Here is a 54,758-nt window from a genome sequence, read left to right as displayed (position 1 = left end):
TCACGGTCAAGGTCACTTCTGACCGTCTTCTACGTTGGTCGTGGTTCCTGACAAGGTCACTTCGTCTGCTTCGTCAACACTGATGTTGCCGTCGCCTACGGTCGTCAAGTCGATGCTCGGTAGATCCGCATTGTCCGCATCCAACGTCGCGCYTTCTGTGTCGCTCGCTGGGTTGCCCGCGCTGTCCGTCACGTCCGCTTCACGCTGATCGCGCCATCAACCAGACCTTACCTGTAGGTCTGCGGTCGTGCTGAACTGCCATCTTGAACGGTCGCTTCGAACGAGGCTGTGTTGCCTTGCTGTCGGTCACGGTCAAGGTCAACTTTCTGACCGTCTTCTACGTTGGTCGTGGTTCCTGACAAGGTCACTTCGTCTGCTTCGTCAACACTGATGTTGCCGTCGCCTACGGTCGTCAAGTCGATGCTCGGTAGATCTATATCAATTTCATGTACAGAAGTTGCTGATGCAGCGAACGGATTACCCGCCCAGTCGTCTCCCGTTACAGTAGCGGTAACCTTGTTATCCTGAGCCAAGTCAGAGCCTGAAACAGAAACTTCCCATGTTTTATTACTCAATACCGAAGTAGTGTAGGTTACACCATTCACCACAACGGTCACTTGATCGCCAGGCCTTGCATCGCCTCCAACGGAGCCCGTTACTTTTACTAGGCCTTCGCTTTCTGCTTTATTGATCACATTGTCATCGGTGATGGGGTCGATCTTGATCGTTCCACGTGCAAACGTATCGACTAGGTAGAACTCCGTAGAAGTTGCTGAGCCAATATTACCCGCCGTGTTTACAACATCTACTTTGGCATCGACGACATTATCTGAATCTGCGCTTAAATCTGAGCCCTTAACTTCTATACTGTATTTCCCGTCGACAACTTCACCAGTGTATTCAACGCCATTGATAGTGAGAGTAACAACGCCCGACGAGAAAGACTCACCAGTTACCGTACCAGTTACCGTTACCAAAGAGTTAACTTCTTGGGCATTAATTACAGAGTCAGAGGTGATTGGATCAATGTCGATGTTCACGTTAATAGGCGTGTCATCAAATCTATGAACCGATTCCCCTGTAGAGGTAACTTCGTTACCTGCTGCATCGGTTGAATTAACGGTTACTTCAAAAGCAGTATCAACAGCAAGGTCTGAGCCGCTTACAGATAACTCCCACGAGCCATCTTCAGAAACGCTACCTTTGTATTCGTTACCGTTAATGATTGCAGTAATAACATCTCCGGTTTTGATGTCACCACCAGTTGCTGAACCAGTCACTGTAATAGTCTGATTTTTCTCCGTTTCTGTAATCACATCATCTGAAGTAATTGGATCAACAGAAACCGTACCAGCCTGCGCTGTTGTATCTAGAGTAAACGTCAGCGTGCTGCTGCCAGAAGTGTTGCCTGCCGCATCTGTCTGACGAACGATGATCGTATTATCGCCTTCCACTGGTGTTGGCGCGGTGGTTGTCCATTCACCATTGACAAAGTACTCCACCGTCGCACCTTCTTCGGTGCCTGCAACGGTGAAATCACCTTTATTAGTGAGGAAGTCATCCGCCAAGCTACCGCTGTCGGTATCGAGATTGATCTGCGGCGCATCTGGCGCTGTAGTATCGAGAGTAAACGTCAGCGTGCTGCTGCCAGAGGTGTTGCCTGCAGCATCGGTTTGACGAACGATGATCGTATTATCACCTTCCACTGGTGTTGGCACGGTGGTTGTCCATTCACCATTAACAAAATACTCCACCGTCGCACCTTCTTCGGTGCCTGCAACGGTGAAATCACCTTTATTAGTGAGGAAGTCATCCGCCAAGCTACCGCTGTCGGTATCGAGATTGATCTGCGGCGCATCTGGCGCTGTCGTATCGAGAGTAAACGTCAGCGTGCTACTGCCAGAGGTATTGCCTGCTGCATCGGTCTGACGAACGATGATCGTATTGTCGCCTTCCACTGGTGTTGGCGCGGTGGTTGTCCACTCACCATTGACAAAATACTCCACCGTCGCACCTTCTTCGGTGCCTGCAACGGTGAAATCACCTTTATTAGTGAGGAAGTCATCCGCCAAGCTGCCGCTGTCAATATCGAGAGAGATCTGCGGCGCATCTGGCGCTGTGGTATCGAGAGTAAACGTCAGCGTGCTGCTGCCAGAGGTGTTGCCTGCGGCATCGGTTTGACGAACGATGATCGTATTGTCGCCTTCCACTGGTGTTGGCGCGGTGGTTGTCCATTCACCATTGACAAAGTACTCCACCGTCGCACCTTCTTCGGTGCCTGCAACGGTGAAATCACCTTTATTAGTGAGGAAGTCATCCGCCAAGCTACCGCTGTCGGTATCGAGATTGATCTGCGGCGCATTTGGCGCTGTCGTATCGAGAGTAAACGTCAGCGTGCTACTGCCAGAGGTATTGCCTGCTGCATCGGTCTGACGAACGATGATCGTATTGTCGCCTTCCACTGGTGTTGGCGCGGTGGTTGTCCATTCACCATCCACAAAATATTCAACAGTTGCGCCATCTTCGATATCTGTGACCGTGTATGAACCATCATTTGTTAAAAAGTCATCAGCTTTGGAGCCACTGTCCGTATCTAGAGTGACAGTCGGTGCTGATGGTGCAATGGAGTCAATGTCTTGTAATGTTGTATTAGCATCATTTAGTAGATCAAATAAAGAAAGGCTTTGTGCTTCGTTTAAGCCCAGCGCTTGTAATCCTTGAGTACTAAAGTCAGTGCTCGCCAGAGATTCTGCACCAGTACGCGAAATGGTTCCGCCAGCCACTAAGCTTGAACCACCTGTTTCGCCTGCGGCCGTCGCAAAGTCGTCACCCAGTTGCGTCGGGTCCTGTCCTTCTTCTAATGCAGCAAAAATCTGTTGAATGTCATCAGTGATGTTGGTTTCACCGGCATCGGTTGCAATGCGAAATTGGGGTACATCTGTTTCTTCCAGCGTTTCAATAACTAACTCGCCCGGAGCAATGGCTTGTCCTGGCGCAAGAATTTTAATGTTGCCGTTTAAATCCAGAACAACAATACGACCAGCAGTGAGAGACGCTCCTGCAAGGAAGGCTGTGAAATCCATAAATAACCTCTGAGATGACTGTAGTACTTTCGTCAATTTTTTGACTGACAGACTAGTTCTATTTTCTTACCCTATAATATATCAAACCGACATAGATGTGGCATCTCAAAATCCAGCCCAATTTACATTTACGTCACTTATTGGCGACTTTGATCACGCAGTCTCATTTTTGAAGCAGAATCACAGTTTGATTCGCTTCGTTAAAAAAGCCAAAACGCTATATAATTCAATTTCAATAAGTTAGAATTTGATCAATAAATCCACTACAATGTCAGGAAATGAGACTTTTCATCTCTTTTGGCACATTCACATAAGTAATACCAGTGTTAAAAAATTGACGATTTGCTTTAACAATCTCAAAATTAAGACAGTTAATGCTTTAGAATTAGTACAAATAGATTAGTAGGAGAAACACAGTGAAGTGGACCCAAATAAATGCATTTGCCTTAGGTGCAATGCTGACACTTCCTGCTACAGGGCAAACTCTGGAGCAAGCTATCTCGATTACATTAGCCACCAATCCTGAGTTAAAAAGTGCATTTAACGAGTTTGTGAGTAAGCGCTACGCCAATGACGCCTCATCCGGCGCGTACTTACCTCGAATAGACTTAGACGCTGGCATTGGTTATGAATCCATCAATCCAGCAGAGGGCGAATCTACCGATCTCACTCGCAAAGAAGCCTCTTTGACTTTCACCCAATTGATTTGGGACGGGTCGTCTACGCTAAACGATATGGATCGCACGGCGGCCGAAGCCGAGTCTCTTCGTTACCAGTTACTCGCAGATGCTCAAAACAAAGCGCTTGAAGTTACAAAGGTTTACTTAGATTCTGTTAAAGCGTATGAAATTCTTTCCCTTTCAGAAAGTAACCTTGCTACCCACAAACGTATCTATAGTGATATTAAAAAGCGCGTGAATTCTGGTATTGGCTCTACTGCCGATCTGTCACAAGTTGAAGCTCGACTAGCAAAGGCACACGGAAACTTGGCAGCAGCTCAAAACAACTTATTTGACTCGCACACCATGTTCACGCGTCTTGTTGGTCAAACGCCGCAATCGCTTATTTTTCCGCGCGCCGACCAAACTCAAATTCCATTCACTTTGGATGAAGCGGTCAGCCAAGCTTTTAATCAACACCCTGTGATTAAAGTTTCGCAAGTGGATGTCGATTCTGCTCGTTATCAATACAAGCAGACCAAAGGTCGCAACTACCCAACGTTTTCTTTTGAAGCCTCACAAACTTGGCGTGATGATGCCGGCGGCGTAGAAGGAAACAGCGATGAATTAACTGCAATGTTGCGCATGCGTTACAACCTATACAACGGCGGGACGGATTCCGCAAACTCTGAAAGTGCGGCTTACCAACTCAACAAAGCGAAAGATTTACGTGAACGTACATTTCGTAGTGTTGAAGAAGGTTTGCGTCTCGCATGGAGTGCCTTGGATTTAACTCTGCAACAAAAAGAGTTCTTATCTGATCACGTGGACTCCGCATCAGATACTGTGATTGCTTATGAGAAACAGTACCGCATTGGTAAGCGAACATTACTAGACTTGCTCAATACCGAAAACGAGCTATTTGAAGCACGTAAAGGTTACTTGGATGCAAAGTATGCCGAGCAATACGCTAAGTTCCGTGTGATGAATGCAACTGGCCAACTGTTAAATGCACTGCGTGTGGATATTCCTAAAGAATGGGTTGAAGGGGTGGAGTACTAATATGAAAGCATTTATTTTGCCTCTCGTTTGTTTAACATTTGCGGCAACGTCCGTTATTGCAAGCGATAAAGCTGATGAGTACGACTACTTGGCGACACCACGCGCCGATCAAGTTGCTGATCTGCAAGACCAAGATCGAGACGGTGTGATCAACGCGAGAGACTTGTGCCCTGATACCCCAAGCACTGCTGAAATTGATAATGACGGTTGTGGTACTTACGTTAAAACCTCGCAGCAGATGCAAATCCGAGTTTTGTTTGCGAATGACTCAGATAAAATTAATCCTGTTTTCCGTAAACAGATTAAAGAGATGTCAGAGTTTTTGAAGCTTTACCCATCAACTTCAATCGAACTACAAGGTTACGCAAGCCGTACGGGTAATGCAGAACATAACTTAGATCTGTCCAAGCGCCGAGCTGATAACGTACGTGAAATGTTGATTGGTTATGGTATTGCTCAAAGCCGAGTACGTATCGTCGGCTTCGGTGATAGTGCCTTAGCCAATGAAGGGACGGATGAAGTCAGTCACGCACTTAACCGACGTGTCGTCGCCTCTGTTGTAGGATACAAAGGCGATGTGAAAGAAGAGTGGACTATTTTTACTAGCATACCGAAAGCGAAGAAGTAGTTTTTCACGTAAGGGGCATTTCGCCCCTTTTCTTTTACTCAGAAATTAATCTCGCATTGGTAACTCTTGGATTAAGTGATACTCTTAGCGACGGTTATTCATAACGAGATTTTACAATGAGCAAATTGACCGCAGATACCCAAGCAAACCTAGAATTATTTATTGAAGAGACTCAAAGCACCAAGTTGGTTTGGGGTTTGCGTAACGAAGAAGGATGGCTAGCTTGTGACTCAACAGAGTTTGAGCAAAGTGAAGTTATGCCATTCTGGTCAACCAAAGAAGACGCTATGGCACATAACGTTGAAGAGTGGGCTGACTTTGAAGTGTTAGAAATTCCTCTAGACATCTTCGTTGAAGATTGGTTGATCACCTTAGATGAAGACGGTGTTCTTGTTGGTGTTAACTGGAATGCTCAACTTGAAGGTAAAGAAATCGAACCGTCAGAATTGGCAAAAATGTATCTATAATCTTCAGATTCGTTTCATTTATCTGTTTCAGACCAGCATTACAATGCTGGTCTTTGTACATTGGAACATTAAATCTCTTCGTTCTATCGAAAAACATTGAAATCATATGCATATTTTATCGTTAGTTATCGAGTGGATCACACCGTTCTCCGTACGTAAAAGATAAGATAGGCGACTGGTTCCCCCTTTCTAACACCATGTTTATACGTAAATTACTTTTATGGTTCGTTCTACTGTTCTGTTCCGTACCCGCTTTCGCGGAAAGTAGCAGTTTTCATCATTGGTATGAGTTCTATCAACAGAAACTAAAGGCCGATGACGGCGCAGCCTTTGACTTGCTACAAGAGCGTTACTCAGCACTATTGCCAAGCGCCGAGAAGCTCTACGTCAGCGGGCTACTGTTTGATTACCTTTCAAATAGGGATCAGCCCTACTATGGTGCAAGTCAGCATAGCGATAGCCACTTTGCTCGCCAAGAAGCTCTCTATGTCGATGCAATGTATTTGCGTAAAGAGGGGCAATACGATTCTGCCGTTGAGAAATTCCGTGCCGTGTTGAATCATGCTGCTCAACTCGATGAAAAAAACACCAAAGAACTCATTTACTATCAGCTTTGCTACACACTGAACGAGCAAGGTGAACTCCACAAAGCGAAACACTTCTGCTCAAAGCTACAACAACAGATAGATAGCAATGACAGTACATTACTGCCTAAGTACCTGAGCTATCGTATCATCGCCAACAATTTCAGTTACCGAGGCGAGCCCCATCTTGCACTAGCAAACTACCAGAAGATGTTGCATGCCCTACCCGCTAACGCCGATCGTTCGGGCGCTTTTAATGATATTGGCAACCAATTACGTGAAGTCAGCCAATTTCAACAATCAGAAAACTACCTTCTCGATGCTTTGGCAATTCGACAAAATGCAAACTCGCCAACAGAGCTTGCTCAAGTGTTACACAGCCTCGCACAGCTCTATGCAGATTGGCACAAACACGAGCAAGCCGAGAGTTATTATCAACAAGCCCTGGCCCTATTACGCAAAGACCAACATACCTTCGGCCTCGCAATGACCTATTCCGGACTTGGCTCTTTGTATATTGAACAAGGGGAATTCGCAAAAGGAAAGGAACTGCTTAATCAAGCGCTAAATGAAGCCAACTTGGGTCAAAACCACCGTTTAAGCGCGGAAATTCATTATCGCTTTAGCCTTGCCTACTTGCAGGCAGGTGAGCTTCAGGCGTCACTTTCTCATGCCGACCAAGCGTATCAATCTGCGGTTTCAATGGATTTTCTTTCGCTTCAGGCAAAAGCATCACTACAACTTTCTGAGACTTATAAGGCACTGGCTGATTTTCCCCGAGCCTACGAGTGTTACCACCGATATGCCGAGATCGAGTTTCGATTAAGAGACAAAGACACGACCAGTGCACTTGAAGCGTTGGATCTTGCTCAGCAGCAGTTTGAATACCAACTGCGCATTGCACAATTGCAAAGTGACAACGACAAAAAACTGATTGAGCTGCAAAACTACCAACAGAAAAAATCACTGTATAGCTTATTGGTCGCGGCAACGCTTATCGTTGTTGGGTTATTTTTCCTCACCAGTCAGCAAAAAAGAAAGCAATCTCAGCTCGATATGATGACGGGAGCATTAAATCGTGGCTCAGCGATCAAAGCAATTAAGCAAGCGAGCTCAGCAAAGCATCCACACAGCAAAAACGTTTTGATTCTGTTTGATCTCGATAACTTCAAATGGGTCAATGATCAGTTTGGTCATCCAACGGGAGATAAGCTGTTAATCACTATTTGCAAAACTTTGCTTGGGGAGCTGCAAAGAGGTGATGTTCTTGGCCGGTTAGGTGGTGAGGAATTTATCTTGTTGCTGCGAGAAGTCGAAGATATCGATGTGCAATTTCGCGTTGAAAAGTTGCATGATCTTATTAGCGAATGCCGTATCGCGTCTCCATCGAATACCGCTGTATCTGCTAGTGCTAGTTTCTCTTTTCTCGCCACTCCTAGAGCGCTTTCAGATTTCGATGAGCTCTATTCTATCTTGGATCAAGCGCTTTATCAGGCGAAGAAAAACGGCCGTAACACCATCATTGATGCCTACAACGCCGCGATTTAAACCCATATTTGATCGATCAGAAAATGAAAAAGCGATAATTCCTGTGCGCTAAAGGCGCCAGTGAATTATCGCAACTCAACGGCAATGATGCCATTTTGTGTTTCGTTTATTAAGATTCCGCGTGCTGCTTTTCAACTAAAGAAGCCATGATCACCTCACGGTTGTCTAAATAGTCATTCAGTCCAACTTTACGTAAGTGACAAGAAGGACAATCACCACAACCATCACCAATAATGCCGTTGTAACACGTTAAGGTTTTTTCTCTGACTAATTGCAAAGCGTTATTTTGATCCGCAAGCGCCCACGTCTCCGCTTTGTTGAGCCACATGAGTGGTGTTTGGATCACTAATGGCTTATCCATGCCCTTCACAAGAGCACTGTTCATCGCTTTGACAAAGTCATCACGACAATCTGGATAGCCAGAAAAATCGGTTTCACACACCCCAGTAATGATCGTCTCTGCGCCAATTTGATAAGCGTAAATACCCGCCAGCGTGAGGAAAAGAATGTTACGACCAGGAACAAACGAGTTAGGTAAACCATTCTCCTGCAGTTCATGAGATACAGGAATATCGTCGCGAGTCAGTGAACTGATAGCCAACTCATTGAGCAGCGTCACATCCATCACTTTGTGCGCCGCTACACCCAGCTCTTTTGCCAGATTTTGCGCCACTTCGATTTCAAGACGGTGACGTTGGCCATAATCAAACGTGATGGCATGCACTTCATCAAACTCATTGAGTGCTTTGACTAAACAGGTCGTCGAGTCCTGACCACCACTAAAGACCACTACGGCTTTGTTCATAAATAATCCCTCTTACGCGATACTCAGGTACTTATGTGTTTGAATCGACAAACGCCAATTGCGCTTAATACAGGTGTCGATGCACAACTGAGTCGCTCTCTCTTTTTGACTAATCGGTTGCAGTGCGATCGTCGTTGTTGCAGGCACTTGAGCACGAAGCAGTAAAGCATCTAACTGGTCGATGTCTTTCTGAGTACCGACCGGATGTTTGATCTCGTTAGCTCGTTGCAAAGCACTGTCTAAAATCGGCAACTTACCTTTCATCGCGACTTTAGGCGATACCGTCACCCAAGTGTTTGCGCTTGCTTTGACTTCATAAGTGCCACTGGTCTCTATCTGACATTGGCAGCCAATGGCTTCAAATGCTTGTGTCAGCTCAGTAAGATCGTACAGACAAGGTTCACCGCCAGTAATGACGATGTGCTTGGCGCTGTAGCCTTGGCGTTGGTACTGCTCAACAATGGATTTGGCATCCGCTTGACACCACGTTGGACTGTCGCCTGTTTTAACGATGATCTCCGCAAAACTTTGTTCATCTTGCTCTGCAGCTTCCCACGTTTGCTTGGTATCACACCAAGAGCACCCTACAGGACAAATCTGTAAGCGCACGAAAACCGCTGGAACACCAGTAAACACACCTTCGCCCTGAATGGTTTCAAACATCTCGTTAACTTTGTACAACGTCACTACAACCCTAAAAATTTTTCGCAAGGCGCAGACCTTAAATGAGAGTCGCTCCTAGGTCAAATGAATCTCTTCTCAACGAAAAAATTCATTGTTAATTTGACTCATTTTATAGTTTCATACGCCTCATTATTCTTTTCTCTTTTTCATTTTCATTAAGTGTAGGTAAGCATGTACAAGTTGATTGCGCTGGATATGGACGGCACATTACTCAATAGTGATAAACAGATCTCTGAACCCAATAAAGAAGCGATTCGCCAAGCTCGCGCGGCAGGCGTGACCGTGGTACTTGCTTCTGGCCGCCCGTTAGAGGGAATGCAAAGCAAACTGGAAGAACTACAGATCGATTCAGACAAAGACTTTGTTCTTTTTTACAACGGCTCAATGGTCAAGAACGTGGCGACGGGTGAACTCATCCATGAGCAGATCATCGATGGCAAAGCGGCGAAAAAAATCGCTCGTTTGGCTGACAAACTTGGTGTATACGTACACGCATTCAGCAAAGAATTTGGCCTGATTACTCCGCAAAACAATCCTTACACCGAGATTGAAGCCAACATCAATGGTCTCAGCATTACCGAAATGAATTTTGATGCCTTAGCGGATGACCATCCAATCATCAAAACCATGATTGTGGCTGAGCCCTCAGAGCTCACCAAAGCCATCGCCGCCCTACCCGCCGTGTTGCACGATGAGTTCACCATTGTCCAGAGCGCTCCATTCTTCCTCGAGTTTTTAAACCCAGCCAGTAATAAAGGAATTGGTGTGGCTGCGATTGCAGAATATCTCGGTATTCGCGCGGAAGAAGTAATTTGTATGGGAGATGCCGAAAACGATCACCATATGTTGAAGTACGCAGGGCTTGGCATTGCTATGGCTAATGCCATGGAAGAGACCAAGCAAATCGCAGATTACATCACCGACAGCAATAATGACCATGGCGTCGCAACGGCGATTGAAAAATTTGTGCTCAATGCCTAACGCTCCTACCGGAGGGCTCATGCCCTCTGGTCTATCTCACATTTTGGGAGCGAGTTAAAACTTTATCTTGCTTAACTAAACTTTACCGTACAAGACACCGCCAAAATGATAGCATTAGTGCGATTACTTTAATCTCAACAAAGTGAGCACTAAATGTTTGTTAATCTTTCAATAAAACAAAAAATCATCTTCCCTGTTTTTCTTATTATTTCTCTATTCGCCGTTAGCTCTGTGTTGAATATTCTCGCTTCTCAAAAGCAAACCGAGCTAACTCACACCCTTCGTGATGATATCATGCCAACGCTCTTCACCATTGAAGATGCGTATCGTGATATGTATCAGGCGACTTCCGCGATCCAAGGTTTGGTTCTTTCTGATACCAAACAAGAAATTGAACGCGAGCAGTTTGAATACAAAGATAACGCACACAAAGCTATTCCTCGTATGAAAGCGGCGCAAAAGTTAATCGATTCAGGACTTTTGCCTTCCACCGCGCAACGTGAGCTCGACGTGTTAGTCACACTGGCCAATAGCTGGCTAAAGGATTACGAAACGTTACTCAGCCTACCTGAGGATCAATGGTTTACCTATTACGATGAAAATAAGGGCACATTCGATAAGAAGTTTTCAGCCACTCGTAAACAACTCAATGTTGTTAAGAAATTAGTGGAAGAGGCGCAAAATACTCTTCAGCAACAAATTAATAACGCAGCCTCTCAAGCGGAAAGAACACTGGAACTCGGTACCCTTTTTGTCATTCTACTGGCCACAGCAATGTGCTGGTTCTTAATTAAAGCCATCGTAACGCCAATTGAACACATTCGCAGCGCGATGGATGAAATTGCCTCTGGTGATGGTGATTTGCGTCAGCGCATTGAAATGGATAGCAATGATGAAATCGGCCAACTTGCTGGCGCGTTTAACGTGTTTGTCAGCAAAATCCAAGCAACCATTGAGCAGGTGGTGAACACGACCAACAATGTCCGTAGTGAAATGAATCAGTTAACGGAAATCACTCGCTCTGTTGCAGATTCAACCTATCGCCAACAGCAAGAAAGCGAAGTGGTGGCCGCTGCCGTGCATGAAATGCAAGCAACCAGTCAAAGCGTGAGTGACAACGCAACGGATGCTGCAACAGAAAGCCACAACGCCGATCAAGAAGTGCAAAACACCAGTCAAATTGTTGATAGCACTGTGGATGCGATCCGCCGCCTTGCTGACGATATTAACAACGCAAGTCATGTGATCCATACGCTTGACGATGATGTGAGTAACATCGCTTCTATTTTGGACGTGATTCGTGGCATCGCAGAACAAACCAACCTTCTGGCGCTAAACGCAGCCATCGAAGCGGCGCGTGCTGGTGAGCAAGGCCGTGGATTTGCCGTTGTCGCAGATGAAGTGCGTTCACTCGCGAGCCGCACTCAGCAAAGTACCGGTGAAATCCAAACCATGATTGAACGTCTGCAAGGCGGCGCTCGCCAAGCGGTATCGGTAATGGAATCAAGCAAACGCAGCAGTGACTCCACGATTGAGTCAGCGCAATCTGCAACTCATTCTCTGCAAGAGATTTTACGCGCTATCGCCAATATGAGTGAGATGAACACACAAATCGCCACCGCAGCGAATCAACAAAGCAGCGTAAGTGAAGAAGTAAACGCCAACGTCCAACGCATCGCAGACAACAGCAGCGCGATCGTGAGTGTGGTTCAAAATGCCGAGACCGCCATTCAACGTCTATCACAGCAATGTGGTCAGTTGGATCGCCTTGTGTCGCAATTCAAATGCTAATTTGCCAAGAGTAAAACAAAAACGCCTCGGACAAAAAACCGAGGCGTTTTTATTTCTTCACTTAATTCTGTTGATTGAAACGCTTTGTTAAAACCGCAAACAATAATGCGATGAGAGGATAACGCAAAGTCTCGACAATGAAAGAATAGAGACCACTGTAAGCGATAACACCTTGAGCCAAAGTGATGATCAAGTTAAAGGAAAGCAACGCCACAACAATGATCAACGTATGACCTTGAGAGAGTGATACCTTAGAGGTTTTGAAGAACACCACCAACAGTGAAATCACAATTAATGTGGCTAACCAAGCGGAAAACACCGGTAATGGCCACATGGCGGTTAACACTGCTGCCAACACGGCCATCGCAATCCAAACGCTTTTTGCGCCAAGCAACTGAGCAACGTTTACATTCGGTTTGCTATCCAAACGAATGATGTGCCACGCCACTAAGCCACCGAGCAAACCACCAATCATCATATCGGCGATAAACGCGGCGCCAGAATAGAATTTGCCAAGCATCACCACGCTGATCACCAATGAAGTCAATCTTAGTGCTCGTCCACTTCGCAACCAGCCTAGTCGGTGTAAAATCAAAGCAGATAAACACGCCCAAACCGCAATAGGTAAGCTCGGGAAGCCGAAGCCATAACTTTGCGTCATCTCAAGCACTGGCCAATAGACATGTGGCCTCGGAAGTGCAAACCCTTGTTGAGCAACCAAGCAAAGCAGTGAGGTCGCAACAACGGCAAAAAACAGTTGATAGGTAAAGTCACGGCCAAAACGCCACATTGCTAATGGCATTACCACTAAAAGTATTTCAGGCGAAGTCAGATAAATCGAGAAGTAGCTGAGCAACAAGCCCAATGCGCTCAGCACTGGAGACGATGCCACAAACGATTGCAGTTGCATTAACCAACCCAGCTCTACTTGATGGTAACTTGGCGCCGATTCAACCAAATCATTGACGTAGGCCACTGCTTGATCCGTCGCTTGGCCAAACATCTGTTGCACCATTGGCCACTGTTGCGGATAACGGTATTGACTCGCTTCAAGCGCCAAAGGAGACAGTAGCATGGCAGAGGCAATTTCAACGCCGTAGTGTGGGGCAAACCAAACCGGAAGCTCATTGCCATCTAAACTATTGTTGAAGTTGAATGCCACTACTGATGAATCAGAAATGCAGTCATAGAATACCGCCTGTTCATTGTAGCCAAGCACTTTACCGACGGTAACCACCAGCCCGGTTTCTTCCCAAGTTTCTCTTTGCGCGGTAACCGCAGGGTCCTCACCCGCAATGATCGTTCCTCCGGGAAGAGAAATTTGATGAGTTAAGATCTCATTGACTAAAACCAACTTGTCATCTGCACGGACGATACACAGCGCCCCTTTCAATCCCTCAGGTAATGAGGTTGAAGAGGTCGCAAAAGAGAAAGTGGAAAACACCAATGAAATAATGAGACTGATTACAACGAAAAATGACCGCTTATACACGCCAGACAACCTTTACTTTACCTATTGTTTTATTTGTATCTTTTTAGAACGAAGCCATCGATTCGTACACCGAGAGCACTCTGCTCAAAAGAGTTGGCGCAATAATGACAGGAAACTCGATATTTTTCGACCTAAATTAACTTCAATCTGCGAGATGAAAGCCGTATTGAACGTCGTATCTGTCGTCCCAAACCATACGCCCTACTTCACTCCTCTGTGTCTTTAGCTGCTAAAAAGAAACAAGCCTCGCAAACGAGGCTTGTGAGTAAGTTAAAGTTTTGTCCAAGCTTGTTGCCAGTTGGTACCCACACCTGGCTCATAGGCACTCGGTGTTGAACTACACCATAAGTTATAAGGCCACGACTTACACTGGTATGTCGATCCCACATTAGTCACAACATCACCCGCACTGTAATTTGTCCCCGCCACATACGCATTCGCATCGGTTGGCGGTGTTGGTTCGGGTGTTGTTGGCGGTTCAGGCGTCGTTGGAGGCTCTGTGGGTGTGGTGCCCGAGCCCGAACAATCTGAGCTACCGACAACTTGCCATACTCCCCACGGGCCAGAGTCAGACGGGTTATCTCCTTGAGTCCACCAACCGGCTTTCCAAGATTGACCAGCCCAGCTCACCACATCACCCGCGTTGTAGACTTTGCTTGCCTGCCATTCATTGGCGCACGTGCCATCTGGTGGTGTGGTGGTATCTTTCGCGCTTGCTGAGACTTCTGCGCGATAGATTGTTGAGGTTTTGTCGATTTCAAACACTAACGCCGCTTTGGCCGTACCAGCTGTGCTTGCTCCGAATTCAATAGAGACACGACAGGTTTGCCCATTAGAAAGCGTCGACAATGTACAGAGATCACGACTGATTACTGGCTTAGTGGCAACGCCAGATCCCGTCACACTCAAGCGGTCAACCATAAAGCTGCCTGTTCCTGTATTTTTGATCGTGAACGTGTGACTTTTCAGCTCACCAACATTGAATGCCGTTAGTGTTTGGGAAGGTGTATATCCGACGGAAACAGTCTCTGAAGTCGGTGTGACATTACCGACAATACCATCAACAAAGCTGCGAAGCGCGGCAATATCACTGTACACACCGTATTTGCCCGGGCGAGCACAACCAATGCCCCAACTGACGATCCCAAGTTGCGTAATGGAACCCGCTCGATTGATAACGATCGGTCCGCCACTGTCACCTTGGCAAGAATCGATGCCACCTTGTGGCACGCCAGCGCAAAATGCCACCTCTCCCACATTGGCGTAACTTCCCCCCGCTTGGCGACACGTGGCATCCGATATCAATGGAACATCCACTTCCTGTAGTACCGTTGGTGAACTGCCACCTTCTGTCGTACGACCTAGCCCTGCGACCGTCAGCCAGTCACCCACCGCTGCATATTGGCTCAAACTACCCGCCGCGATATCAACCGCCGTCACACCTTGCGGTATTTGGCTAAGTTTGAGTAGTGCAATGTCATTTTCAAACGTCGATTTGTTGTAGGCAGGATGCATGTAGATTTGGCTAACGTTGGAGCGCACCCCATCCGTACCGTTGTAAACAACGCCACCGATTTTGACGGCGATCTGGCTTGGTAGGTCGCCATCGACACAGTGAGCAGCCGTCAGCACATAACCATTGCCAATGTAACTTGCGCCACAATAAGAGCGGTTACTGTTACGGCTGACAATTTGCGTGTAGAACTTCCATTCACTCGCATTGGCGGGAGTACCGCCAACGATACGGGGCTGAATGTCATTCGATTGAACAACGTCTGTTTGCGTCTGTGAAAGAACCTCTGCGCTGACCGATGCAGACAACATCATCAAGCTGAGCAGAGTAAGTTTCCCTGTCGATTTCAATGTCATTTCCTCTTGTTTAATCGGGCGCTTATTGCGCCACATATTAGACAAGCAGATAAAAATCAACCTCCCAACTCGATTTATAAATTATTTATAGAGCTTGCGAGAGACGTGCAACATTCGAGCTAAACATCTTGTTACATTCACACAGCAAAATGATCCGTTTCACATATTTATTTTACAAATCAATCAGTAAGAGCCTTTTCATAAGCGAGACTATTGCAATAACAGCGCAAAAGGAGTTGATCTCACCCAGAGTAACCACTCAGTTTTTCAGCGATTTTCTCAACCAGTGAATATGCGGCTGAAAACCATTCTTCTCATACACAGCAATCGCGGTTTGGTTGAAATCCCACACTTCAACAAACACTTGTTCAACACCATAATCACGGAAAGTTTGTTCGATTCTGGCTAATAGCGCCTCTGCAATCCCTTGTTGGCGAAACGGCTTACCAACGTATAACTCATCGACACTGCCCATCTGTAAAGGGCGGCTCACTGTCGAAATCAGCTCGCAAAAATGCCCTGACACAAACCCCACCACTTCCTCATCTACTTTGGCGACAAACACCAAACATTCAGGATCATCGAGATAGCGAGCAATGCTTTTCTCTTGCTCGATCTCTTCTGCGCTTTTAAAAAATTCAGGGCACTGTAAATGATGTTCATCATGCAAATCGAACATCAAATCATTAAGGGCTTCAAGGTCTGAAGGGCGTGCCGCTGATAAGACGACTTTATTCATGGCTTATCTGCTACATATTAATAAAGTCTACATTGTAGTGAAACCGAGCGTAAAAATCCTTCTTAAGCACTTGGAACTGTTTGCTTGTGGCTCGCCTTACAACCTTTTTTTGACTCTTTAGTCGCGTTATCAGCCTATCCAGCGATGAACATCATTTTTTAAACCTTTACTCGAACGCAGATTACTTAATAGCCGCTGTGCTCGCTTTATCTAAACAACACAGATATCTGCTTAGAACAGAGTAAGGAAAAATATAATCACGAAAACTGAAAAACCGTGAATTGCTCAAAAAGTTCTCTCTCTCGTAAAAATATACAAGCATCACCACTCTATAAAATAATTTTATAATCAGATAATATTGACAAATGCAACATTAACTATTTGTGTTGTTTTTTCGAGCCTGAGGCCAATTAACAATTAAGTCATTTAACAAATTACCTTTATATTGATAATTTCATTTCGTTGTCCATTCAGATTCAAATAATAAGACAAAAATTAAAACAATACTTTTGCAATAAATAATGTCGAAAATTAAACCAGTCAAATGCAATATATTAAGTAAACGTAAATTTTACATAGCAATACATTTGAACGATTAAAATCAATTTATTTAATCTTAATAGGAAACTAAAATGAAGAGTTCATTTTCTTACACAACATTAGCACTGATAATATCAGGCTGCCTTTTTTCAACCGCATCTTATGCTCAAAAGCCCGTAGAAGAAACAGTTACATCAACAACTATCCGTGCCGTCAACAAGTTAGGCGGATTTGTCGCCAATGTCAGCGCCTATACAAGCAATTTCACCCCCTATAAAGTTACGTTTATTTCCGGAAAAGCTGGGGCGCTAGGTGCATCATTAAGCGTAGTGAATACAATAACTAAAATCATTGTGGATGCTTCGATTGAAGGCCAATGTAAATCGACTGAAAGTGATGACCAACTTGAAAATTATTGTGAAACACCACCGAGTTTCGTTCAAGATAAGTTCTGCATCGCAAATACCGACAATGTTAGTAAAAGCGAGATTCGGGTTTTAATCACTGATATTATCGTTCCCCGCTCAAATAATGGCATTCAGCCTCAACAAAGCATCAACGTCCCCCATGGCTCAGAAGCTTGCATCAGCATTCCTAAAGAAGTAGGTAATGTCTCAGTGGTAAATGGTGAAAATCAGATGGTCGTTGACAGAGTGCTACCGATAGACTTCTTCTCTGGTAATTACGGTATGGTGATAAAAAACGGAAAACCGTGGTTGAAAAAAAAGGCACCGAGAGCTTTCTATAATATGACTCTGGCTCATAAGGCTTGCTACAGCATCATGCTCAACAGCTCATTCGATCTCGATGGCGGCGTGAGAAAATGCATGGATAAACTCGCAAATGGCGACCGAGCCAAGCGCACAGAGTTAGAAAAAATCTTCACCATTACAATGGAGCACGCAGATTATCAAGAAGTAACCCGCACTTTGAAAAAGCGTGATCTGAATGATTTTTTACGTCATGCAGTCTATCATCAGAAACACCCATCTAATCCGGATATCTTTGTGCTAAGCGGTACTCTGATGATCGACGATAATACATACGCGGCAATCGAACCTATGGATATCTTCCGCGAAAATGGAGAACTCCTGCTTCCTGAACGCATTGCGGTATACAAAATTAATACCACACCGAGAAATGCGCCGAATCTTTTAGGTGAGTCATCTGCACCTGATCCTGGAGTAATTGTTGATACAAAAAGTGGATCGCTTGATTTTGCCACAGCAACCCCAGTGGATAATAATATTCCTAGTGGAGTTGGAACTATCGATTTTTAATTTTGTACTTTTAAAGCAGCACTCTCGTGCTGCTTTAATTTAAGTAAAAATCTATAAATTATCATGCTTTGAAAGTATTTATATTAAACATATCATGCAGTAAAAACAGGTGTGCAATCAGTTGCTATTAAATCCTGACATGGAGTTTAGCTAATCACTTTATAATATAAGTAATTGTCTAAATTTCTAAAATCTACATTAGAATTAACTTATTCACCTTAAGGAAACTCTGTATGAATTATATAAATTACTACAGTTGCAATTTATAAATCATGCAGATACTCTTCATATGCAAATAAAACTTACAAATAGCTAAATTAGATAACGCTATTTAATTTAATGATTTAGTAGAAACAAGTAAATTAAGGAACTTTATGAAAAAGAATGCACTCTCATTAATTATACCACTAACTGCTCTTAGTGCCGTATATTCATTTCCCTCTCATGCTGTTTATAATGGTGTTGAAGTTCAACCTAAAGAAGCGCCTTACATGGTTTTTCTAAAGAATAAACAAGGTTTTACCTGCACTGGCACTCTAATAGCTCCCAATACGGTATTAACGGCACTGCATTGTGCAATTGATGATCTAACTGCACACTTCTTATATTCACAAGATGACAAGGGAACGATTGATAGTATAGAAGCTAAAGTGGTTAACTCATATGACCCTAATTACTTATATACTTTTGATGACCAAGATTACCGTTACGATATCGCTATTCTAGAGTTAGATAGTACTCCCGATAATGTAGAATGGCTCCCCGTAGCATCCGGAAGTATTCCATTAGGCGCAGAAGTCTATCCATTGGGTTACTCTTCTGGACAACTAAAAACAATGCCTATTCCTGCTAAGGTGGTACAAAAAGAGCATTCCAAAGCGTACTACATTGAAGCATATTTTTCAGAATGCCCCCAACTACCATACTATTCAAACAGTTACTTTAACCAATCTCGTCATGCTGGAGATGAAAGGCGATGCAGTTTTCTTGAACAAAACTATATATTGAATGACCTAGCAGCGAGTAGAACTGAGTTCACTATTGCAGTTGAAAATCCACCTCTCCGCCCCTCCCATAAGGATTATTTTTTAGATAAGGATAGCGGATTTACCACTAAGTATAGTTCGACAACAGGGGATAGTGGCGGGCCACTAATTTATAACGGTGAAATCTATGGTGTAGCCAGTACAGTAACTAATTCTTATGCACCACCATACAACGTTGCTACTTACTATGAAGGCTTTGAAAGAGAAGGCGCTTTTAACTGGATAGTTGACACAGTTAAGAATATTCAAACTCGTGTCAATAAATCAGTTCCTTTATCTGAGATGCATACAGAACAAAGGCTAATTTCATTCCCACAAAACTGACATCTTCAACACACCTTGTAGCTTTGTACATTCTACAAAGCTATCTTTCTTTAAATTTATTTTTATAAATCAATGCCGTTGGGAATCTTATTATGAAAATGAACATAAAAATGGATAGTATTGCGCTATCGGTTTGCACACTCTTTGTTTCAATATCAAGTCAAGCGGTTTCTTTTGGTGAAGAAACGTCTGCAAAGGAGTATCCTTATCTTGCTGCTATTGACAGCGCGTGTACAGGAACTATCATCGCCCCTTATACCATCCTTACCGCAGAGCATTGCACAAAGAATGCATCAAAAGTCTACCTACTGACAAACGATATCCCTAGCGACATCGGTATCGAAGTCGCTGTTGTTAACGTGTATAAGCCTGACCACATTTCATCACCGAATGGTAACTTCGATATAAACCATTTTGATGATGTCGCAATCCTTGAAATCGCAAGCATGCCGGAAGGTGTTACTTGGCTCCCAGTATCTTCAAAGCGAATTCCTGATGGTGCAAATTTTCGACCTATTGGTTATGGCTTTGGCTTTGGAGTTAGCTCGTTAGATGAAAATAAACTAACTCGTCGAGAGATACTCCGTAAAGGAATTGAAGAGTCTACCGTAGTTACAACTACACAATGTGATGATTACTATCGCGAAGCATTACTCAGAAAATGCGAACAACATCCGCAGTATTCCAACCAGCTTTTTGCGGGGCAGTACCCGCAAGAGTCTGAAGCTTATTGTGATGTCCAGTATTCCGGGCTCTACAGTACTACAAGTCGAGACTACCAATATCTACCGAAAGCTGGACACTCAATCTGTGCTGATAACCATAATGTCAATGAAAGTCTCTTTTCTCATAAGTCGAAAAGGCCGTTAGCCGATGATTTTGGAAATCCAATTAATTTTGTCTCTACATGCCCTGGAGATAGCGGCAGCCCACTTATCTATGATGGTAAAGTATACGGCGTAGCAAGCATCAACGTTGATGCAGATTGTGATACTAACCCAGTGAGCAGTTATGCTGGCTTGACTCGGCCGGGCCTATTTCCTTGGATTGTCGACACCGTTAAAACAATCCAAAGTAAGCATCAACCTAACTCACAAAACAATCGAGCTATCGTTTTTCCTAATTAATAAAATCTAACCGCATTACACCCCCACCCAACATTGCGATAAATATTGGATGGGGATCGTTTATTTTTCTGGAAATAATCTGATCAATTCATTAAGACTGGTCGGATCGTCGATGGTAGATGGCACAGCGTATTGTTCACCATCAGCAATTTGACGGATGGTACGGCGCAAAATTTTGCCTGAGCGCGTTTTGGGTAATCGCTCAACCACCAAGGCTTGTTTAAAGCAGGCAACGGCGCCGATTTCATTTCGCACTTTGCCGACGAGCTCTTGCTCCAGCTCGGTTGGGTCGATTTTCACCCCATCTTTAAGCACCACAAAGCCCAGCGGCAACTGTCCTTTGAGCTCATCGTGCACACCCACCACCGCACATTCCGCGACAGCAGGGTGAGCGCCAACAATCTCTTCCATTTCTCCGGTTGAGAGACGATGCCCCGCCACGTTAATCACATCATCAATGCGACCCATGATAAAGAGATACCCCTCTTCATCCAGATAACCGCCATCCCCCGAAACATAGTAACCCGGGAACTGGCTCAGATAACCCGATTCAAATCGGTCATGATTGCGCCATACGGTTGGCAAACAGCTTGGCGGCAAAGGCCTTTTCAGTGCGACAAAACCTTGCTGCATTGGCCCTGCTCTTAACCCCATTTCATCCAGTATTTCCACTTGATAACCCGGAATAGGCATGGTGGCCGAACCCGCTTTGACTGGCATTAACTCAATACCAACCATATTGCCAGCAATCGCCCAGCCAGTTTCCGTTTGCCACCAGTGGTCAATCACGGGCTTGGCCGCTTGGCTTTGAACCCATTCCAAGGTTGGCGGATCAAGCCTTTCTCCCGCCATAAAGATGGTCTCCAGCTTTGAAAGATCATACTTCTTTAGATGCTCGCCTTGCGGATCTTCTTTTTTAATCGCTCGGAACGCCGTTGGCGCTGAGAAAAGAACGTTAACTCCATACTCTTCGCACACGCGCCAAAATGCACCAGGATCCGGCGTGCGTACTGGCTTCCCTTCAAACAAAATCGTGGTGCAACCATGAATCAACGGCGCATACACAATATAAGAGTGCCCGACGACCCACCCCACATCAGATGCCGCCCAAAACACGCCATCCTGCGGCATATTGTAAATGGCGCTCATCGAATACTTCATGGCCACGGCATGGCCACCGTTGTCACGCACCACCCCTTTCGGTTTGCCCGTCGTGCCTGAGGTGTAGAGGATATAGAGGGGATCCGTTGCCAATACAGGAACACAAGCGTGCGGTAGCGCATTTTCAACCGCTTGATGCCAATCAAGATCACGTTCGCTGCTGAGCTGGGCATCGCACTGAGGACGCTGCAATACCACCACTTTTTCCGGTTTCCAGCGGCTCTCCATAATGGCCTTATCGACCATTGGTTTGTAGGGAATCACCTTATTGATTTCGATGCCACAAGAGGCCGTCATGATCACTTTAGGCTCGGCATCTTCAATGCGCACCGCCAATTCATTCGGGGCAAAGCCACCGAACACCACGGAGTGAATCGCCCCTAAACGTGCACATGCCAGCATCGCCATCGCGGCTTCTGGGATCATCGGCATGTAAATCACCACACGATCGCCTTTCGTCACGCCTTGGTCAGCCAACATACCGGCAATACGAGCCACACGGTCTCGCATTTCAAAATAGCTGTAAACCAGCTTGGTTTCAGTCACGGGTGAGTCGTATATCAATGCCGCTTTATCGCCTCTACCTTGTTCACAGTGGTAATCGAGTGCCAACCATGAGGTATTGAGCAAGCCATCGGGGTACCAACGCTCAATGCCATTTGCATCATTGGCAAGAATGGTTTTAGGGAACTCAAACCAATCGATATTCTTTGCTTGGGCTTGCCAAAAGCTTTCCGGTTGCTGCTTAGCCCATTGATATTCTTTCTGATATGCAGACATAGTGTTTCCTCCAGTCTGTCCTGACCTTGTAATCAAACGAAGAGATCAAACTCGTCTGACAGGTTTATTCAAAGACATCGGAGGGAACACGCACAAAGCCCTCCATCAGTATACGAGCGCTGCGGCTCATGATGGCTTTTTCCACCACCCAGCCTTGTTGTGTTGCTTTCGCTTGCGCACCCACCTTTAACGTCCCAGACGGATGGCCAAAGGTGACCGCTTGTTTTTCACCACCGCCTGCCGCTAAGTTCACTAAAGTGCCCGGCACGCAAGCGGCAGCGCCAATCGCGACCGCTGCGGTCCCCATCATCGCGTGATGCAGCTTGCCCATTGAAAGGGCGCGAACCAGCAGATCAACCTCTCCTGCCTCCACCACTTTGCCACTTGAGGCTTGGTAACTTTTCGGCTTCGAGACAAACGCCACTTTTGGGGTGTGCTGGCGACCTTCTGCTTCTTCAATCGAAGTAATCAAACCCATTTTTAGCGCGCCATAAGCACGAATGGTTTCAAACTTGGCTAACGCTTGCTCATCATTATTGATCTGCTCTTGCAGTTCCGTCCCCAAATACCCCAACGCCTCAGCATCAAGGAAAATGGTGGGAATGCCCGCATTAATGAGGGTGGCGTTAAAGGTGCCGATACCCGGTACGACAAGGTCATCAATCAAATTGCCAGTGGGAAACATGCTCCCCTCGCCATCGGCTGGGTCAACGAAATCGACTTGGATCTCTGCGGCTGGAAATGTCACGCCATCAAGAGAAAACTCGCCCGTTTCCTGCACCAAACCATTTTGAATGGGCACGTGCACTTCAATGGTTTTGCCGATATTGGCTTGCCACACTTTCACCGTCACCACGCCATTTTGAGGAATGCGTTTTTCGTCGATCAAGCCAGCATGGATGGCAAATGGGCCAACCGCAGCAGACAAATTGCCACAGTTACCGCTCCAATCGACAAACGGTTTGTCGATAGAGACTTGACCAAACAGGTAATCGACATCGTGATCGGCTCGGCTGCTTTTGCTCACTATCACCGTTTTGCTGGTGCTGGATGTTGCCCCGCCCATGCCGTCAATCTGCTTGCCATAGGGATCTGGGCTGCCAATCACACGCAGCAGCAGTTGGTCACGTTTTTCCCCCGCCACTTTTGCCTCTGGCGGTAACTCTGCAAGGTTGAAAAATACCCCTTTGCTGGTGCCGCCTCGCATATACGTGGCAGGCACTCTTATCTGGCTCATCCGCGCCTCGCGCTGTGTAGCGCTTTGTGTGGAGGATCGTGTAGAAGGTTTCATCGTTACGCTCCTTGCTCGGAGAGAAAATCTTGCGCAAATCGCTGCAACACACCGCCTGCTTGATACACATGCACTTCATCTTCGGTATCAAGACGGCACGTCACCGCAACATCGAGTTTTTCCCCATTGGTGCGAGTGATGACCAGCGCAAGGTCGGCTCCGGGTTTGATGTCCCCCATCACGTCATAGAGCTCGGTGCCATCCAGTTGCAGGCTGTTACGATTCACACCCGCTTTAAATTGCAGCGGCAATACGCCCATACCGACGAGGTTGGTACGGTGAATGCGCTCAAAGCCTTCCGCAACGATCGCTTCTACCCCAGCAAGTCGAACCCCTTTTGCCGCCCAATCGCGAGAGGAGCCTTGTCCGTAGTCCGCGCCAGCAACAATGATCAATGGCTGCTTGCGCTGCATGTAGGTTTCAATTGCTTCCCATATGCGAGTGACGTTCCCCTCTGGCTCCACTCGAGCGAGCGATCCTTGCACCACTTGGCCATTTTCTTTCACCATTTCGTTAAACAGTTTCGGGTTCGCGAACGTTGCACGTTGCGCGGTCAAGTGATCGCCGCGATGGGTGGCATAGGAGTTAAAGTCCTCCTCTGGCACGCCCATTTTTGCCAAGTATTCGCCCGCCGCAGAGCTGGCTAAAATCGCATTCGATGGCGAAAGGTGATCAGTGGTGATGTTGTCTCCCAAAATCGCCAAAGGCCGCATACCGGAAAGCGTGCGCTCACCAGCGAGAGCGCCCTCCCAATAGGGTGGTCGGCGAATATAGGTGCTCATCGGACGCCAATCGTAAAGTGGTGACTCGCTACGCTCACTTTCATCCAGTTTGAACATTTGAATATAGACTTGGCGGAACTGTTCAGGCTTCACAGAGCTGCCCACGACTGAATCAATCTCTTCGTCGCTTGGCCAAATGTCACGCAGATAAATCGCTTTGCCGCTGCTATCCATCCCCAGCGCATCGCGCTCAATATCAAAGCGCATCGTGCCTGCAATAGCATACGCCACCACCAACGGTGGAGAGGCAAGAAACGCTTGTTTGGCATAGGGGTGAATACGGCCATCGAAGTTGCGGTTACCCGACAACACCGCAGTCGCGTAGAGATCGCGGTCGATGATCTCTTGCTGAATCTTAGGGTCGAGTGCACCACTCATGCCATTACAGGTGGTACAAGCATACGCGACGATGCCAAATCCGAGCTTTTCAAGCTCGGGCAATAACCCCGCTTCTTCAAGATAAAGCTTGGCCACTTTTGAGCCGGGTGCAAAGGAGGATTTCACCCAAGGTTTGCGGATGAGGCCCAACTGGTTGGCTTTCTTCGCCAACAAACCTGCCGCGACAACATTGCGAGGGTTACTGGTGTTGGTGCACGAGGTAATGGCGGCGATGATCACTGCACCATCTGGCAGTTCACCTTCTTTTTCTTGGTATTGCCCGGCAATGCCACGGCTAGCTAACTCAGAGGTGGGCAAACGGCGATGAGGGTTAGACGGCCCAGCAAGATTGCGCGAGACCTGAGACAAATCAAACTCCAACACACGCTCATAGTCGACCAGCTGTAAATCGTCGGCCCATAATCCGGTGTGTTTGGCGTAGTTTTCCACCAAAGCCACTTGCTCTGGCTCGCGCCCTGTTAAGCGTAGATAGTTGATTGTCTGCTCGTCGATGTAGAACATGCCCGCGGTGGCGCCGTATTCTGGCGTCATATTGGAAATGGTCGCGCGATCACCAATCGTCAGTACTTTGGCCCCTTCGCCAAAGAATTCAAGGTAAGCGGAAACCACCCGTTCTTGACGCAAAAATTCGGTAATGGCTAACACAATATCGGTAGCGGTAATGCCCGGTTGACGCTCACCAACCAGCTTCACACCGACGATGTCGGGCAAACGCATCATGGACGGACGACCGAGCATCACGGTTTCCGCTTCTAAACCACCGACACCAATGGCAATCACACCAAGGGCATCGACATGGGGTGTGTGGCTGTCAGTGCCAACACAAGTGTCAGGAAAGGCGATGCCATCTTTTACCTGCACCACTGGCGACATTTTTTCCAAGTTGATTTGGTGCATGATGCCGTTACCCGCCGGAATCACACTGACGTTTTCAAACGCGGTTTTACACCACTCGATGAAGTGGAATCGATCTTCGTTACGGCGCTCCTCGATGGCGCGATTTTTCTCAAACGCCTCAGGGTCAAAACCGCCATATTCCACCGCCAACGAGTGATCGACAATCAGTTGGGTTTCCACCACAGGATTGACGTTCGCTGGATTACCGCCTTGCTCGGCGATCGCGTCGCGCAGACCAGCAAGGTCGACTAATGCGGTTTGTCCCAAAATATCGTGGCAAACCACGCGCGCTGGATACCAAGGAAAATCAAGATCGCGACGTCGTTCAATCAACTGTTTCAGGCTGTCGGTGAGCGCGCTAGGTTCACAGCGGCGCACCAGTTGTTCTGCCAAGACGCGCGAAGTGTATGGCAAACGCGCGTACGCGCCTGGAGATATCGCCTCGACCGCTTCACGCGCATCAAAGTAATCCAGCGAACTGCCCGGTAGAGGTTTGCGATATAAGGTATTGTTTTTATTGCTCATGGACTTGCTTCCCATGCAAAACTGCGGAAAACCTCCCCTCGTGATTGAAGAGAGGTCAATCTCTAGGCGCTAGCGCTGTTCAATCGGCACCCAATCTTGGTGATCTGGGCCAACATAGTCAGCACTTGGACGAATAATTCGGTTATTGCCACGCTGTTCAAACACGTGTGCCGTCCAACCCGTTAAGCGACTCATGACGAAAATCGGCGTAAACAGCTTGGTGGGAATATCCATGAAGTGATAGGCCGAGGCGTGGAAAAAGTCAGCATTACAAAACAGATCTTTCTCGCGTTTCATCACCGCTTCCACACGTTCAGAGACGGCGTAAAGATGGGTATCGCCCACCGCTTCTGACAAAGCTTGTGACCAACGTTTGATCAGGGCATTACGCGGGTCGCTTTCGCGATAAATCGCATGACCAAAGCCCATGATTTTCTCTTTGTTGGCTAACATGCGCAGGATATTGCTTTCCGCCTCTTCCGGCGTTTGCCAATTTTCGATCATCTCCATCGCGGCCTCGTTAGCGCCACCATGCAAAGGGCCACGCAAAGTGCCAATCGCCGCTGTCACACAGGAATGGATATCAGACAGGGTTGAGGCACACACACGAGCGGCAAAGGTAGAGGCATTAAACTCATGCTCCGCATACAAAATCAGCGAACAATGCATCACCTGTTTATGCAGTTCACTGGGCTCTTTTCCGGTGAGCATTTTGAGGAAGTAACCACCGATGCAATCTTGCGATTGGTCTTGCGTATCGATACGCACACCATCGTGGCTAAAGCGATACCAGTAACAGATGATCGCAGGGAACAGCGCCAGCATGCGCTCTGTCGCGTCAAGCTGCTGCGAAAAATCGGTTTCTTGTTCTATATTTCCCAGCACAGAGCACCCTGTACGCATCACGTCCATAGGATGCGCAGAAGCCGGGATCAGCTCCAGCGCTTGCTTCAACTCGGCCGGTAAGCCACGCAGGCCGATCAGGCGAGTTTTGTAGGCATCCAACTCTTGTTGTGTCGGTAAGTGACCACGTAACAGCAAGTGTGCCACTTCTTCAAATTGTGCATGGTTGGCTAAGTCAGTGATGTCATAACCACGATAGGTTAACCCTGTCCCCGTTTTACCGACAGTACATAAAGCGGTGCTTCCAGCGCTTTGACCACGTAGGCCCGCGCCACCTAACTCACCTTTCTTCGTTAAAGAACTAGGCATTTTGAACTCCTTTTCTATCTGACGTTGCTCTCTAGCGGAGTGTTTTTCATCAGACGGTTTCACGTTATTGGATTAAGTTAATTCCGACGGTATTCTTCTTGAACTTCCGTTTTTTGTTTTTCTTATCTTTGGCTTCCCTACTTTTCTTGGGCTTCCCTACTTTGCTCTCATCTAAAAAGCGCGTTGGGATTATTTTCCTTCTGAAAACAGTTGGTCGAGCTTGTCTTCGTACGCGTGATAGTTGAGATAGTCATAGAGCTCTTTACGCGTCTGCATTGAATCGATTAACGCCTCTTGATTGCCCACTTCCAACAAGTGGCGATAGACCATTTCCGCCGCTTTGTTCATCGCGCGGAAAGCACTCAACGGATACAGCACCATATCCACGCTGGATTTGGCTAACTCTTCACAACCATACAAAGGCGTTTGACCAAATTCGGTGATGTTGGCCAATATCGGCACGTGCTTGCCCGTAGCTTGCGCTAAGGCAGCAGAAAATTGCTGATACTGCTCAAGTTGGTTCATCGCTTCGGGGAAAATCATGTCCGCACCCGCTTCTACACAGGCAATTGCACGCTCAATTGCGCTATCAATCCCTTCCACCGCCAGCGCATCGGTACGCGCCATAATCACAAAGTTCTCATCGACTCGTGCATCCACCGCCGCTTTAACGCGGTCGACCATCTCTTGCTGAGAAACAATCGCTTTGTTTGGACGGTGCCCACAACGTTTTTGCGCCACTTGATCTTCCATGTGAACCGCGCCTGCACCGGCTTTCTCCATTGCTTTAATGGTGCGCGCAATGTTGAATGCACCGCCAAAACCGGTGTCGATATCCACCAGCAGAGGCAAATCACAGGCGTTGGTGATGCGCTCTACGTCCACCAGTACGTCGTTAAGCGTGGTGATGCCCAAATCAGGCAAGCCGTAAGACGCATTTGCGATGCCGCCACCAGAAAGGTAAATGGCTTGATGGCCTAGGCTTTTGGCCATCATGGCGCAATAAGGGTTGATGGTGCCGACGATTTGCAGCGGATCATTTTGTTGTACGGCGAGTCTGAACTTCGCCCCCGGAGTTAAGCTCATAACACGTTTCCTCTAATCCTTTAGGATCTGTTGTTCGATTAATTTGCGGCTGCCGGAGATGTGTCTTCTCATCAACATTTCCGACAACTCTTCATCTCGATTGCGAATCGCTTGCAGAATGAATTTGTGCTCTTCCAACGCTTCTTTGGGTCGTGATTGTGCACGAGGTGATTGATAGCGATACATGCGCAATAAGTGGTACAGCTCGTCACACAACAGCGCGATCAGTTCACGGTTGCGACTGGCTTTGATAATGCGATAGTGAAAGTCGAAATCACCGTGTTGATGGAAGTAAGAGGAACCCTCAACTTCATCGATGTGTTTAGAGTGTGTCGACAATAGTAGCTCAAGGCTCAACAGCTCTTCTTGGCTGATGTGGCGAGCGGCAAGCCTTGCAGCCATGCCTTCTAGTGCTTCACGCACCGCATACAGCTCCACCAATTTTTCAGGTGAAAGGGTAATCACACGCGCCCCGACATGAGGAACACGTTCGATCAAGCCAAGCCCTTCTAATCGCATCATCGCCTCACGCAGTGGACCTCGGCTCACATGATAATGCTTGGCTAACTCGGGTTCTGAGATCTTGCTTCCCGGCGCTATCTGCCCATTCACAATCGCTTCAACCAAGGATTCAGTCAGCGACTCGGACTTGGTGTTTTCCTTGTCACTGCCTGCAAGTTTGCCAATGGCTTTGGTGTCTACATTCATATTCAAATACGTTTCCTGACGGCAATCTGTCAACAATGTCTGTCTCTGAATATAAAATAGTCGATCAAATTGTCGACAATCAAGTAAATTGTCGACAATTTAGACTAAGGTATAAACGCTCGTCTTTTCTTCCAATTCGCCATTACGCCGCCAGAGTGGCATTAATGTATTGATTGATATCAACGCTATCTATCTGTTTCTCTGGCAAAAACATCTGTGCGTATTCAAGGTAGGTTCCGCTCTTCAAGAACAGTAAGAACAGATCCATGTCCAAATGCTCATCAAGGGCCATTTTGTACATAATGTCGACAGCCACACTGAGCGGTTTGGCTTTCTTATAAGGGCGATCAGCCGCCGTCAGCGCCTCAAAAATATCCGCAATTACTAGGATACGCTCTGGAATGGAGAGCTGTTCGGCGCTCAGTTTGCGCGGATAACCCGTGCCTTTAAGCGTTTCATGGTGAGTCGAGGCATAGCGTGGCACTCGCGCAAGTTCCTCGGGAAATGGCAAAGATTCCAACATCTTAATGCCACTGATCATGTGCTCATTGATTTTGAAGCGATCTTCGCGTGTTAATGTCCCTGCGCGAATCGAAAGGTTGTATATCTCCCCTAAGTTGTAAAGATGCTCCGGCACGTCGATGTTAATGCCATATTTGGTATCAAACTGCATCGGCCTGTCACGCTCGATAATGTGCTCAACCTTATCCACCAATAATGGCTCTACGGCCGGTAGTGGCGCAGCAGGTGTGGTGAGTCGAGATTCTTCCAACGGAGACAGACCTAAGCGATCATCAAAATGTCGCAACCAAGTTTGCGCCGCAATTTGCTCAATTCGCTCAATCGCCTCTTGTTGCATGAATTCACCACCGACATTACAACGAGCAATAAACGCAAACTCTTCTTGCAGCTTTTCTCTTCGTTGAGCAAGTTGTGCGTCGGCCTGCTCTTTTGAAACGTTTCTCGCGATCAGGCGTTTGAGGTATTCAATCTCAGCATCACGCCACAACACTTCAAAGCGAGTGCGAATTTCATGAATACGGTTGTAGTTGGCTTCGAGCTTAGAACCTTTGTCAACAACATGCTCGGGGGTGGTTATTTTGCCGCAATCGTGCAACCAAGCCGCAATTCTAAATTCTCTACGCTCGGCATTGTTTTGGAATTTAAACGCTTTGAACTTACCTTCTTGGCACTCTTCCGCCACTTTCGCCAACATCAGCCCCAACTCGGGAACACGGTTACAGTGACCAGCGGTATAGGGTGACTTATCATCGATTGCTCCAGCGATGAGTTGGATAAAAGCTTCAACAAATTCTTCCTGCGCTTTTTGATGCTTTTTGATTTCCGCCACCATGTCCATCATCGCTTGAGATAATTGCGAGACCTCTTTGATGCGCGTTTCAACCAGCACTACCTCATCAAAATGTCGTTGTTTAATCTTGCGTGTTTGCGCGATCAAATCAGAAATCGGGCTAACAATTGGCGAGCCAAAAATCCAAGACGTTGGCAATAGAATCATCATCGCAGCGATCGTGATCGCCAGTGAGCGCCATAACTGCTGCGTCACTTGCCCCATCACCACGTCCTCAGGAACCACAACAGCGAGAAATTCTTGGTTGCTGTTGATGGGCATCAAATAGACATAGTGTGACGCACCGCCAATTTCGACAACGTTCATCACGCCATGTAAGTCTGACTGAGCCGCCAGTTCAAGTAGCTCACTGTAAGGGACAAAGCTGTAGTCGCGATAATGGTTGAGCCATTTCTGCGTGAGCCACTCTTTTTGCGCCTCACTGATCTCGCTTAATGCCTTATTAATCACCTCTAACAGTTCAGGTTGTGTCTGGTCAAGATAGAGAAACACCGGAACCTTCTCTGCCATCGGAATTTTTTCTAACTGTATGGTTCGCCCTAAACTACTTTCTTTGCGCTGTTTCAAAGAGTGATAGCTGTTCACCACACTCCCCACCTCGCCTTTCAGTAACCCGTTTATTGCCAAGGATAAATCGGCATAGATACGAGTCTCTGCTGACGACTTTTGCAGCGCAAAGATCTGCCCTTGTACCATGCCGACGCGCGCCTTGGCATCCGAGATTGAATGTCCGCTTTGATTGGCTTCACGACTAAGCGTCGCTACCGCTGGCTCAAGATAAAACAACGGTTGGCTGGTTAGGCCATTTAACGATTCGGACGCAAACACCGCGTTTAAAATGTCCACCTCACCATCGTGATAACGCTGCTTAAGCTCTGCCGAACTGAAACCGTTAGTGAACTCAAATTGCAACCCCGTCATCGTGGCAATCATTTTCAAAAGATCGACCGCGTAACCTTTTGGCTCACCCGCTTGGCTAAAATCAAACGGCATCCAGTTGAGTTGGTTCGAGACTTTAAGCACCCCAGCCACGGCGATGGCCTCTTTTTGATTGGCGGTCAGTACAATTGGCGATATTGCTGGCATTCGTTGTTCATCAAGTTGCTCTTGACGGCTTTCCGCAATGATTTCGCCTTTGCGATTGAATAAAAACGCCGAAATTCCTTGGTCCTCGCTAAGCCCCATCGCTTGTGGCGTCATGTGTGATGCAACCGATGAAAGCACAATATCGATACCGATGACAGAATGGGCGCTGCGAATAGAATACGTTTGCCCTGTAATCTTAAGATGTTGAAACAAATAGGGTTCTGTTTTAATCACCCGATCTTCTAACGCAGAACCGTACCAAGGTCGCTGGGTAGGAAAATAACGGCTTGGTTCTCTAGTTATCCGAGTCACATTTTGTTCGCTATCGTAATAGCGCGTGGTGCGAACACGCTTTTCACCGACACCACGGATATCAATCACCACCCAACGCTCTTGTTCCGAAGCCAACATTTTTTCGCGGATCGTTGGCGAGGAGTTCAGATTGATCACTTGGAAGAAGTCTTCGTTCTTTTTGCCGTAGTAAATGCTATAAAACATCGGGTTATCTGTAAGCACTTCAGTGATCAATGATTGTATTTCTTGACGGGTAAATTTTCTTTCCGTTGCCATCGCAACGCTTTTAAGTATTCGCGCACTGTTACTGGCACTCAGTTCAATATCTTTGACATAGTCACTGACATCACCGGATGCCAGCGTCAATTTCGACATCACTTGTTCTTGGGACATGGCCTTACCAAAGTGATATTGCAGAGAAATGGCGACAAGTGCCGTCATCATGGTCGCAATCAAAAACATGCTGCCAACAGTAAAACGAATGGAAAATTTTCTAGCTTGACGTAACGAACCCTTCATTATTACTGCCCTCCATCGGCAAAATATGGCGAGTTTATGTTCTATTTATAATTATGCAATCCAATGCACTTAGTTGAATTTTAGTATTTACCCGACCTCATATAACCACAAGTGCATATTGGCTTTTTGCCAAAGTTTCCGTGAACTTTATGAACAAAATCGACTTTATGACCGTTATTTTTTTTAACTGCCTTTTAGAGACAATTCGTTAACACCTTTTTAACCTTTCATCATTCCTAACCCGCCACGGCGAGTGAGGAACCACTGATAACAAGAACCACAGATAACAATAAGTTCGCTTCATCATCGAAGCGCCGACATAAGGAACGTGAAACATGTTTAAGGCACTCAAACCTACTCTGGCCGCATCGATCATCGCCGCCTCTTTTTCTTTTAACGCTTTCGCGGCAGAGATCGAAAAAATCCACTTTCTCATCCCTGGGGGTGCAGGTGGTGGCTGGGACATGACCGCTCGTGGTACGGGTGATGTTCTGCAAAAAACCAACTTGGTGGAGAATGTCTCATACCAAAACTTGTCTGGTGGTGGCGGTGGTAAAGCCATTGCGCACCTGATCGAGACGGCAAAACGCCAAGAAGACACGCTAATGATCAACTCAACGCCGATCGTGGTGCGTTCACTGAGCGGTGTGTTCCCTCAATCCTTCCGTGATTTAACGCCAGTGGCAGCGACGGTCGCAGATTACGGCGCCATCGTGGTGGCAGGAGATTCGAAATACAACACATGGGAAGAGGTCACTAAAGACTTCGCTGAGAACCCACTCAAAGTGAAAATCGCGGGCGGCTCTGCGCGTGGTTCGATGGATCACCTCGTTGCCGCAGCAGCATTTAAAGGCCAAGGCTTTGATGCCAAACAAGTTCGTTACATCGCCTATGACGCAGGCGGTAAAGCGATGGCTGCACTGCTTTCTGGCGAAACTCAGTTGCTTTCTACTGGCCTAGGTGAAGTGCTTGAGATGTCGAAAGCGGGTCAAGTGAAGATCCTCGCGATCACCGCACCAAAACGCATCGAAGCGGCGCCAAACATTCCTACCCTAACCGAATACGGCAACCCAACCGTCTTTGCTAACTGGCGTGGTTTCTTTGCCGCACCGGGTGCGAGCCAAGAGAAGATCAACGAGTGGAACGCGGCTCTGACCAAGATGTACAACACCGATGAGTGGAAAGTGGTTCGTGACCGTAATGGTTGGATCGACAACTACAAAGCGGACAAAGAGTTCTACGCCTTCCTAGAAGAGCAAGAGAAGCAGATGGGTGACCTGATGCGTGAGCTCGGCTTCCTCAAGTAAGCTCGTAACACCTCATATGGGGTTAGGCAGGCGCATTCCATGCATTAACCCCATCCAGTTTCGCCGTTATTGAGGCGCTGCCACGAGCAGTAGAACTACTCCTTTGTTTATTGAAAGTCCTGCTTGCTACTGTGTCCCTGTTATCACGAGTAGCACGCCTTGTTGATGAGCCTCTTTTTCATTGACGCTTCAATAACGGCTTTTTCCTCTTTTGTCTTTGCCTCAATGATTGGAGTTGGATATGTCGGATTTACCAACCAGTTCGTTTAAAAGCAATAAGCTACTCTCAACAGAGTTTCTCCTCTGCCGTGACCGTGTCGGGGCGCTGATTTTTCTTCTACTCTGTTTGGGCTATGGTTACCAAACCTACCAAATCCCATTATTCCCAGGGGATGAGTACGAGCCGTTCAACGCTCGCACCCTGCCCTTTATTCTTACCGTGATTGGTATTGGGCTTTCGTTGCTGCTGTTAGTAACGGGCGAGCCAGACAGCAAAAGTGGTGCTGTAACCAAGTTTGACTGGAAGCTGTTGATCGCTTTTTTGGTGCTGATGGCCCTGTATGGCTTCGGCCTAACCTATCTTGGCTTCGTCTTAGCCACGGGATTTTTCCTGTTGGCGGGGTTTTACCTGCTCGGCGAGCGACGCAAGAGCGTCTTATTGGGTGCGTCTTTCCCATTCGTATTGGCGTTCTATCTACTGCTCACCAAGGGGTTGGATGTTTACCTCGAACCGGGCCTGATTTTTACCCTTTGGTAATTGGCATAAGGAACTGATTTTATGTTAGACGGAATTTTACAAGGTCTATCGACCGCAGTGATGCCAATGAACCTGATGATGGTAGTCATTGGTTGTTTTGTCGGCACCTTTATCGGCATGCTTCCGGGTTTAGGCCCAATCTCGGCCATTGCGCTGATGATCCCAATCACTTACGGCCTAGAGCCTTCTTCAGGCATGATTTTGATGGCGGGTGTTTATTATGGCGCGATTTTTGGCGGTTCAACCTCTTCTATTTTGATCAACGCACCGGGCTGTTCTTCAACCGTAGTAACCGCGTTTGATGGCTACCCAATGGCGCAAAAAGGCCAAGCGGGTAAAGCGCTTGCTTTGGCCGCTTACGCCTCGTTTACTGGCGGTACGCTATCGGCCATCATGCTGTTGGTGGCGGCACCGGCCCTGGCCACGGTGTCGCTCAGTTTCCAATCCTCAGATTATTTCGCACTGATGTTGGTTGGGCTTTCTGCGGTAGCGGCTTTTGCTGGTAAAGGGCAAGTGATCAAAGCATGGATGATGACCATTCTTGGCTTGATGCTCTCAACCGTCGGCATTGATAAAGGCGTTGGTGTAGAACGATTTACGTTCGGCCTGACTGATTTAATGGATGGTTTCAGCTTCTTGCTTTTGGCGATGGCGACCTTCGCGTTGGGTGAAACCTTAATGGGCATTCTCAAGCCTGATCAAGACAACAGCGCGGAAGAACAAGAGCGCATGAGCAACATTGGCTCGATGAAAGTGACTCGTGAAGAGATCAAAGAAGCGGCTCCTGTCTCCATTCGTTCTTCAATTCTTGGCTTTTTTACTGGCGTTCTACCGGGCGCAGGCGCAACCATCGCGGCGTTTCTCAGCTATGGCATGGAGCGCAATTTAGCGCCGAAAGAGAAAAAAGAAGAGTTTGGTAAAGGCAGCATTCGTGGCTTAGTGGCACCAGAATCGGCCAACAACGCTGCCTCAAGCGGTTCATTTGTGCCACTGTTAACACTTGGTATTCCGGGCTCTGGCACCACGGCCATCATGCTTGGCGCATTGATCGCCTACGGCATTCAACCGGGTCCTCGTTTGTTTGTTGACCATCCGGATGTGTTCTGGTCGGTGATCATCTCCATGTACGTTGGCAACATCGTGCTGCTGATTCTGAACTTGCCACTGATCCCGTACATCTCGCGCCTGTTGGCAGTGCCAAGAACCGTACTGCTACCGATGATTCTGTTCTTCTCTATCACTGGCGTTTATTTGGTTTCATTTAACACCATGGATGTGTTTGTGATGCTGCTGGTGGCGATGGGAGCGATTGCGCTTCGTCTCGCCAACTTCCCGCTTGCCCCACTTCTGCTTGGCTTCATTCTGGGTGGTTTGATGGAAGAAAACTTACGCCGAGCACTGATGATTTCGGATGGGCAACTTAGTTTCTTGTGGGAACGTCCGTTAACACTGGCCTTTACTGTGATTGCGATTTTGATGGTCAGCAGCCCGCTATTAGGTGCGCTCTATCAGAAAATCAAACCCAACACGGCAAAGTCGAACGTTTCACAAGCAACCAAATAACAAAAACCATCTCCATATTGCACTACGTTATGCCGCCTCGATTGAGGCGGTTTTTTCGCGTTTGGCTTCAAACATGACGATTCAAAAAGCAGTCAGCATGATGGTCATTTCATCCTCATAGCGCCCTTCCCTAGCCGATGGCATAGGCGTATTTTCGAACTGTAAGCGAAAGCGTGTTTCACGTTGCTGGTGAGGACGCAAGTAAAATGGCGCGTTTAATCTTAGCGGCTGACCATTAAGAGAGGTGGCATACGGAATTTTGTAGCGTGCATTCTTAACGTTGACCATGTCACCTTGGTTGAGAGAATCCAGTTCCAATTTCACACTGCCATTGCTCACCACAATCACATCGAGTTGGCGTTGATTCTTCTCGGTTAAGTTGCCCATATCAATGCTAACATTGGTTCCAGAAACCGAGACATGCGCCCCCTGACGGCTTTCCACTCGCGCCCTAACAAAAGGTTTTACTTGGTAATTGAGAGACACGGCCCGACGAAACTCATGACCAGCCGCCTTAACTTTAAACTCAAAATCGCTTTGATATTGGCCAGACAGCAACACTTTTCCTTGAGGAACATGTACCCAAAACTCACTTCTCTTTCGCCCTTGGAGTGGCAAGATAAAACTGCCTCGCTGATCACGATGCAGGCTTTTTCTTTGCCCATCTAATAGGCTAGATGCCACCGCGCCTTGAGGCCCAATAATTGGCTCCTTCCAGCCATTTTTGGCGTGAATCACCAATTGAGGAGAGCAAGCGAGCAGCGCCCCTTCCAACTCCACATAACCTTGGAACCACAACGCATTGTCGGAACTGCTTGCCTTGTCCACGGGGTGACTGGACAAATGCACGACAAATTCACCTTGGCAAACTTGTGTTGCAGGCTCCACCGCTGCCAAGGATAGGGAAACAAAACACATCAGTGTGGAGCATCGAGTGAGAGAGCTATTCATCTTCTCCTCCTTACCATTTTAATGTGCTGATTTGTCCATCAGCACCACGTTGATCTGACCTAGATTGATCAAGCTGTTGTCTGACTCAGGGATCACAATCCATCGCGCTTCGCTGCTTAAACCTGACAGCTCTAAGCGATACTCTCCGGGAGCGATGCCTTGAATGTAGAATCGACCTTGTTGATTGGTAAAAAACGCCATTCGCTTGTCGTCAACTATCAGGCTCGCTTGCCGATAGGCGATCGCTTCGCCCTCGGTTGTCGTCAAAAAACCCGTTACCGTGTACGAGGCATCCGAGCCCATGATGAGTCGATGCCCTGTCGCAGCCCCTGGCGACACATCGATTTTTCCCGCACCCCAGTCATAACCAAGCGGGGCGTTGTGCACGTTGTACTCGATGATATTGATGCCATAGGGCTGCGAAATCGGAATCAAACCGTTGATACTTGGCGTCGCTAGCGCGGTGGCTCTCCCTTCGCTATCCACATCCAAATAGGCGGTCGCCTCCGTTAAAGTGGGATGCATGCTCGCCACCATGAAAGGCCCAGAAAGAGCTCGGCCCCATCCCCATTCACCGTCTACCATGCCAAGACTGGTCGCGAGCCTGACGGAACCTTGATACTGTGCTTGGTCATCGAGGCGGTTTTGCTTTCGCACAAGCTCGCTTTCCACTCGGAAACGGTTGGCGGTATAACTGAGCATGGCTTTTTGGCTTTTGATGCTTTGGTCCTGTTCAGCGTCAATACGCACGCCTATGTCATCCACATAGTTGAGCCCTTCATTGTTGAAGTAGAGTCGGCTTCGCTCCGTCAAACTGTTGTACGATGCCCCAATACGGTGGTTCTCTTGCTCTGAGTACCAGTTGTATTCAAACGTCAATAACAGACGATTATCACCCTCAACATATCGCGCCGACTCTTCATACTCTGTACCTAAACCAACGGTCAGCCCTTTATGACGCCAGTTAAGCAGAACTGAGGTCTGCACTTCGTCGTCTTTTTCGTCAAAAAGGGTGTAGCGAGCTGATAACGTGAGATCGACAGCGTCACTGATTTGCCAAAAGTAGCTACCCAAAATCTGGGAATACTGATTTCCCTCTTCCCCCTTTCTCCACGGCTTACTTTGAAATTGATCAGAATACTCATACGCCAAACGTAAGTTGGGAGACTGGCTCTCGCCATTACCAATCACGCTATTTTCATAATCCAGAGAGGCTACCCAACCTTGATCTTCGTTGTGGCTCCACGAAAAACGGCTGGTGAGATTGCCCATACCACTGCTAACGGTGGCCAGCATCCCGATCACGCCGCCCTCTTTTGCCCATAATCCATTGCCGCCCAACGTGAACCAATCGGTTACCCCATACTCTAGATAACCAGTTGCCAGCCATGCGTCTTCGTATTCAATGCCTTGCTCTTGATAAACAATCGGTCGACCAACCGAAAAGGCGTAATCCAGCAAGCCTTGCTGCAAAAGACGCGCATTGTAGAACTGAGTAAAGCTCAATACCTCTTGACGACCTGAAAGATAGTTCACCACTACGGTGATCTCGTTTGCACCATTGTCTAAAATCAAATTCTGTAAGTTGTACCTTCCGGCCTCTAAGCGGCCAGAGGAGACTCGCTCCCCATTCACATACACTTCAACTTCTGCTGATTCTTGCAGTAGCAACTGTTGGCTGCTTTGCGGGCTGATCGAGCGTTCAGGCTGTAAATCGGCATAACGGCTTTCTACGGTAAATCCCCCCAACGCCAACCCATAAAGATGGCCGGACTCACCACTGAACACATCGCCTACCGATGCGCGAAGCGGCAGGTCCGGATCGTCATAAAACGCCAGCCATTCTCCGCGAACGTAGTCGTGACTCTGCTCATCCATTTGCAAATGATTGACCAGTTGAAGATTAATGCCAGAGACGCCACCCAAGTTCATCTGGCTAAGCCAATCGATACTCGAATACCAGCTCTCACTCTCATTTTGCCAATAGCGGTTGTAAGCAAAATTGAAGCTGTTTAGCCAACTGACACTGCCACTCGCCGATGCTTGAAAAGGCGGATATTGTTGCGAAGCGTTCAAGGAGCGTTCGCTTAAAGCCTCTTGCGGTAGCGTGAGGTCAATGGTGAGTGACTCTAAGTTGAGGTGAAAATTAACGCCAAGCTCGCGCCATTTCTCGACATGAATAAAATCACCACTTTGGTGTGCAAACCGTTCGCGCCACCAAGTATCGGAAATTCTGTCGGCCAACAGCACGTTTAACGCCTCTGCCGACACGGATTTTAGCGTCATGCCTTCAATTTCAATCGGCAACTCGCCAAGTTGCGTCTCGGAATACCACACTGGCAATGAAAGCCGATAATCCGCGCTAAATCCGCTTACCGGGCATAAACAGAGAAATAGGAATACACAACACCACCATCGCTGCATGATCGACCTACTTGGCCCCTAAGGCCGTGATTATTTGACCAGCAAAGATTGAACATTAACGACAACGCTTTGGTTGGGAACCAAATATTGCATTGGCAACAGCGGTTCTAACTCAACCCAAGACCAGCTCTTCTTCTGATTATGCCAACTGACCTCATGGCTCAGTTTGGTCAGCTCAAGCACACTGGTGCCGTCATTGCGAATGGTTAACTGCACGGCCTCATTCTCACCTTGGGTCAAATGGCTTGAATAGTCAGCGCGAGCATCCTGAGGTGAGACAAAAATCAGTGCGCCAATGCGGAACAGCATTTGAATGCTGTCGCTACTGGCTTCATTTTTTAGTGGCAGTTGACTGGCGATTAAACGATAGGACGCCGCACTTTGCTTCGGCTCTCCAATGTATTGCACTTTGATGCTCTGCGATTTTCCTGGTTCGATCAGCACTTGTGGTGGAAACACCATTAGCTCATCGGTTTCTGACAGGGTTTCATTATTGTTGAGCGAGACTTCTCTTTTGATTGGGATGAGCTCCACTGGCAGTGGCGCAAGTGAGGTATTGGTGATTTTGAAAAACACCGTGGTTCCTTTACCGGCATCGTCCAAAAACTGCACCATAGGGAACAGCTCAAACGCCAGCGTTTGGCGATGAAAGAGAAACAGCAAAATCGTCAATAAGCAAATCCGTTTCATACGACACCTCAATTAAAGGGGGACATGTCGTCCCCCACAAAGTGACATTACATATGGTAAAGCGATACCCACATGTAGCCTTCGTATTTACCCCAGCGAGCGCCTTTATGAGGAAGCGATCGGATGGTCAATTTGTGTTTGGATGACATTTGCTTATCAAGGCTGTTGCTGACATCAATGGTGTCGACGATACGCGCTGCCATGGTTTCCGTTTCTGCATCTTTCACTGACACTTTGTCGTTGAATGAATATTCCATTGGAATTTCGTCGCCGTTGCTGTTCTTAAACGCATATGGGTCTACCAGCAAAGTGCCTTTTGTTCCGTAAGAGTTGCACCAAGCTTTAAACGCGAAGGTTTTTTTATCTGACTTTTGCGTCAAATCGAAATTTAGCGTTTCGAGCTCTTCACTTGCTCTCATTTCACAGCGCTTAGGCACTTCACCGCTAAACTTCACCAAAAAGTCAGCGCGTGCTTCGTCACTCACAACCCAAGAATTAGCGGCTGCGCCTGCGGAATAAAGAAGGGTTAGCGCGATACAAGTTGCTAAACGTTTCATGATTGTTCTCCTTTACATAGTGTTCCTGCGGTGTAGTTCGTTCGTTGCAAGTTAAATTTACGCACATACGACTTTTTTACCATCAGTCATCTGACCAGTTAGAAACACACAAAGGGATGAGGAAAGACTAATTAGCGGAAAAATTTGATTTAAAACAAATAATATGCAGAGAACTTGGGAGGATCTCGACATTCTAGAGCATTCTCTTTCTTGAACTGAATCAGAATATGACGTTCTGAATCCTGCATCTTGAAGTTACTTGGCTATATAGAACTACTCGATCATTAATGTCGCTAATTGCGATCGGCTTTGTTTTCCTGTTTTACATAAAATATGTGATACATGACTTTTCACCGTGCTTAAACTGACGTTCATTTGATCGGATATTTCTTTATTTGAATATCCCTGAAGCAAATACAGAAATACTTTCTGCTCTTTTCCCGACAGTTCATATTTACTGCCTACCACGTCAAGTGAGCAACTTGTGGTTGCCTGAGATCGCACAATATTCCTTAGCGCATAAGACATGGCTTCTCGGCTGAACCACAATTGACCCGACGCCACCATTCGAATGGCTTTGTGTAAGTTTTCCAGTGTTTTTTCCGATTCCAGAAAACCAAACCAACCAAGAGAAATGAGCCCTTTCACGCCATCAAGATCTTGCTGTGTCGCATTGGCTAATATCCATGCGCCACCTCTTGTCGTGGGTGAAATCAAATGTTGCGAGGGGTTGCCTAACGTTTGTCGATCATAAATCACCAACTCATTGTCATTCAGTTGCCACAATGACTCTAGAGAAGCTTGAATGGCAAACTCGTAACCCGTAAAGGTGTGGGACAATCCCGCCACAACCAAGCCTGACCATTCTGGATCATTTGAAATAACCCATACCTTATAAGGTTCCTTCATCATAAATCCTTCCTGGAAATGAAAATAAAGTACTAAGGGACTAAAAATAGATCTTATGAATAGTACTTTATTGTCAGATTTTGTTTTTGATTATCCTCACAATCCTTTTTTATTTATATAGAACTCATTTGTCATATCGCTTTATTTAAATGAAATTTAATAAAATCGGTTGTAACCCATATTTTTCTCATCTAAATAAAAATACCCCCAAAACGAGTCGCGTAAATAAAGAGCAGAGATAAGAGTTAGAAGATAAAGACACGTGATAACCAAAAACGTTCGATGACATCATCTTTGATGCCATCGACGAAAAGGATGACTTTACTCAGCAACAAGCAAAGCAAAAGAAAAGGTGACGTTCATTCACATGCTTTTCGACGAGCGCGCCAAAAGAGCAACAAACCCAAAAGGCTAATCCAATTGACGCTGCCGCTGCTTTCCGATCCTGCACAGCCTAGGCCGACCTCAGCACCGCCAACACTGGCAGATGTATTACTCGAACACTCGTTGCTTTGGCCCCCACTCTCAGTGGTATTGTCATCTGGCGTTTCTTGGCTAGCCGTTGTCATAAACGTGGGTTTAGTGATTTGCTGAGCAGGGAGTGTTGCCGAATCTGTGTAAGCACTTATCCAATCGAGATAGGTCACCACATTGGTATACCAAGTGGGATAAGTGACAGAGCTACAAACGGTATTGATCAAAGGCGATGCACTGATAATACCCACTTGGAACTGATTTCCAACACCATCCGACCACACTAGTGGCCCACCAGAATCCCCCAAGCACGCACCGTGACCGTAGGTTTCATTGCCAATATGAATTAGCTGCTTTGGCAGCGTACACAGTTTGGTCACATCGGCTGAAGAGGCAATATAGAGCGGCAACGTGTTGGCTTGCTCCAACATATCGAAGCAATCCGCAATGGGAACCATCGCTATATCGGCCTGTTTAAGTGGAATCACCTCAGGAATGGGCGGTGGCGTGTCAACACTTGGCGAGTTAGGAATATCACTCCCCCATCCTAATACCAGCGCGTTTTCGTTTCGTATGGCATCGTCCCAGCTTGCCACTTGCGTCAAAAAATCTTGATAACTGGTTGTATTAATTAAGGTGACTGGTGTGGCTGGTAAGTCCCGTTTCACTCTAATAAGCGCTAGGTCATTCTGATAAGCCGTACTGACTAGCTCCTCTCCTTGAGCCGTTTGCTTGGTGGTTCTTAAAGGCATGTAATCTGGATGGATCACCACATGGGAGACATCATAAATGTGTTCCACTTGTGACTGAAACAGGTCGAGAATGCCTGCTCTCACGGTGACTTCTTTTAACGCCACGATCTCGTAATTAGTAAATGACTCGGGGTTGCTGTCTGACGTTTCTTGAGTCGACTTGGACTGAATTAAGCAGTGAGCCGCGGTTAAGATCCAACGCGAGTTAATGATGGTGCCTCCGCATCTGGATTGCTCAGCAAACGAGCTGGCATCCACACTCACCACATAGTTTTCACTGGAATCGATACCCGCCACAATCGCTTGCGCCATCATAGGCAAGCACAGCGCTATGACACAAACTGACAGTTTTGTTTTCATTGCATTGCTTCCATATGCACCCTCACCCATAAAAGAATAAGACAAGGTTGGAAAATTCGCCTGTTGAGATCACTGTTTTTCATAATATTAATGTCTGTCATGTAATCAGTTTGTTAACTTGAGGAAAGCAGAACGTCGACAACAACTCTGCAACGTCAGGGATAAAGGGATAGAAGGAACGCTCACGACACATGGACATCATTTTGCTTTTCTTTGCCGGGGTTTTTGGTGGCATGCTCAACTCTATCGCGGGAGGTGGCAGCTTCATCACCTTCCCAGCGCTTATGGCGGTGGGTATTCCCCCAGTGGTGGCCAATGCAACCAATACTTTCGCCAGTTGCGCTGGTTACATTAGCGGTGCATGGGGATATCGTCGTGAGCTTTATGCGCAAAAAAGTGTTCTGCTCAAAACCATCGTCTGTAGCCTTCTCGGCGGCATGCTCGGTGCATTTCTACTGCTCAATACCAGCGAGTCAGACTTCTTAAAAGCCATCCCTTGGCTACTACTGTTTGCGACCTTACTGTTTGTGTTTGGCGGCAGAATAAACCAAGCAATCGGTCATCGTGCCGAGCGCCCTAAGCATCCAATCATTCTTTGGCTACCCGCGCTCTTTTTGGTTCTTGTTTCCGCGTATGGTGGGTTCTTCAACGCAGGGTTGGGCATTGTCACGTTAAGTTACCTTACACTTTCAGGACACCGCGATATCATTACCATGAACGGTTTAAAGCTGTTGATTTCCACCAGCGTTTCATTGATTGCGGTTGTGATCTTCATCTTCAATGGTTCGATTGATTGGTGGAATGGTTTTGTTGTGATGTTAGGTAGTGTAGTTGGCGGATATGTTTCTGCTGTGGTAGCAAGAAATCTCCACAAAATATGGGTTCATCGTTTCGTCACGATGACATCTTTTGTTATAACCGGGTATTTCTTCGTAAAAGTATATGTCTAGCAAAGATTAATCACTGCACAGCTCCAAGTTATTTCTGCAAACGAATGCAACTTATTTGCAACAATGGCACCGCTCACTTAATATTGAGCCAATTATTAAATTGAACAGCCACTCTACGACGCAGGCATGCTTCGTTTTCGTTAATCACTTTTAAGGATGTAAAGTGTTATGACTCCGCTTTCTTTTAAAAACAAGATAATTGCGCTGATTATTGCCATTATCTCGCTCACCATCATCACCTCTTACTTTAGCGCTAACTATTTTATTAGCCGTTACATCCAAGACACTGACAGTAAAAACATTACGCATAATGTGGATCTGATTCAGCGCAAACTGGAAAACGAGCTGAACGGTAAATTGGCGCTGGCAAACAGCCTCAATTTCAGCATGATGGACATCAGTGAAACCAAGGAAAGCTCTGGTTTTGACAAGATCATTAAAATCGTTAATGGCTACGCCTTTGACGATACCGGAAACATGAGCGAGGAAGATGCCCAACAGTACATCAACCTAGCCGAGTCGCATGGTGATGCCACTATGGTGAGCCCCGTGAGTATGCTCAGTGGAGAACCTTCCATTACCTTTTCACTCAAACGTATTGATGATTCGGTTGATTTCTTTGTTCTTAATCTGGGTCAGTTTAGCCAAGTCATCGCCGATTATGCGGCGGAAGGCAGCTATGCTGAATTGATCGCCAATGGCAACGTTATTTTTAGCAATAAACAAGGCAGCAACTTAACCCCCATCGCCCGCCCGGTGGAATTTGCAGGCCAACGCTGGGAACTTATCGGCTACATCGATCTGGATAATATTCAGTCGAATACTGACCAACTGAACTGGATGATCACGCTAGCGCTCTTGGTGTGTGCCGCCGTCATCATCGTCTCCAGCGTCATTCTTTTGCAGGTTTCCTTTAAACCGCTTAGCCGCCTCAACTCGGTGGTGGCTGATCTTTCTCAAGGCAACGGCGACCTAACCCAACGTTTGGCCATTGAATCCAAAGACGAAATTGGCCAAATCTCTCACTCAATTAACCTGTTTATTGAAAAATTACAGCAGATGTTCATTGAAGTGGCCGATTCCTCTAAAGAAATCGACCACGCCGTCGTGAATTTGAGTGAACAGTCGCGTTCAAACCTTCGCACGCTTAATCAGCATACCCAGGAGACAGAACAGGCCATTACCGCGATTGAAGAGATGAGCGCGAGCGCTAATTCCATTGCGCAAAGCGCCGACAACGCCGCGCACCTGACAGAGACCACCACCCGTTATGCTGATGAGTCAAAACAAACGGTGACGGGTGCAGTGGAGAGCGTGAACGGATTGGTGACTCAAGTGGTGGCAATGTCAGACACCATTACGCGCATGAGTGATGATACCAAGCAAATTAGCACAGTCCTTCAGGTGATTGGTGATATCGCCGAGCAAACCAACCTACTCGCGCTCAACGCAGCGATCGAAGCGGCTCGCGCTGGTGAGCAAGGCCGAGGCTTTGCGGTTGTCGCGGATGAAGTACGCGCATTAGCAGCGAGAACGCAGCAAAGTACCGCTCAAATTAACGAAATGCTGGCGAAGTTGAAAAGCACAACCGAAAACGTGGTTCACGAGATGGGCTCCACTCGCACTCGTTGTGAAGAGACCGCAGAGCGAACCAACCATGTGATGGATTCGCTGAATGTGGTCACCGATTCAGTTGCGGAGATCAATAACCTCAATACCTTGATGGCAACATCGGCGATGGAGCAACGACAAGTGACACAAGAAGTGAGCAAAAACATGGCAGCGATTCAGGAAATCGTTCGCCTGCTCAACGAAAATGCGGCGCAATCGACCTCCATCAGCGATGAGTTGCAAAACACCTCTCATGCTTTAACCGATGTAGTCGGACGCTTTCGTGTCAATTGATCACCCCTCTCTGTTCAACTATTGCTGTATAAAATGTCGCCTCGAGCGGCATTTTTATACAAGCCCACCCGTAGAACAATCCACTCCACTAGAAGCGCGAATTGTCACGCTGGCCGATGTATTTGACGCACTACTGAGTCGCCGCGCCGATAAACCCGCCTGGTCGGTGGATACGGTATAGATTACATAAAAACCAACACAGGTCGTCTGTTTGATCCTGAATGCGTTAGTGCCTTACTCGATAATTTGGAACAATTTCTTGCAATCCACGACCGGTATCTCGATCAAGAAGAACTGCCTAAAGGATGTGTGGCTTAGCCTTGTGTTAAGCCATTTTCTATCAATGTAAAAGCATATTTTCCCTCATTTTTTGTTTCTTTCTGCTGTCAGTTTTGGATCTCACTTCATCAAAGCTTCATTTTTCTGCCATCTAGCTTGCACGTTTTTGCAACATTTCTCCGCCAGCATAGCTTCAAACGAAACAACATTAGTCTCGTACGAAAGCAAAAGGAACATTCAAATGAACAAGGTATGGGTTAACGGACTTCTCTGCGCTGCGGTGTCTGGCGGTTTTTCTGCAACAGCGTTTGCAACCACGGAAATTACTTGGTGGCACGCGATGGGCGGTCAACTGGGTGAAACGGTCAATCATTTAGCGACTGAGTTCAACGCCTCACAAGATGAATACAAACTGACACCGGTTTACAAAGGTTCGTACACCGAAACACTCACTGCGGGCATTGCCGCTTTTCGTGCGGGCCAAGCGCCCAACATTCTGCAAGTGTTTGATGCGGGAGCTGCGACCATCATCAACAGTAAAGGAGTAGCCAAACCTGTCCAAACGCTAATGATTGAGTCAGGCTACCCATTCAGCGCACAAGATTACATTGCTGGCGTACGTAACTTTTATGCGGATAGCCAAGGCAAAATGATTGGTATGCCTTTCAACAGCTCAACCCCTGTCCTGTATTACAACAAAGACATGCTGGCCGAAGTAAACGCCAAAGCACCGCAAACTTATGAGCAGCTCGAGCAAGTCGCCGCGAAGTTGGCCTCAAAAGGCAAAGCTGGCTTTTCTCAATCGCTCACGCCTTGGATCATGTTTGAGAACTTCAAGTCTCGCCATAACTTGCCTCTGTCCGATAAACAAAACGGCTACCAAGCCCTTTCTACCAAAATCATGTTCAGCACCGACGACATGCTGATGCACGTGAAGAAGTTGAAAGAGTGGTCAGACAAAGGCTATTACAAGTATTACGGCAGTGATTGGGATGCGAACCAAACCCCATTTGAGCGTGGTGAAGTGGCAATGTGGATGGGCTCTTCTGGTTCATTTGGTGGCTTGCGTAATCGCGTGAAGTTTAACTTGGGCACAACGTATCTGCCTTACTGGGAATCCATCACACAAAAGCCGACTCACACCTTTATTGGAGGCGCCGCGCTGTTTGCCTTAAACGGCCATAGCACCCAACAAGATAAAGGCGTCGCCGCTTTCTTTGATTACCTCACCAAGCCAGAAACACAAATGTACTGGCACAAAACCACCGGTTACGTCCCTGTCACGCAAGCCGCCTATGAACTGACGAAGCAATCTGGCTACTACCAAGAAAACCCAGATGCAGAAGTGGGGGTAAAACAGCTTAGCCTGCCCGATGGCGAGTGGACCAAAGGTTACCGTTTAGGCTACTACCCACAAGTTCGTGAAGTGATGCACCGTGAGTTTGACAACATTTTCTCTGGCCGCTCGACGGTAGAAAATAGCTTAAACAAAGTGGAAAACGAAAGCGAAAAACTGCTTAACCGCTTTGCTCGTACCGTGCAATAACCCCTTTGCCGTCGGCTCTCTGGAGCCAGCGGCATTTTTTTATTTCCGTTTTACATAGAGAATGACCGTGGAACGCCGACAACACTTTTCCCACACTCCACTCCCCTATCTGCTGCTTGCGCCGCAGATCGTGATCATCGGGGTGTTCTTTATCTACCCTGCCGCACAAGCCATTTACCTCTCGTTTATGTTGGAAGACCCATGGGGCCTCTCTTCCACTTTTGTTTGGTTTGAAAACTATCAACTGCTGTTCACGTCGAGCGACTATTTGGAATCCTTAGGCTTTACCTTGCTGTTTTCCCTGTTAGTTTCGTTTCTTTCACTCGCGCTCGCGTTGTTGTTGGCGGTGAAAGCAGACAACATCATTCATGGCCAAGGTCCTTATCGCATCACCTTAACATGGGTTTACGCTGTCGCACCTGCCGTCGCAGGGATCATTGGCGGATTTCTGTTTAACCCTCATATTGGCGTATTAACGGATCTGTTCGAGCGTCTTGGTTGGCAGTTTAGTTTTCAAACCGATCCGGTCGACGCCACGATTGCATTGGTGCTGGTTTCTGTGTGGAAACAGGTTTCCGTCAATTTTGTCTACTTCTTAGCGGGCCTTCAGTCCATCTCATACGCCGTGCGAGAAGCTGCACTGTTGGACTGCCAAAGCGACAACAAACGTTTTTGGACCATCACTTTTCCGCTGCTTGCGCCAACGGGCTTTTTCCTTTTGGTGATCAACCTAACCTATGCCTTCTTCGAAACCTTCGGCGTGATTGACACCATGACCAATGGTGGTCCGGGCGGCAGCACCACATCATTAGTGTACAAGGTGTATCGCGATGGTTTTGTCGGTGCAGACCTTGGCGGTAGCTCCGCACAATCGGTCGTACTGCTGGTATTGGTGCTGCTACTGACATGGCTGCAATTTCGTTTTGTCGAAAAACGCGTTCATTACTAGGGGGCAAGTGTGAAAAGTAATCGACTCTCTGATCACTTGATTTTGATCGCTGGCGCACTCTTTATGTTGCTGCCACTTTGGCTGATCTTCGCCAGCTCCACCCACAACCCAAACACCATCGTCTCGGAAGGATTGCAATGGACGCTAGGAGACAATCTGCAAGCGGTTTACGCCGAGGCATGGAACAAAAGTTTGGGCTTTGCTGGTAATGTCACCGCTCATACCATGATCGTGAACTCTCTCATCATGGGGCTGGGTTTTGCGATTGGTAAAATCATTATCTCGATGATGGCGGCGTATGCTTTGGTCTATTTCCGTTTGCCGTATGCCACCGCGTGGTTTTGGCTGATCTTCGTTACGCTGCTGCTGCCTCTGGAAGTGCGCATCATCCCTTCTTATGAGGTGGTTTCTCGCTTAGGTATGCTCAATAGCTACACAGGTTTGGTGCTGCCTCTTATCGCCTCCGCCACTGCCACGTTTTTCTTTCGTCAGTTTTTTAAAACCATTCCGGATGAACTGCTTGAAGCGGCGCAACTCGACAACGCAGGGCCGATACGATTTTTTATCGATATTTTGTTCCCTCTGTCCAAAACCATGATGGCCGCCATCTTCATCATCATGTTTATTGTGGGTTGGAATCAATATCTCTGGCCAATCATGATGACCACCGATGAGCAGTACAACACCATCGTCATGGGCATCAAACAGATTCTCAATAACATCAATGAAACCAGCTTACCTCGCTATGACTACGCCTTTGCCATGGTGATTCTCGCTATGCTGCCGCCTGTTTTGGTGGTGGTCATCTTCCAACGCTGGTTTGTTAAAGGATTAGTAGAAAGTGAAAAATAATCAGAACTCCAATATTCATCCGATTCGCCGCTCAATCTCTGCGGAGCCGATCATGTTAGACATTCAACAACTGGTAAAAACGTATGAAAATGGCCACCAAGCGGTAAAAGGCGTTGACCTGGCGATCCATCAAGGCGAATTTATTGTCTTAGTTGGCCCATCAGGGTGTGGAAAATCCTCAATATTGCGCTCTATCGCGGGACTAGAAGCGATCACCTCAGGAGAAATTCACCTTGCAGGACGACGCGTCGATAACGAAAAGCCTGCCAACCGTGATATCGCCATGGTGTTCCAAAACTATGCGCTCTATCCGCATATGAGTGTGTACGACAATTTGGCATATGGACTGAAAAATCGGGGCGTCAGCAAAAGCACCATTGCAGAAAAAATTGCCAAAGTCGCCAAAACGCTCAAGATTGAGGAGTATCTCGACCGTAAGCCCGCCAAACTCTCTGGTGGCCAACGTCAGCGTGTGGCGATGGGACGAGCGATTGTTCGCGATCCACAACTGTTCTTATTTGACGAGCCCCTCTCCAACCTCGATGCTGCGCTGCGGGCACACATGCGTCTGGAAATCAAAAAATTGCAGCGAGAGCTTAGCGTCACTAGCGTCTACGTCACCCATGATCAAGTGGAGGCCATGACCCTTGCCGATCGTATCGTGGTTCTCAAACAAGGTGAAATTGAACAAATTGGCACACCCGCAGAAGTGTATCACCAACCTGCTAGCACATTTGTCGCCAGTTTCATTGGTAGCCCTGCGATGAACTTCCTAACTGCCTCAATCAGTAATGGGAAACTGCAATTGGCGGGAAAACAGTGGCCAGTGCCATACGATGCCGACTTAAACTGCAACACACTCACGTTGGGCATTCGCCCCGAGCACGCCTCACTACACCCCATCGATGATGCCATCGAGCTGAGTCTCAACATTCAAGTGGTTGAACCCTTGGGACCAAATCAATTGGTGCATGGCAAAATTAAAGGTGAGTATGGTGAGGACGATTTTATTGCGGTTACCGCAGAAATGCCGCTGACCATCGGTGAAAATCTACCAATTTGGGTACGCATAGAACAGTTGCATCTCTTTGATGAACAAGAAAAACGCATTCCACTCTCGGCTCAATCTCCATCCGTCGATGCGCGTCAGCAACAGAGACAGCAGCAATGAGGCTGGCAGTGAGCTTATCCACTCGACAAAAACAGATCCTCGCGTATTTGCAGCAAACCCACGGGGTACTTTCCAGTACCCTGCTTTCTGAACGCTTTGATGTGTCGGTGCAAACCATTCGTAAAGATATGAATGACTTGAGCGATAAAGGCATGGTGCGTCGTGTGCACGGAGGCATCTCACTCCCCAGCGCCAATGACAATCTCTCTTTTACCAATCGCGATCTGCTCAATCTCTCAGCGAAGCAGCGTATTGCGCAAAAAGTGGCGCTTGAATTGCCAGAAGGCAGCAGCATTTTCTTAGGCATTGGCACCACACCTAAACAAGTCGCACAAGCCTTGTTGGATCACCCTGGTTTAACAGTGGTGACCAACAACCTCAACGCAGCACTAACACTCAGTCGCAACCCCAATATTACCTTGCATCTTGCAGGAGGATTGGTGCGACACTCTGACGAAGATACGGTTGGCGAAGTGACCACACGCTTTTATCGCCGCTTCAACATCAAAATTGGCATCTTCGGCGTCGGTGGCATGACACATAATGGGCAACTGCTCGACTTCACCCCCGAAGAAGCTAACCTCACTCGCGCCATTATCGAATGCAGCGAGCAATGCTGGTTGGTTGCAGACAAAAGCAAATTAGGGCGCTATGCTCCAGTAGTAAGTGGTGAACTGTCTGAAATGCAAAAGCTTTTTGTGGATGAAATCACACCCAAGTTTCTTCAGCTGTGTCAGGATCACCAAGTTACGCTCATCCCTTCTCGATGAGGTGTGATTGAATTAAGGAAACCCAATGCCTCCAATGATTGTCGGCCACCGTGGTGTGGCTGGTTCTTACCCTGAAAATACCCGAGTTAGCGTCCAAGCTGCGATTGATCTTGGCCTAAGCTGGGTTGAAATAGATGTACAACCGACCAAAGATAATGTGTTGGTCGTATGCCACGATCATACGATCGATCGCTGTAGTAACGGTAAAGGCCGTGTCGATGCCTACAGTTTGAAGGAACTGCAAGCCTTCGATTTTGGAGGATGGTTCGATGAAGCGTTTGCTGGCGAACAAATCATGACCTTGGAATCGTTGCTCAATCTAGCAGCAGAATACGATTTAGGGCTCAATATCGAAGTGAAAGTCGACAACCACGATGTGGCTGAAGTCGCTTTGAATCTGAAAAACCTTTTGGACAGGAGCCCACTAACCGCTGATAAGATTCTGCTATCGAGTTTTAGCCACGACATCATCTTACAACTTCATCAACACTGTCCTGGTTATAAGCTGGGCGTACTCAGCGAGCGCTTGTCTCAACGAGACCGACAAGTACTCAAAGAAGTCAACGCATTTAGTTGCAACCTCAACTACCGCTGGATCACAGAAAAACACATTCGCGATTTAAAAACAGGCGGATATCAAATTTGGTGCTATACCGTTAATCAGGCAGATAAGTTCCGCTATCTCGACAAAGTGGATGCCATCTTCTCTGACTATCCAGAACGTTTTATCTAGCGTTCTCCCCTATCGAACCACTCGTTTTCGGATGAGTGGTTTCAAAACATGACCTTATTTCGAACGTTTAAACAGAATTTACCTATCAAAGGAATAGAGACAACGAATTAGATAAAACCCTACATAAGACATAGGATTAGTTTCATCAAGGTGCAGCGTTCGTCGTCAACTGATTCTTCGGCGTGTTGACACCTCCCTTAGAATAATGCGACCGACAAGGAGCAACACATGGAACACAAACCTACCCACACCAGCGGCCAATGCCCAGTAATGCATGGCGGCGCCACTTCTTCAAATTCATCCAATGTTGCTTGGTGGCCAAAGGCCCTCAATCTCGACATCCTTCATCAACATGACCGTAAATCCAACCCAATGGGTGCCGATTTCAGTTACCGTGAAGAGCTCAAAAAACTGGATGTCGAAGCACTGAAACGCGATCTCAAAGTGCTGATGACTGACAGCCAAGATTGGTGGCCAGCAGACTGGGGACACTATGGCGGTTTGATGATCCGTATGGCGTGGCACTCTGCAGGTTCTTATCGTGTGGGTGATGGCCGTGGTGGTGCGGATACCGGAAACCAACGTTTTGCTCCGTTGAACTCTTGGCCTGATAACGCCAACCTCGATAAAGCGAGACGTCTACTTTGGCCAATTAAGCAAAAGTACGGCAACAAAATTAGCTGGGCTGATTTGATGATCCTTGCAGGTAACATGGCGTACGAATCAATGGGTCTGAAAACCTTTGGTTTTGCCTTCGGTCGTGAAGACATCTGGCATCCAGAAAAAGACATTTACTGGGGTGCAGAGCAAGAATGGCTGGCGCCATCTGGTGCAGAAAACAGCCGCTACTCTGGTGAACGTGACCTAGAGAACCCGCTTGCTGCTGTGATGATGGGCCTTATTTACGTTAACCCTGAAGGTGTGGATGGTAATCCTGACCCACTAAAAACAGCCAAAGACATGCGTGTGACGTTTGCTCGCATGGGGATGAATGATGAAGAAACTGTTGCACTGACGGCGGGTGGTCACACGGTTGGTAAAGCACACGGTAACGGCAACGCAGCAAACTTAGGTGCCGATCCAGAAAGTGCCGATTTGGAAGAACAAGGCCTAGGTTGGAACAACCACAAGTCACGTGGTATTGGCCGCGACACGGTGACCAGTGGTATTGAAGGCGCATGGACGACAAACCCAACACAATGGGATAACGGCTTCTTCCATCTGCTATTTAGCTACGATTGGTGGTTACAGAAGAGCCCTGCTGGTGCATGGCAATGGGAACCAGTGAACATCAAAGAGGAAGACAAACCGGTTGATGTGGAAGATCCAACGATTCGCCACAACCCAATCATGACCGATGCGGATATGGCGCTGAAATTGGACCCAGAGTACCGTAAGATTTCTGAGCGATTCCACAAAGATCCTGCTTACTTCTCTGAAACCTTCGCTCGCGCCTGGTATAAACTGACTCACCGCGACATGGGACCAAGAGCACGCTACTTTGGCCCAGATGTCCCTGCAGAAGAGTTGATTTGGCAAGATCCTGTTCCGACTGGTCGTAAAGACTACGACGTAGATGCAGTGAAAGCGAAGATCATCGCAAGTGGGTTGAGCACTGGTGAATTGGTTTCAACCGCGTGGGATAGCGCACGCACTTTCCGCAACTCAGATAAACGTGGTGGTGCTAACGGTGCTCGTATTCGACTTGCGCCACAGAAAGATTGGCTAGGCAACGAACCAGAAAAACTCGCGAAAGTGCTTAATGTCCTTGAAGCAATTGCTTCTGAGTTCAACATCAGTGTGGCAGACACCATCGTGCTTGCAGGTAATGTGGGTGTAGAGCAAGCAGCGAAAGCCGCTGGTATTGCAATCACCGTTCCATTTGCAGCAGGTCGCGGCGATGCCACTATCGAGCAAACCGATGTGGAATCTTTCGAAGTCCTTGAACCGATTGCAGACGGCTTCCGCAACTGGCAGAAACAACACTATGCGGTCAATCCTGAAGAATTGCTGCTGGATCGAGCTCAGTTGTTGGGTT

At 47.2% G+C, this 54,758-nt stretch carries 41 protein-coding genes and 1 pseudogene (1 of these 42 only partly in view); 22 read left to right on the top strand and 20 right to left on the bottom strand.

Translation table 11 applies throughout. The annotated features are described in order from the left end of the window. Positions 1–12: 12 nt before the first annotated feature. Complete coding sequence (locus CIK04_RS23320; protein ID WP_128824661.1) at positions 13–192, bottom strand: hypothetical protein; 180 nt, start codon at positions 190–192, stop codon at positions 13–15. 35 nt (positions 193–227) lie between these two features. Further along, on the bottom strand, positions 228–3,083 hold the full coding sequence (locus CIK04_RS23315; RefSeq protein ID WP_128824660.1) for an Ig-like domain-containing protein: 2,856 nt from the start codon (positions 3,081–3,083) through the stop codon (positions 228–230). 416 nt (positions 3,084–3,499) lie between these two features. Here CIK04_RS23315 and CIK04_RS23310 point away from each other — a divergent pair, with 416 nt between their 5' ends. From CIK04_RS23310 to CIK04_RS23295, 4 genes are all read left to right on the top strand, one after another. Further along, positions 3,500–4,804, top strand: coding sequence for a TolC family outer membrane protein (locus CIK04_RS23310; RefSeq protein ID WP_017422138.1), 1,305 nt, complete (start codon positions 3,500–3,502; stop codon positions 4,802–4,804). Position 4,805: 1 nt separating this feature from the next. Then, positions 4,806–5,432, top strand: a complete 627-nt coding sequence (locus CIK04_RS23305) for an OmpA family protein (RefSeq protein ID WP_038964378.1) — start codon at positions 4,806–4,808, stop codon at positions 5,430–5,432. A 116-nt stretch (positions 5,433–5,548) separates the two neighbouring features. Beyond that, positions 5,549–5,899 carry a DUF2750 domain-containing protein gene (locus CIK04_RS23300; protein ID WP_011080558.1) on the top strand — a complete coding sequence of 117 codons (351 nt, stop codon included), beginning with the start codon at positions 5,549–5,551 and terminating at the stop codon, positions 5,897–5,899. A 197-nt stretch (positions 5,900–6,096) separates the two neighbouring features. Further along, positions 6,097–8,031: a tetratricopeptide repeat-containing diguanylate cyclase gene (locus CIK04_RS23295; protein WP_097353037.1), complete on the top strand. Its 1,935-nt coding sequence runs from the start codon at positions 6,097–6,099 to the stop codon at positions 8,029–8,031. Positions 8,032–8,140: 109 nt separating this feature from the next. Here the strand turns inward: CIK04_RS23295 and queC are convergent, their stop codons facing one another. Both queC and queE read right to left on the bottom strand, forming a co-directional pair. Further along, a complete protein-coding gene (queC, locus tag CIK04_RS23290; RefSeq protein WP_097353036.1) occupies positions 8,141–8,836 on the bottom strand; it encodes a 7-cyano-7-deazaguanine synthase QueC in 696 nt (231 codons plus the stop codon). A gap of 12 nt (positions 8,837–8,848) precedes the next feature. Next, positions 8,849–9,517, bottom strand: coding sequence for a 7-carboxy-7-deazaguanine synthase QueE (gene queE, locus CIK04_RS23285; protein ID WP_332870168.1), 669 nt, complete (start codon positions 9,515–9,517; stop codon positions 8,849–8,851). Positions 9,518–9,691: 174 nt separating this feature from the next. Here queE and CIK04_RS23280 point away from each other — a divergent pair, with 174 nt between their 5' ends. Next, entirely contained in the window at positions 9,692–10,501 is an 810-nt protein-coding gene (locus tag CIK04_RS23280; RefSeq protein WP_017790470.1) for a Cof-type HAD-IIB family hydrolase, read from the top strand. Positions 10,502–10,654: 153 nt separating this feature from the next. Continuing rightward, entirely contained in the window at positions 10,655–12,292 is a 1,638-nt protein-coding gene (locus CIK04_RS23275) for a methyl-accepting chemotaxis protein (RefSeq protein WP_017422144.1), read from the top strand. A 61-nt stretch (positions 12,293–12,353) separates the two neighbouring features. On the opposite strand, the gene CIK04_RS23270 is transcribed toward CIK04_RS23275, so the two are convergent. From CIK04_RS23270 to CIK04_RS23260, 3 genes are all read right to left on the bottom strand, one after another. Continuing rightward, positions 12,354–13,784: an NUDIX domain-containing protein gene (locus tag CIK04_RS23270; RefSeq protein ID WP_097353034.1), complete on the bottom strand. Its 1,431-nt coding sequence runs from the start codon at positions 13,782–13,784 to the stop codon at positions 12,354–12,356. A 270-nt stretch (positions 13,785–14,054) separates the two neighbouring features. Continuing rightward, the gene (locus tag CIK04_RS23265) at positions 14,055–15,689 is read right to left on the bottom strand and encodes a trypsin-like serine protease (protein ID WP_097353033.1); all 1,635 of its coding nucleotides are present in this window, start codon (positions 15,687–15,689) and stop codon (positions 14,055–14,057) included. A 223-nt stretch (positions 15,690–15,912) separates the two neighbouring features. Then, positions 15,913–16,392: a GNAT family N-acetyltransferase gene (locus tag CIK04_RS23260; RefSeq protein WP_097353032.1), complete on the bottom strand. Its 480-nt coding sequence runs from the start codon at positions 16,390–16,392 to the stop codon at positions 15,913–15,915. Positions 16,393–17,024: 632 nt separating this feature from the next. Here CIK04_RS23260 and CIK04_RS23255 point away from each other — a divergent pair. From CIK04_RS23255 to CIK04_RS23245, 3 genes are all read left to right on the top strand, one after another. After that, a complete protein-coding gene (locus CIK04_RS23255; protein ID WP_097353031.1) occupies positions 17,025–18,212 on the top strand; it encodes a hypothetical protein in 1,188 nt (395 codons plus the stop codon). Positions 18,213–18,586: 374 nt separating this feature from the next. Next, positions 18,587–19,582, top strand: coding sequence for a trypsin-like serine protease (locus CIK04_RS23250; RefSeq protein WP_097353030.1), 996 nt, complete (start codon positions 18,587–18,589; stop codon positions 19,580–19,582). Between the two features lie 92 nt (positions 19,583–19,674). Continuing rightward, the gene (locus CIK04_RS23245) at positions 19,675–20,709 is read left to right on the top strand and encodes a trypsin-like serine protease (protein WP_097353029.1); all 1,035 of its coding nucleotides are present in this window, start codon (positions 19,675–19,677) and stop codon (positions 20,707–20,709) included. Between the two features lie 60 nt (positions 20,710–20,769). Here the strand turns inward: CIK04_RS23245 and CIK04_RS23240 are convergent, their stop codons facing one another. The 7 genes from CIK04_RS23240 to CIK04_RS23210 form a co-directional block, all read right to left on the bottom strand. Beyond that, the gene (locus CIK04_RS23240) at positions 20,770–22,650 is read right to left on the bottom strand and encodes a propionyl-CoA synthetase (RefSeq protein ID WP_097353028.1); all 1,881 of its coding nucleotides are present in this window, start codon (positions 22,648–22,650) and stop codon (positions 20,770–20,772) included. A gap of 64 nt (positions 22,651–22,714) precedes the next feature. After that, positions 22,715–23,941 (bottom strand): 2-methylaconitate cis-trans isomerase PrpF, encoded by a 1,227-nt coding sequence (gene prpF / locus CIK04_RS23235; protein ID WP_097353027.1) that lies wholly within the window; start codon positions 23,939–23,941, stop codon positions 22,715–22,717. A 2-nt stretch (positions 23,942–23,943) separates the two neighbouring features. Next, complete coding sequence (acnD, locus tag CIK04_RS23230) at positions 23,944–26,544, bottom strand: Fe/S-dependent 2-methylisocitrate dehydratase AcnD (protein ID WP_097353026.1); 2,601 nt, start codon at positions 26,542–26,544, stop codon at positions 23,944–23,946. Between the two features lie 69 nt (positions 26,545–26,613). Then, positions 26,614–27,756 (bottom strand): 2-methylcitrate synthase, encoded by a 1,143-nt coding sequence (gene prpC, locus CIK04_RS23225; protein WP_097353025.1) that lies wholly within the window; start codon positions 27,754–27,756, stop codon positions 26,614–26,616. Positions 27,757–27,945: 189 nt separating this feature from the next. Then, entirely contained in the window at positions 27,946–28,842 is an 897-nt protein-coding gene (gene prpB, locus CIK04_RS23220; protein ID WP_097353024.1) for a methylisocitrate lyase, read from the bottom strand. Between the two features lie 12 nt (positions 28,843–28,854). After that, positions 28,855–29,550: a GntR family transcriptional regulator gene (locus tag CIK04_RS23215; protein WP_017422153.1), complete on the bottom strand. Its 696-nt coding sequence runs from the start codon at positions 29,548–29,550 to the stop codon at positions 28,855–28,857. A 142-nt stretch (positions 29,551–29,692) separates the two neighbouring features. Beyond that, positions 29,693–32,821 carry an HD domain-containing phosphohydrolase gene (locus CIK04_RS23210; RefSeq protein WP_097353023.1) on the bottom strand — a complete coding sequence of 1,043 codons (3,129 nt, stop codon included), beginning with the start codon at positions 32,819–32,821 and terminating at the stop codon, positions 29,693–29,695. A 335-nt stretch (positions 32,822–33,156) separates the two neighbouring features. Between CIK04_RS23210 and CIK04_RS23205 the strand changes: the two genes are divergently transcribed. The 3 genes from CIK04_RS23205 to CIK04_RS23195 all read left to right on the top strand — a co-directional run bounded on the left by CIK04_RS23205 (position 33,157) and on the right by CIK04_RS23195 (position 36,448). Continuing rightward, positions 33,157–34,128: a tripartite tricarboxylate transporter substrate binding protein gene (locus tag CIK04_RS23205; protein WP_039448382.1), complete on the top strand. Its 972-nt coding sequence runs from the start codon at positions 33,157–33,159 to the stop codon at positions 34,126–34,128. A 241-nt stretch (positions 34,129–34,369) separates the two neighbouring features. Continuing rightward, a complete protein-coding gene (locus CIK04_RS23200) occupies positions 34,370–34,885 on the top strand; it encodes a tripartite tricarboxylate transporter TctB family protein (protein WP_039540399.1) in 516 nt (171 codons plus the stop codon). 21 nt (positions 34,886–34,906) lie between these two features. Beyond that, entirely contained in the window at positions 34,907–36,448 is a 1,542-nt protein-coding gene (locus CIK04_RS23195) for a tripartite tricarboxylate transporter permease (protein ID WP_017790483.1), read from the top strand. An 81-nt stretch (positions 36,449–36,529) separates the two neighbouring features. Here CIK04_RS23195 and CIK04_RS23190 read toward each other — a convergent pair whose 3' ends face one another. The 6 genes from CIK04_RS23190 to CIK04_RS23165 form a co-directional block, all read right to left on the bottom strand. Then, the gene (locus CIK04_RS23190; RefSeq protein ID WP_038969550.1) at positions 36,530–37,399 is read right to left on the bottom strand and encodes a hypothetical protein; all 870 of its coding nucleotides are present in this window, start codon (positions 37,397–37,399) and stop codon (positions 36,530–36,532) included. An 18-nt stretch (positions 37,400–37,417) separates the two neighbouring features. Then, a complete protein-coding gene (locus CIK04_RS23185; RefSeq protein WP_097353022.1) occupies positions 37,418–39,823 on the bottom strand; it encodes a fimbria/pilus outer membrane usher protein in 2,406 nt (801 codons plus the stop codon). 30 nt (positions 39,824–39,853) lie between these two features. Beyond that, positions 39,854–40,513 (bottom strand): fimbria/pilus periplasmic chaperone, encoded by a 660-nt coding sequence (locus CIK04_RS23180; protein ID WP_097353021.1) that lies wholly within the window; start codon positions 40,511–40,513, stop codon positions 39,854–39,856. Positions 40,514–40,560: 47 nt separating this feature from the next. Further along, positions 40,561–41,070: a hypothetical protein gene (locus tag CIK04_RS23175; RefSeq protein ID WP_017422160.1), complete on the bottom strand. Its 510-nt coding sequence runs from the start codon at positions 41,068–41,070 to the stop codon at positions 40,561–40,563. 273 nt (positions 41,071–41,343) lie between these two features. Then, positions 41,344–41,982 carry a response regulator transcription factor gene (locus tag CIK04_RS23170; RefSeq protein WP_232708677.1) on the bottom strand — a complete coding sequence of 213 codons (639 nt, stop codon included), beginning with the start codon at positions 41,980–41,982 and terminating at the stop codon, positions 41,344–41,346. A gap of 356 nt (positions 41,983–42,338) precedes the next feature. After that, on the bottom strand, positions 42,339–43,565 hold the full coding sequence (locus CIK04_RS23165; RefSeq protein WP_097353020.1) for a trypsin-like serine protease: 1,227 nt from the start codon (positions 43,563–43,565) through the stop codon (positions 42,339–42,341). 191 nt (positions 43,566–43,756) lie between these two features. On the opposite strand from CIK04_RS23165, the gene CIK04_RS23160 reads away from it, so the two are divergent. From CIK04_RS23160 to katG, 10 genes and pseudogenes are all read left to right on the top strand, one after another. Further along, complete coding sequence (locus CIK04_RS23160; RefSeq protein ID WP_097353019.1) at positions 43,757–44,515, top strand: sulfite exporter TauE/SafE family protein; 759 nt, start codon at positions 43,757–43,759, stop codon at positions 44,513–44,515. A gap of 168 nt (positions 44,516–44,683) precedes the next feature. Further along, positions 44,684–46,420, top strand: coding sequence for a methyl-accepting chemotaxis protein (locus CIK04_RS23155; RefSeq protein ID WP_097353018.1), 1,737 nt, complete (start codon positions 44,684–44,686; stop codon positions 46,418–46,420). Positions 46,421–46,499: 79 nt separating this feature from the next. Beyond that, positions 46,500–46,738 (top strand): annotated as a pseudogene (locus tag CIK04_RS33520) (HD-GYP domain-containing protein); the annotation flags it as partial. 202 nt (positions 46,739–46,940) lie between these two features. Next, a complete protein-coding gene (locus CIK04_RS23145) occupies positions 46,941–48,245 on the top strand; it encodes an extracellular solute-binding protein (RefSeq protein ID WP_097353017.1) in 1,305 nt (434 codons plus the stop codon). Between the two features lie 67 nt (positions 48,246–48,312). Further along, positions 48,313–49,194, top strand: a complete 882-nt coding sequence (locus tag CIK04_RS23140) for an ABC transporter permease subunit (RefSeq protein ID WP_038939039.1) — start codon at positions 48,313–48,315, stop codon at positions 49,192–49,194. A gap of 9 nt (positions 49,195–49,203) precedes the next feature. Further along, positions 49,204–50,046, top strand: a complete 843-nt coding sequence (gene ugpE, locus CIK04_RS23135; RefSeq protein ID WP_017422167.1) for a sn-glycerol-3-phosphate ABC transporter permease UgpE — start codon at positions 49,204–49,206, stop codon at positions 50,044–50,046. After that, positions 50,036–51,217, top strand: a complete 1,182-nt coding sequence (locus CIK04_RS23130) for a sn-glycerol-3-phosphate import ATP-binding protein UgpC (RefSeq protein ID WP_086467398.1) — start codon at positions 50,036–50,038, stop codon at positions 51,215–51,217. Before ugpE ends, CIK04_RS23130 begins: the two co-directional genes overlap by 11 nt. Continuing rightward, a complete protein-coding gene (locus CIK04_RS23125; protein ID WP_097353016.1) occupies positions 51,214–51,987 on the top strand; it encodes a DeoR/GlpR family DNA-binding transcription regulator in 774 nt (257 codons plus the stop codon). Before CIK04_RS23130 ends, CIK04_RS23125 begins: the two co-directional genes overlap by 4 nt. Before the next feature lie 25 nt (positions 51,988–52,012). Continuing rightward, on the top strand, positions 52,013–52,720 hold the full coding sequence (locus CIK04_RS23120; RefSeq protein WP_097353015.1) for a glycerophosphoryl diester phosphodiesterase: 708 nt from the start codon (positions 52,013–52,015) through the stop codon (positions 52,718–52,720). 228 nt (positions 52,721–52,948) lie between these two features. Continuing rightward, on the top strand, positions 52,949–54,758 hold the 5' portion of the coding sequence (gene katG / locus CIK04_RS23115; RefSeq protein WP_097353014.1) for a catalase/peroxidase HPI. 362 nt of this gene lie beyond the right edge of the window; only the first 1,810 of its 2,172 coding nucleotides appear in the window; its start codon is at positions 52,949–52,951; its stop codon lies off the right edge, out of view.

The organism is Vibrio sp. 03_296, from assembly GCF_002265885.1.
The sequence above is the reverse complement of the archived record's forward strand: the minus strand, read 5'-3'. Positions and strand labels throughout refer to the sequence as shown.

What these genes read in the sequence shown, in the direction of transcription:
- CIK04_RS23315 (WP_128824660.1), bottom strand. Translation starts at nt 3,083, where the DNA reads ATGGATTTCACAGCCTTCCTTGCAGGAGCGTCTCTCACTGCTGGTCGT.
- CIK04_RS23305 (WP_038964378.1), top strand. Translation starts at nt 4,806, where the DNA reads ATGAAAGCATTTATTTTGCCTCTCGTTTGTTTAACATTTGCGGCAACG.
- CIK04_RS23300 (WP_011080558.1), top strand. Translation starts at nt 5,549, where the DNA reads ATGAGCAAATTGACCGCAGATACCCAAGCAAACCTAGAATTATTTATT.
- CIK04_RS23295 (WP_097353037.1), top strand. Translation starts at nt 6,097, where the DNA reads ATGTTTATACGTAAATTACTTTTATGGTTCGTTCTACTGTTCTGTTCC.
- queC (WP_097353036.1), bottom strand. Translation starts at nt 8,836, where the DNA reads ATGAACAAAGCCGTAGTGGTCTTTAGTGGTGGTCAGGACTCGACGACC.
- CIK04_RS23280 (WP_017790470.1), top strand. Translation starts at nt 9,692, where the DNA reads ATGTACAAGTTGATTGCGCTGGATATGGACGGCACATTACTCAATAGT.
- CIK04_RS23275 (WP_017422144.1), top strand. Translation starts at nt 10,655, where the DNA reads ATGTTTGTTAATCTTTCAATAAAACAAAAAATCATCTTCCCTGTTTTT.
- CIK04_RS23265 (WP_097353033.1), bottom strand. Translation starts at nt 15,689, where the DNA reads ATGTGGCGCAATAAGCGCCCGATTAAACAAGAGGAAATGACATTGAAA.
- CIK04_RS23260 (WP_097353032.1), bottom strand. Translation starts at nt 16,392, where the DNA reads ATGAATAAAGTCGTCTTATCAGCGGCACGCCCTTCAGACCTTGAAGCC.
- CIK04_RS23255 (WP_097353031.1), top strand. Translation starts at nt 17,025, where the DNA reads ATGAAGAGTTCATTTTCTTACACAACATTAGCACTGATAATATCAGGC.
- CIK04_RS23250 (WP_097353030.1), top strand. Translation starts at nt 18,587, where the DNA reads ATGAAAAAGAATGCACTCTCATTAATTATACCACTAACTGCTCTTAGT.
- CIK04_RS23245 (WP_097353029.1), top strand. Translation starts at nt 19,675, where the DNA reads ATGAAAATGAACATAAAAATGGATAGTATTGCGCTATCGGTTTGCACA.
- CIK04_RS23240 (WP_097353028.1), bottom strand. Translation starts at nt 22,650, where the DNA reads ATGTCTGCATATCAGAAAGAATATCAATGGGCTAAGCAGCAACCGGAA.
- prpF (WP_097353027.1), bottom strand. Translation starts at nt 23,941, where the DNA reads ATGAAACCTTCTACACGATCCTCCACACAAAGCGCTACACAGCGCGAG.
- acnD (WP_097353026.1), bottom strand. Translation starts at nt 26,544, where the DNA reads ATGAGCAATAAAAACAATACCTTATATCGCAAACCTCTACCGGGCAGT.
- prpC (WP_097353025.1), bottom strand. Translation starts at nt 27,756, where the DNA reads ATGCCTAGTTCTTTAACGAAGAAAGGTGAGTTAGGTGGCGCGGGCCTA.
- prpB (WP_097353024.1), bottom strand. Translation starts at nt 28,842, where the DNA reads ATGAGCTTAACTCCGGGGGCGAAGTTCAGACTCGCCGTACAACAAAAT.
- CIK04_RS23215 (WP_017422153.1), bottom strand. Translation starts at nt 29,550, where the DNA reads ATGAATGTAGACACCAAAGCCATTGGCAAACTTGCAGGCAGTGACAAG.
- CIK04_RS23210 (WP_097353023.1), bottom strand. Translation starts at nt 32,821, where the DNA reads ATGAAGGGTTCGTTACGTCAAGCTAGAAAATTTTCCATTCGTTTTACT.
- CIK04_RS23205 (WP_039448382.1), top strand. Translation starts at nt 33,157, where the DNA reads ATGTTTAAGGCACTCAAACCTACTCTGGCCGCATCGATCATCGCCGCC.
- CIK04_RS23200 (WP_039540399.1), top strand. Translation starts at nt 34,370, where the DNA reads ATGTCGGATTTACCAACCAGTTCGTTTAAAAGCAATAAGCTACTCTCA.
- CIK04_RS23195 (WP_017790483.1), top strand. Translation starts at nt 34,907, where the DNA reads ATGTTAGACGGAATTTTACAAGGTCTATCGACCGCAGTGATGCCAATG.
- CIK04_RS23190 (WP_038969550.1), bottom strand. Translation starts at nt 37,399, where the DNA reads ATGAATAGCTCTCTCACTCGATGCTCCACACTGATGTGTTTTGTTTCC.
- CIK04_RS23185 (WP_097353022.1), bottom strand. Translation starts at nt 39,823, where the DNA reads ATGCAGCGATGGTGGTGTTGTGTATTCCTATTTCTCTGTTTATGCCCG.
- CIK04_RS23180 (WP_097353021.1), bottom strand. Translation starts at nt 40,513, where the DNA reads ATGAAACGGATTTGCTTATTGACGATTTTGCTGTTTCTCTTTCATCGC.
- CIK04_RS23175 (WP_017422160.1), bottom strand. Translation starts at nt 41,070, where the DNA reads ATGAAACGTTTAGCAACTTGTATCGCGCTAACCCTTCTTTATTCCGCA.
- CIK04_RS23170 (WP_232708677.1), bottom strand. Translation starts at nt 41,982, where the DNA reads ATGATGAAGGAACCTTATAAGGTATGGGTTATTTCAAATGATCCAGAA.
- CIK04_RS23165 (WP_097353020.1), bottom strand. Translation starts at nt 43,565, where the DNA reads ATGAAAACAAAACTGTCAGTTTGTGTCATAGCGCTGTGCTTGCCTATG.
- CIK04_RS23160 (WP_097353019.1), top strand. Translation starts at nt 43,757, where the DNA reads ATGGACATCATTTTGCTTTTCTTTGCCGGGGTTTTTGGTGGCATGCTC.
- CIK04_RS23155 (WP_097353018.1), top strand. Translation starts at nt 44,684, where the DNA reads ATGACTCCGCTTTCTTTTAAAAACAAGATAATTGCGCTGATTATTGCC.
- CIK04_RS23145 (WP_097353017.1), top strand. Translation starts at nt 46,941, where the DNA reads ATGAACAAGGTATGGGTTAACGGACTTCTCTGCGCTGCGGTGTCTGGC.
- CIK04_RS23125 (WP_097353016.1), top strand. Translation starts at nt 51,214, where the DNA reads ATGAGGCTGGCAGTGAGCTTATCCACTCGACAAAAACAGATCCTCGCG.
- CIK04_RS23120 (WP_097353015.1), top strand. Translation starts at nt 52,013, where the DNA reads ATGCCTCCAATGATTGTCGGCCACCGTGGTGTGGCTGGTTCTTACCCT.